41 protein-coding genes are annotated in these 40,395 nt (G+C 70.3%); 20 read left to right on the forward strand and 21 right to left on the reverse strand.

Annotation, left to right across the window (positions count from 1 at the left end; translation table 11 throughout):
- Nucleotides 1-305 precede the first annotated feature (305 nt).
- A complete protein-coding gene (gene thrS, locus AB0B48_RS08670; RefSeq protein ID WP_357197941.1) occupies nt 306-1,523 on the forward strand; it encodes a threonine--tRNA ligase in 1,218 nt (405 codons plus the stop codon).
- 39 nt (nt 1,524-1,562) lie between these two features.
- On the opposite strand, the gene AB0B48_RS08675 is transcribed toward thrS, so the two are convergent.
- From AB0B48_RS08675 to AB0B48_RS08690, 4 genes are all read right to left on the reverse strand, one after another.
- A complete protein-coding gene (locus AB0B48_RS08675; protein ID WP_357198032.1) occupies nt 1,563-3,488 on the reverse strand; it encodes an ABC transporter ATP-binding protein in 1,926 nt (641 codons plus the stop codon).
- Between the two features lie 176 nt (nt 3,489-3,664).
- The gene (locus AB0B48_RS08680; RefSeq protein ID WP_357197944.1) at nt 3,665-5,398 is read right to left on the reverse strand and encodes an ABC transporter ATP-binding protein; all 1,734 of its coding nucleotides are present in this window, start codon (nt 5,396-5,398) and stop codon (nt 3,665-3,667) included.
- Nucleotides 5,392-5,874 carry a MarR family transcriptional regulator gene (locus tag AB0B48_RS08685; protein WP_355009471.1) on the reverse strand — a complete coding sequence of 161 codons (483 nt, stop codon included), beginning with the start codon at nt 5,872-5,874 and terminating at the stop codon, nt 5,392-5,394. Before AB0B48_RS08685 ends, AB0B48_RS08680 begins: the two co-directional genes overlap by 7 nt.
- Nucleotides 5,875-5,899: 25 nt before the next feature.
- The gene (locus tag AB0B48_RS08690) at nt 5,900-6,346 is read right to left on the reverse strand and encodes a DoxX family membrane protein (protein WP_355009470.1); all 447 of its coding nucleotides are present in this window, start codon (nt 6,344-6,346) and stop codon (nt 5,900-5,902) included.
- Nucleotides 6,347-6,429: 83 nt separating this feature from the next.
- Between AB0B48_RS08690 and AB0B48_RS08695 the strand changes: the two genes are divergently transcribed.
- Nucleotides 6,430-6,990, forward strand: coding sequence for a TetR/AcrR family transcriptional regulator (locus tag AB0B48_RS08695; protein ID WP_357197949.1), 561 nt, complete (start codon nt 6,430-6,432; stop codon nt 6,988-6,990).
- 114 nt (nt 6,991-7,104) lie between these two features.
- Here the strand turns inward: AB0B48_RS08695 and AB0B48_RS08700 are convergent, their stop codons facing one another.
- Both AB0B48_RS08700 and AB0B48_RS08705 read right to left on the reverse strand, forming a co-directional pair.
- On the reverse strand, nt 7,105-8,544 hold the full coding sequence (locus AB0B48_RS08700) for a GuaB1 family IMP dehydrogenase-related protein (protein ID WP_357197952.1): 1,440 nt from the start codon (nt 8,542-8,544) through the stop codon (nt 7,105-7,107).
- A 133-nt stretch (nt 8,545-8,677) separates the two neighbouring features.
- The gene (locus tag AB0B48_RS08705) at nt 8,678-9,274 is read right to left on the reverse strand and encodes a LysE/ArgO family amino acid transporter (RefSeq protein WP_357197956.1); all 597 of its coding nucleotides are present in this window, start codon (nt 9,272-9,274) and stop codon (nt 8,678-8,680) included.
- Between the two features lie 70 nt (nt 9,275-9,344).
- On the opposite strand from AB0B48_RS08705, the gene AB0B48_RS08710 reads away from it, so the two are divergent.
- Complete coding sequence (locus AB0B48_RS08710) at nt 9,345-10,238, forward strand: LysR family transcriptional regulator ArgP (RefSeq protein ID WP_357197959.1); 894 nt, start codon at nt 9,345-9,347, stop codon at nt 10,236-10,238.
- Nucleotides 10,239-10,254: 16 nt separating this feature from the next.
- Here AB0B48_RS08710 and AB0B48_RS08715 read toward each other — a convergent pair whose 3' ends face one another.
- A complete protein-coding gene (locus AB0B48_RS08715) occupies nt 10,255-12,006 on the reverse strand; it encodes a biotin carboxylase N-terminal domain-containing protein (protein WP_357197962.1) in 1,752 nt (583 codons plus the stop codon).
- Between the two features lie 150 nt (nt 12,007-12,156).
- On the opposite strand from AB0B48_RS08715, the gene AB0B48_RS08720 reads away from it, so the two are divergent.
- The 3 genes from AB0B48_RS08720 to AB0B48_RS08730 all read left to right on the forward strand — a co-directional run bounded on the left by AB0B48_RS08720 (nt 12,157) and on the right by AB0B48_RS08730 (nt 14,623).
- Complete coding sequence (locus tag AB0B48_RS08720) at nt 12,157-12,768, forward strand: PadR family transcriptional regulator (RefSeq protein WP_357198035.1); 612 nt, start codon at nt 12,157-12,159, stop codon at nt 12,766-12,768.
- 121 nt (nt 12,769-12,889) lie between these two features.
- Nucleotides 12,890-13,849: an ATP-binding cassette domain-containing protein gene (locus AB0B48_RS08725; RefSeq protein WP_355009464.1), complete on the forward strand. Its 960-nt coding sequence runs from the start codon at nt 12,890-12,892 to the stop codon at nt 13,847-13,849.
- Nucleotides 13,850-13,867: 18 nt separating this feature from the next.
- A complete protein-coding gene (locus AB0B48_RS08730) occupies nt 13,868-14,623 on the forward strand; it encodes an ABC transporter permease (protein WP_357197966.1) in 756 nt (251 codons plus the stop codon).
- 66 nt (nt 14,624-14,689) lie between these two features.
- Here AB0B48_RS08730 and AB0B48_RS08735 read toward each other — a convergent pair whose 3' ends face one another.
- The 5 genes from AB0B48_RS08735 to AB0B48_RS08755 all read right to left on the reverse strand — a co-directional run bounded on the left by AB0B48_RS08735 (nt 14,690) and on the right by AB0B48_RS08755 (nt 19,424).
- Entirely contained in the window at nt 14,690-15,343 is a 654-nt protein-coding gene (locus AB0B48_RS08735; RefSeq protein WP_357197969.1) for an O-methyltransferase, read from the reverse strand.
- The gene (locus tag AB0B48_RS08740) at nt 15,340-16,008 is read right to left on the reverse strand and encodes a Maf family protein (protein WP_357197972.1); all 669 of its coding nucleotides are present in this window, start codon (nt 16,006-16,008) and stop codon (nt 15,340-15,342) included. The genes AB0B48_RS08735 and AB0B48_RS08740 overlap by 4 nt, the downstream gene beginning before the upstream one ends.
- A 159-nt stretch (nt 16,009-16,167) precedes the next feature.
- Nucleotides 16,168-17,259 (reverse strand): S8 family serine peptidase, encoded by a 1,092-nt coding sequence (locus AB0B48_RS08745; RefSeq protein WP_357198038.1) that lies wholly within the window; start codon nt 17,257-17,259, stop codon nt 16,168-16,170.
- A gap of 1,420 nt (nt 17,260-18,679) precedes the next feature.
- Complete coding sequence (locus AB0B48_RS08750; protein WP_357197975.1) at nt 18,680-19,138, reverse strand: hypothetical protein; 459 nt, start codon at nt 19,136-19,138, stop codon at nt 18,680-18,682.
- Between the two features lie 91 nt (nt 19,139-19,229).
- Entirely contained in the window at nt 19,230-19,424 is a 195-nt protein-coding gene (locus AB0B48_RS08755) for an acyl-CoA carboxylase subunit epsilon (protein WP_357197978.1), read from the reverse strand.
- Between the two features lie 90 nt (nt 19,425-19,514).
- Here AB0B48_RS08755 and AB0B48_RS08760 point away from each other — a divergent pair, with 90 nt between their 5' ends.
- The gene (locus AB0B48_RS08760; protein WP_357197982.1) at nt 19,515-21,536 is read left to right on the forward strand and encodes a serine/threonine-protein kinase; all 2,022 of its coding nucleotides are present in this window, start codon (nt 19,515-19,517) and stop codon (nt 21,534-21,536) included.
- A 65-nt stretch (nt 21,537-21,601) separates the two neighbouring features.
- On the forward strand, nt 21,602-21,829 hold the full coding sequence (locus AB0B48_RS08765) for a hypothetical protein (protein WP_357197985.1): 228 nt from the start codon (nt 21,602-21,604) through the stop codon (nt 21,827-21,829).
- 83 nt (nt 21,830-21,912) lie between these two features.
- Here AB0B48_RS08765 and AB0B48_RS08770 read toward each other — a convergent pair whose 3' ends face one another.
- Both AB0B48_RS08770 and AB0B48_RS08775 read right to left on the reverse strand, forming a co-directional pair.
- Complete coding sequence (locus tag AB0B48_RS08770; RefSeq protein WP_357197988.1) at nt 21,913-22,665, reverse strand: GH25 family lysozyme; 753 nt, start codon at nt 22,663-22,665, stop codon at nt 21,913-21,915.
- Between the two features lie 124 nt (nt 22,666-22,789).
- On the reverse strand, nt 22,790-23,341 hold the full coding sequence (locus tag AB0B48_RS08775) for a Uma2 family endonuclease (protein WP_357197990.1): 552 nt from the start codon (nt 23,339-23,341) through the stop codon (nt 22,790-22,792).
- A gap of 101 nt (nt 23,342-23,442) precedes the next feature.
- Here AB0B48_RS08775 and AB0B48_RS08780 point away from each other — a divergent pair, with 101 nt between their 5' ends.
- The 4 genes from AB0B48_RS08780 (at nt 23,443) to AB0B48_RS08795 (ending at nt 26,621) form a co-directional block, all read left to right on the forward strand.
- On the forward strand, nt 23,443-24,177 hold the full coding sequence (locus tag AB0B48_RS08780; protein WP_357197993.1) for a M50 family metallopeptidase: 735 nt from the start codon (nt 23,443-23,445) through the stop codon (nt 24,175-24,177).
- Nucleotides 24,178-24,213: 36 nt separating this feature from the next.
- Nucleotides 24,214-25,197 carry a 2-dehydropantoate 2-reductase N-terminal domain-containing protein gene (locus AB0B48_RS08785; RefSeq protein ID WP_357197995.1) on the forward strand — a complete coding sequence of 328 codons (984 nt, stop codon included), beginning with the start codon at nt 24,214-24,216 and terminating at the stop codon, nt 25,195-25,197.
- Nucleotides 25,198-25,258: 61 nt separating this feature from the next.
- Complete coding sequence (locus AB0B48_RS08790) at nt 25,259-25,759, forward strand: sigma factor-like helix-turn-helix DNA-binding protein (RefSeq protein ID WP_357197997.1); 501 nt, start codon at nt 25,259-25,261, stop codon at nt 25,757-25,759.
- The gene (locus AB0B48_RS08795; protein WP_357197999.1) at nt 25,752-26,621 is read left to right on the forward strand and encodes a hypothetical protein; all 870 of its coding nucleotides are present in this window, start codon (nt 25,752-25,754) and stop codon (nt 26,619-26,621) included. Before AB0B48_RS08790 ends, AB0B48_RS08795 begins: the two co-directional genes overlap by 8 nt.
- Nucleotides 26,622-26,718: 97 nt before the next feature.
- Here AB0B48_RS08795 and AB0B48_RS08800 read toward each other — a convergent pair whose 3' ends face one another.
- The gene (locus AB0B48_RS08800) at nt 26,719-28,302 is read right to left on the reverse strand and encodes an acyl-CoA carboxylase subunit beta (protein WP_357198002.1); all 1,584 of its coding nucleotides are present in this window, start codon (nt 28,300-28,302) and stop codon (nt 26,719-26,721) included.
- 84 nt (nt 28,303-28,386) lie between these two features.
- Between AB0B48_RS08800 and AB0B48_RS08805 the strand changes: the two genes are divergently transcribed.
- The gene (locus AB0B48_RS08805; protein ID WP_357198005.1) at nt 28,387-29,262 is read left to right on the forward strand and encodes a biotin--[acetyl-CoA-carboxylase] ligase; all 876 of its coding nucleotides are present in this window, start codon (nt 28,387-28,389) and stop codon (nt 29,260-29,262) included.
- Nucleotides 29,263-29,370: 108 nt separating this feature from the next.
- On the forward strand, nt 29,371-29,943 hold the full coding sequence (locus tag AB0B48_RS08810; RefSeq protein WP_357198008.1) for a PH domain-containing protein: 573 nt from the start codon (nt 29,371-29,373) through the stop codon (nt 29,941-29,943).
- A 45-nt stretch (nt 29,944-29,988) separates the two neighbouring features.
- Here AB0B48_RS08810 and AB0B48_RS08815 read toward each other — a convergent pair whose 3' ends face one another.
- From AB0B48_RS08815 to AB0B48_RS08825, 3 genes are all read right to left on the reverse strand, one after another.
- Entirely contained in the window at nt 29,989-30,639 is a 651-nt protein-coding gene (locus AB0B48_RS08815; RefSeq protein WP_357198011.1) for a MaoC/PaaZ C-terminal domain-containing protein, read from the reverse strand.
- Complete coding sequence (locus tag AB0B48_RS08820; RefSeq protein WP_357198041.1) at nt 30,636-31,343, reverse strand: GtrA family protein; 708 nt, start codon at nt 31,341-31,343, stop codon at nt 30,636-30,638. The genes AB0B48_RS08815 and AB0B48_RS08820 overlap by 4 nt, the downstream gene beginning before the upstream one ends.
- Nucleotides 31,344-31,406: 63 nt before the next feature.
- On the reverse strand, nt 31,407-31,955 hold the full coding sequence (locus AB0B48_RS08825) for a GtrA family protein (RefSeq protein ID WP_357198013.1): 549 nt from the start codon (nt 31,953-31,955) through the stop codon (nt 31,407-31,409).
- 427 nt (nt 31,956-32,382) lie between these two features.
- Here AB0B48_RS08825 and AB0B48_RS08830 point away from each other — a divergent pair, with 427 nt between their 5' ends.
- The 4 genes from AB0B48_RS08830 (at nt 32,383) to AB0B48_RS08845 (ending at nt 37,437) form a co-directional block, all read left to right on the forward strand.
- Nucleotides 32,383-34,227, forward strand: a complete 1,845-nt coding sequence (locus AB0B48_RS08830) for a phosphoenolpyruvate carboxykinase (GTP) (RefSeq protein WP_357198016.1) — start codon at nt 32,383-32,385, stop codon at nt 34,225-34,227.
- A 37-nt stretch (nt 34,228-34,264) separates the two neighbouring features.
- Nucleotides 34,265-35,134, forward strand: coding sequence for a hypothetical protein (locus AB0B48_RS08835; protein ID WP_357198019.1), 870 nt, complete (start codon nt 34,265-34,267; stop codon nt 35,132-35,134).
- Between the two features lie 358 nt (nt 35,135-35,492).
- Nucleotides 35,493-36,635, forward strand: a complete 1,143-nt coding sequence (locus AB0B48_RS08840) for a geranylgeranyl reductase family protein (RefSeq protein ID WP_357198022.1) — start codon at nt 35,493-35,495, stop codon at nt 36,633-36,635.
- A 31-nt stretch (nt 36,636-36,666) separates the two neighbouring features.
- On the forward strand, nt 36,667-37,437 hold the full coding sequence (locus AB0B48_RS08845; RefSeq protein WP_091394347.1) for an isoprenyl transferase: 771 nt from the start codon (nt 36,667-36,669) through the stop codon (nt 37,435-37,437).
- A 42-nt stretch (nt 37,438-37,479) separates the two neighbouring features.
- Here the strand turns inward: AB0B48_RS08845 and otsB are convergent, their stop codons facing one another.
- The 3 genes from otsB to AB0B48_RS08860 all read right to left on the reverse strand — a co-directional run bounded on the left by otsB (nt 37,480) and on the right by AB0B48_RS08860 (nt 39,331).
- A complete protein-coding gene (otsB, locus tag AB0B48_RS08850; RefSeq protein WP_357198025.1) occupies nt 37,480-38,304 on the reverse strand; it encodes a trehalose-phosphatase in 825 nt (274 codons plus the stop codon).
- A gap of 67 nt (nt 38,305-38,371) precedes the next feature.
- Nucleotides 38,372-38,725, reverse strand: a complete 354-nt coding sequence (locus tag AB0B48_RS08855; RefSeq protein ID WP_210784414.1) for a hypothetical protein — start codon at nt 38,723-38,725, stop codon at nt 38,372-38,374.
- 162 nt (nt 38,726-38,887) lie between these two features.
- A complete protein-coding gene (locus AB0B48_RS08860; RefSeq protein ID WP_091394342.1) occupies nt 38,888-39,331 on the reverse strand; it encodes an XRE family transcriptional regulator in 444 nt (147 codons plus the stop codon).
- 264 nt (nt 39,332-39,595) lie between these two features.
- Between AB0B48_RS08860 and AB0B48_RS08865 the strand changes: the two genes are divergently transcribed.
- Both AB0B48_RS08865 and AB0B48_RS08870 read left to right on the forward strand, forming a co-directional pair.
- A complete protein-coding gene (locus AB0B48_RS08865) occupies nt 39,596-39,940 on the forward strand; it encodes a hypothetical protein (protein WP_110562608.1) in 345 nt (114 codons plus the stop codon).
- A 31-nt stretch (nt 39,941-39,971) separates the two neighbouring features.
- A complete protein-coding gene (locus tag AB0B48_RS08870; RefSeq protein ID WP_357198029.1) occupies nt 39,972-40,307 on the forward strand; it encodes a hypothetical protein in 336 nt (111 codons plus the stop codon).
- Nucleotides 40,308-40,395: the final 88 nt, after the last annotated feature.

Consider the following 40,395-nt stretch of genomic DNA (forward strand, 5'->3'; position numbering starts at 1 on the left):
GCGGGGGCGGCGCACCACTCCTGAGGACAGCAGTGTACCAGCTGAGCCCGCCGGACGGCGAGGGGGTGGTCCCCCCCGCGCGCGCCCCACCCCTCCGCCGCGAAATCCGGGTGCATCCCTGATGGTCGCGCGGGTACGGTCGCCACATGCGCAGCGCGGTAGTGATGACCACGACGCCGGGTGTCCCCGGCGCGCCGCTCTGACGTAACCACAGTCGACCAGGCCCCGGGGCGATCCGCCCCGAGGGCAGCGCGCCGAACGGAGCTCAGGTCGCCTCCGGGTCGTACCCGATCCAGGAGCCCGACATGATCGACCACCGTAGGCTCGGCCGTGAGCTGGACCTCTTCGTCTCCGACCCGCTGGCCGGCGCCGGCCTGCCGATCTGGCTGCCGGCCGGTGCCGCCGCCCGGCATGCCGTCGAGGAGTACGTCCGGGAGTTGGAGCGCCGCTCCGGCCACCAGCACGTCTACTCGCCGCCGCTGGGCAAGCGGGAACTCTTCGAACTCTCCGGCCATCTCGGCTACTTCGCCGACGACATGTTCCCGCCGATGCGGCTGAGCGCCGACGACGAGTTCGTGCTCCGGCCGGCGCTCTGCCCGCACCACGCGCTGGTCTTCCGGGCCCGGGGCCGTTCCTACCGGGAGTTGCCGTTGCGGATCGCGGAGCTGGGCGGGATGTACCGCTCGGAGCGCTCCGGTGTGCTCGGCGGGCTGTCCCGGGTACGCGCCATCTCGCTCAACGACGCGCACACCTTCTGCGCCCCGGAGCAGGTCGGCGCGGAGGTCGTCGAGATCCTCGGACTGATCCGTGCCGCGCACGCCGCGCTCGGTGTCCGGCCGGCCGGGTTCCGGCTGTCGCTGCGCGGGCCGGGCGAGAAGTACGTCGGCGACGACGCCCAGTGGGCCCACGCCGAGGAGTTGCTTCGGGAGGCGCTGGCCGGGATGGAGTACGTCGAGGCACCGGGGGAGGCTGCCTTCTACGGTCCGAAGATCGACATCCAGATCGTCGACGCCGCCGGCCGGGAGTCGACCATCTCCACCGTCCAACTGGACTTCGACAAGCCGGAACGGTTCGACCTGTCGTACACCGACTCGGACGGCAGCCGGCGTCGCCCGGTGATGGTGCACCGCAGCCTGGTCGGCAGCATGGAGCGGCTGTTCGCGTACCTCATCGAGGTGCACGAGGGGGCCTTTCCCGCCTGGTACGCGCCCGTCCAGTTGGTGCTGCTGCCCGTCGACGACGGCCAGGCCGACGCGGCGGCCGACCTGGCCCGACGGGCTCGCGACGCCGGCCTGCGGGTCGAGGTCGACGTCGCCGGCTCGCTGGGCGCCCGGGTACGGGACGCGGCCCGCCGCCGCGTCCCGTACCTCGGAGTGCTGGGGGCCCGGGAGGTGGCCGACGGGCACCTCGCGCTGCGCCTGCGCGGCGGCCGCGCCCTGGCTCCGATGCCCGCCGACGCGGCTCTCGCCCTGATCGGCGGGCAGGTCGACGCCCGCGCGACCGACCTGCTGCCGTCGGACTGACACGCCCACCGATCGTCTCGCGCGCACGGCCGCCCGACCTCAGACCGATGCCGGTTGGGCGGCCAGTTCCTCGTCGACCACAGCGCCGGTGAACTGGGAGCGGTAGAGCCGGTGGTACGCGCCCTGGGCGGCGAGCAACTGCTCGTGGGTGCCCTGCTCGACGATCCGGCCGTCCTCCATCATCAGGATCAGGTCGGCGTCGCGGATGGTGGACAGCCGGTGCGCGATGACGAAGCTGGTCCGGTCCGAGCGCAGCGCGGCCATCGCCCGTTGCAGCAGCACCTCGGTACGGGTGTCCACCGAGCTGGTGGCCTCGTCGAGGATCAGCAGCGACGGCTCGGCGAGGAACGCCCGCGCGATGGTGATGAGCTGCTTCTCGCCGGCGCTGACGTTGCTGCCCTCCTCGTCGATGACGGTGTCGTAACCGTCGGGCAGGCTGCGCACGAACCGGTCCACGAAGGTGGCCCGGGCGGCGGCGAGGATCTCCTCCTCGGTGGCGTCCGGTCGCCCGTAGGCGATGTTGTCCCGGATGGTGCCGCCGAACAGCCAGGTGTCCTGGAGCACCATGCCGATCCGGCCGCGCAGGTCGTCGCGGCGCATCGTGGTGATGTCCACCCCGTCGAGCGTGATCCGGCCCGCGTCCAGCTCGTAGAAGCGCATCACCAGGTTGACCAGGGTGGTCTTGCCGGCGCCGGTCGGGCCGACGATGGCCACCGTGTGTCCGGGCTCGGCGACCAGCGAAAGGTCGTCGATCAGCGGCTTGTCCGGCTCGTAGCGGAACGAGACGTGCTCGAACTCGACCCGACCGTGCGGGTCGGTGACCCGGGCCGGCGCGACCGGGTCGGGGGTCTGCTCGTCCGCGTCGAGCACCGCGAAGACCCGTTCGGCCGACGCCACCCCGGACTGGAGCAGGTTGGCCATCGAGGCGAGCTGGGTGAGCGGCTGGGTGAACTGGCGGGAGTACTGGATGAACGCCTGCACGTCGCCGAGGCTCATCGTGCCGGAGGCGACCCGCAGCCCACCGACCACGGCGATCGCCACGTAGCTCAGGTTTCCGATGAACATCATCGACGGCATGATGATTCCGGAGATGAACTGCGCCCCGAAGCTGGCCCGGAACAACTCCTCGTTCTTCGCGTGGAACGCGGCCTCGACCTCACGCTGCCGGCCGAAGACCTTCACCAGCTCGTGGCCGGTGTACGCCTCCTCGATCTGGCCGTTCAACTCGCCGGTGTGCGTCCACTGGGCGATGAACTGCTTCTGCGAGCGCTTGGCGATGCGCTGGGTCACCAGCACCGACAACGGCACCGCGACCAGGGCCACCAGGGCCAGCACCGGCGAGATCCAGAACATCACGGCCAGCACGCCGACGACGGTCAGCAGCGAGGTGAGCAGCTGGCTGAGGGTCTGCTGGAGGCTGGTGGAGATGTTGTCGATGTCGTTCGTGACCCGGCTGAGCAGCTCACCGCGCGGCTGCCTGTCGAAGTAGGGCAGCGGCAGCCGGTTGAGCTTCTCTTCCACCTCGGCGCGCAGCCGCAGCACCGTGCGCTGGACCACCCCGTTGAGCAGCCAACCCTGCCACCAGGACAGCAGACTCGCCGCCAGGTAGAGCCCGAGCGCCAGCAGCAGCACCCGACTCAGTGCGTGGAAGTCGATGCCCACCCCGGGCACCACGTCCATCCTGGCCAGCATGTCGGCGAAGCTGTTGTTGCCGCTGGCCCGGGCCGCCGCGACGGCCTGGTCGGCGGTGGTGCCGGCGGGCAGTTGCCGGCCGATCACCCCAGTGAAGATCAGGTCGGTGGCGTGGCCGAGGATCTTCGGTCCGGCCACGCTGAACCCGACGCTCACCAGGGCCAACGTGATGATCGCGGCCAGGTGCAGTCGGTGCGAGCGCAGCCGGCCGAGCAGCCGTCGGGCCGACGGGCCGAAGTTCATCGACTTCTCGGCGGGCATTCCGGCGCTCATCCATCCCGGACCGCCGCCCTGACGGCCGGGTGGCAGCCGCTTCGGCGTCGGCGCGCCACTGCCGGTCCCCGGCGCGGTCTCCCCGCCGGGCTGCCGCGCGGTCTCATCCGGCGTCCGTCCGTCGCCGGCCGGCTTCTGACTGGGTACGGCCGCGGTGCGCGGCTCGTCGCGCTCGCTCATGCCGCCACCTCCGTGGTCTGCTGCGAGGCCACGATCTCGGCGTACGTCGGGCAGGTGTCCAACAACTCCGCATGTCGTCCCACTCCGACGACCCCTCCGTTCTCCAGGACGATGATCTGATCGGCGTCGATGATCGTGGAGACCCGTTGGGCGACGATCACCACCGCCGCCTGCGCGGTGACCGGCCGCAGGGCCGCTCGCAGCCGCGCGTCGGTGCCCAGGTCGAGCGCGGAGAACGAGTCGTCGAAGAGGTAGATCTCCGGTTGCCGGACCAGGGCGCGGGCGATGGCCAGGCGCTGCCGCTGCCCACCGGAGACGGTGGTGCCGCCCTGCGCGATCGGGGCGTCCAACCCGCCGGGCATCTGGGCCACGAAGTCCCGGGCCTGGGCGATCTCCAGCGCCGACCACAGCTCCTCGTCAGTGGCGTCCGGGTTGCCGTAGCGCAGGTTGCTGGCGACCGTTCCGGTGAACAGGTACGGCCGCTGCGGCACCAGGCCGATGCGTCGCCACAGCTCGTCCGGCGCCAACTCCCGCACGTCCACCCCGTCGACCAGCACAGCGCCGTCGGTGACGTCGACCAGGCGGGGGATCAGGGACAGCAGCGTCGTCTTGCCGGCGCCGGTGCTGCCGATGATCGCCGTGGTGGTGCCCGGGGTCGCCCGGAAGGAGATGTCGCGCAGCACCGGCTCGACCGCGCCCGGGTACTGGAAGCGCACCCCGCGCAGCTCCAACTCGGCTCGGCTGGGCAGCTCGGTGACCGGCACGGTGGCCGGGACCACCGAGGAGTCGGTGTCCAGCACCTCGACGATCCGCTCGGCGCAGACCGCTGCCCTCGGCACCATCATCAGCATGAAGGTGGCCATCATGACCGCCATCAGGATCTGCATCAGGTACTGGAGGAACGCGGTGAGCGCGCCGATCTGGATCGCGCCGGCGTCCACCCGCTGCGCGCCGAACCAGAGCACGGCCACGCTGGAGACGTTCAGCACCAGCATGACCACCGGGAAGATCAACGCCAGCAACCGGCCGGTACGCAGCGCGGTCGCGGTCAGGTCGGCGTTGGCGACGGCGAAGCGGTCCGTCTCGTACGGCTCTCGGACGAACGCACGGACCACCCGGATGCCCGTGATCTGCTCCCGCAGCACCCGGTTGACAGTGTCGATGCGGGTCTGCATCAGCCGGAAGCCCGGCACCATCCGACGGATGATCGCGCCGAGGGCGATGGCCAGCACCGGGACGCTGACCAGCATCAACCAGGAGAGCCCGACGTCCTCACGCAACGCCATGAACACGCCGCCGACGCTCATGATCGGTGCGGCGACGAGCATCGTGCAGCTCATCAGCACGAGCATCTGCACCTGCTGCACGTCGTTGGTGTTGCGGGTGATCAGCGACGGTGCCCCGAACCGGGCCACCTCGCGGGCGGAGAAGCGGTTGACGTGCCCGAACAGTTCGGCGCGTACGTCACGGCCGAAGCCCATCGCGACCCGGGCACCCAGGTAGACAGCCGCGATGGAGCAGACGATCTGGATCAGGCTGACCAGCAGCATCCAGCCGCCGGTGCGCACGATGTAGTCGGTGTCGCCCCGGGCCACACCCTGGTCGATGATGTCCGCGTTGAGGCTGGGCAGGTAGAGCGAGGCCATGGTGCCCACGAACTGGAGCAGCACGACCGCCAGCAACGGTCTCTGATAGGTGCGCAGTTGGCCGCGCAGGAGTCGGATCAGCACGCCGGGTCCTTCGTTTCGGTAGGGCGTCCGGTCATCCGCGGGTCGTCTCCGCTGCCGATGACCTCAAGCAGGAACTCCCGGATCACCTGGGCCTTCGCCGGGTCGGCGTCGACCGAGGTGAGGGGCCGTCCGGAGTGCATGAGCGCGTCGAGCGCTGCCACCCGTTCCCGCCCGGCGGGGGTGATGGCGAGTCGGATGCTGCGTCGGTCGTTGTCGTCGCGCTGCCGCTCGACCAGGCCGTCGCGCTCAAGCGTGTCGACGATGCCGGTCAGGGTCGCCGGGCGGACGAACCCCTTCTCGGCGACCGCTCGGTGCGGCAACTCGCCGTGCCGGGCGAGCGTCATCAGGGTGATCATGCCGGCCTGGGTGAGGCCGTGCTCCTCGGCGAGGTAGCGGTTCCACCGCTGCCCGACCAGGTGCCCGGCCACCACCAGCAGCCGGCCGAGCGGCACGTCCTGGAGGGTCACGAGTTCCACGACAAGCAGGTTAGCCCCCTGATAGTCAGGGGCCAAACGAAATTGCCGCAGCGGTGGCCACGAACAGGATCTGCAGGGCGGTTCGCTGTGCGAGCGGGGTGACCGGGCGGCCGGCGAGGGTCAACTCGCGGCGGGCGGCCGAGACGTTGGCCGGGAACATGGCCAGCATGAGCAGGCCGAGCCCGGCCGCCGCGACCCGGGCGGTCGCCGGCACCAGGAGGCCGACCGCGCCGACCAGCTCCAGCACGCCGGTGGCGGTGACCAGCAGGTCCGGTCGGGGCAGCCGGGGCGGGACCATCGCGATCAGGTCGCTGCGACGCTGGCCGACGAAGTGCGCGACGGCGGTGAGCGTGAACATCACGGCCAGCCCGACGCGCAGCGCGGGGTGCCATCCGTCCAGTGCGGAGATGCCGACCAGGCCGGCGATTCGGGCCAGCGCGGCGCCGGCGATCAAGGCGATCAGGGGTGCCATCGGAATCCTCCTCGGGGGAACTTGTCAGTGACAAGATTGCGCGTCAGATGCTCATCTTGTCAATGGCAAGATAGGCTTGGCGCATGAGCGGAACCCGCGCCTACCACCACGGCGATCTACGCCGCGCCCTGCTCGCCGCAGCGCTGGAGGTCGTCGGGGAGGTCGGACCCGCCGCGCTGAGCCTGCGCGACCTGGCCCGCCGGGCCGGTGTCTCGCACGCCGCGCCCGCACACCACTTCGGCGACAAGGCGGGCCTGCTCACCGCGCTCGCCGCACAGGGCTTCGACCTGCTGGCCGAGACGTTGACCGCGGCGGATGACGACCTGCTGGAGGCCGGCGTCGCGTACGTCGACTTCGCGGTCACGCACCGGGCGTACTTCGAGGTGATGTTCCGCCCGGAGCTCTACCGGGCCGACGACGCCGAGCTGATCGCGGCGCGGAGCCGGGCCGGCGCCGCGCTCCGCTCCGGGGTGGCGGCGCTGTCGAACGGTGGCGCGCCCGCCGACACCGACCGGGACTCGCTCGCGGCCTGGTCGATCGCGCACGGCTTCGCCACCCTCTGGCTGGCCGGCGCGCTGCCCGACCGTGTGGGCGACAACCCCCGCGAGGCAGCCCGCGCCGTACTCGGCCGGCTGCCGACCTGAGCGCCAACACGCGCCAACACGCGTCGATCATGGACTTATGGTGGGCAATTCACCCATCGCTGCCCTTTTGCGGGGCACCACAACTCCATGATCGACGCGGTGGAAGGGTGGCCCTTACCAACTCGTGGGGAGGGGCATTCCTTCGGTGAAGCCGGCGGCGCTCTGCACGCCGACGATCGTCCGCTCGTGGAACTGGGTCAGATCCCGTGCGCCGGCGTAGGTGAAGGCGCTGCGTACTCCCGCGATGATCTCGTCGATCAGGTCCTCGACACCAGGGCGGGTCGGGTCCAGGTGCATCCGGGCCGAGGAGATGCCCTCCTCGAACACCGCCTTGCGGGCCCGGTCGTACGGGCTGTCGTCGGCAGTTCGGGCGCTGACCGCCCGAGCCGAGGCCATTCCGAAGCTCTCCTTGTACCGCCGGCCGTCCGCGTCGGTGTAGAGGTCGCCGGGGGACTCGTAGGTGCCGGCGAACCAGGAACCGATCATCACGTTCGACGCGCCGGCGGCGAGCGCGAGCGCCACGTCCCGGGGGTGCCGCACCCCGCCGTCGGCCCACACGTGCCGGCCCAGTTGGCGGGCGGCGGCAGCGCAGTCGAGCACGGCGGAGAACTGCGGTCGACCCACGCCGGTCATCATCCGGGTGGTGCACATCGCCCCCGGGCCGACGCCGACCTTGATGATGTCCGCCCCCGCTTCCACCAGGTCGCGTACGCCCTCGGCAGTGACCACGTTGCCGGCCGCCACCGGCACCCCCGGGTCCAGCTTCCGGACCGCCTGAAGTGCGGAGATCATCCGTGCCTGATGGCCGTGCGCGGTGTCCACTACCAACGTGTCCACCCCCGCCTCCAGCAGCGCCGCCGCCTTGCCGGTCACGTCCCCGTTGATCCCGACGGCCGCCGCGATCCGCAGCCGGCCCCGGTCGTCCACAGCCGGTGTGTAGAGGGTGGCGCGCAACGCGCCCTGTCGGGTCAGCACCCCGACCAGCCGACCCTCGGCGTCCACCACCGGGGCGAGTCGGCGGCGGCCCGCCGAGAGCAGATCGAAGCCGGTACGAGGATCCGCGTCCGCCGGAACGGTGTGCAGCTCGGTGGACATGACGTGACGCAGTTGCGCGAAGCGGTCCACGCCAGTGGTGTCCGCCTCGGTGACCACACCCATCGGCCGGCCGTCGTCGTCGACGACGATCACCGCACCGTGCGAGCGCTTGGGCAGCAGGTGGATGGCATCGCCCACGGTCTCGGTCGGGCCCAGCGTGATCGGGGTGTCGTAGACCAGGTGGCGCTGCTTGACCCAGGCGACGACGTTGGCCACCACTTCGATCGGAATGTCCTGCGGGATCACAGTGATGGCACCCCGGCGGGCGACCGTCTCCGCCATCCGCCGTCCGGCGACCGCGGTCATGTTCGACACCACCAACGGAATCGTGGTGCCGGTGCCGTCGCCGGTGGAGAGGTCGACGTCGAGTCGGGAGCCCAGGTCGGAGCGGGCCGGCGCCATGAAGACGTCGGTATAGGTCAGGTCGTGCGCGGGAGCCGCGCCGTGAAGGAACCGCACCCGGCAATCATTCCCGCTCGCGGTCGGTTCCACCGCCGGTGGTCGCGGAAAACACTCGCATCGTCGTCGGTCCTGATCGCGGTGGCGCGGTGCTCGCCACAGGAGGGGCCACGGCGAGTCCGGGTAGAACGGGTCAGCCCAGCAGGAGTGCCACGGCGAGCCCGGCCATCACGACGGCGATGACCGCGTCCAGCACCCGCCAGGCGACGGCGCGGGCGAGCAGCGGCGCGAGGCGCTGCGCGCCGACGCCGAGGGCGGTGAACCAGGCCACACTGGCCAGAACGGCGCCGGCGCCGAAGACCCACCGGTGCGGGTGTTGCTGGGCCACGCTGCCGAGGAGCAGCACGGTGTCCAGGTAGACGTGCGGGTTCAGGTAGGTGAAGGCGGCGCAGGCGAGCAGGGTCGCCCCCAACGTGGCTGGCGGCCGCTCGGTGGGCAGCAGGGCGCCGGGACGCAGGGCGCGGCGGGCGGCGAGCCCCGCGTAGCAGAGCAGGAAGGCGGCTCCACCCCAGCGAATCGCCATCAGCAGGCCCGGTCGGCCGGTCACCAGCGAACCGACCCCGGCCACCCCCGCCATGATCAGCAGCGCGTCCGAAGCGGCGCAGGTCAGCACCACGGGTACGACGTGCTCGCGTCGCAGACCCTGACGCAGGACGAAGGCGTTCTGGGCGCCGATGGCGACGATGAGGGCGATGGAGACCGAGAAGCCGGCGACGGCGGAGGTGAGCACGGAGACGACGCTAGGGCGGTCGGCAGTCACCAGTCCAACTAAAGATTCTCACGCAACTTAAGCTCAGCTGATGGAAGGTCTCGACTCGGCGCAGCTTCGGACACTCGCGGCCGTGGTGGCGGAGGGCAGCTTCGACGCGGCGGCCCGGCTGCTGCACGTCACGCCGTCAGCGGTGAGCCAACGGATCAAGGCGCTGGAGGAGACAGTCGGCCAGGTACTGGTCCGCCGTGCCCGTCCATGCGTGGCGACCGACGCCGGCCGCCCGCTGCTACGCCTGGCCGGCCAGCTCGCGCTGCTCGAACGGGAGGCCCTCGCAGATGCCCGCGGCCCGCTGGCCGGCGGTGGCCGCATCCGGGTCGCCGTGGTGGTCAACGCGGACTCGCTGGCCACCTGGTTCCCCGCCGCGCTGGCCCGCTTGCCGCAGCGCGCCGGGCTCTCGTTCGACCTGCGGCAGGACGATCAGGACCACACCGCCGAGCTGCTGCGCGACGGTTCGGTGACGGCGGCGGTCACTGCCCAGCGGGAGGCCGTGCAGGGCTGCCGGGTGCTGCGACTCGGGGCCGTGCGCTACCGCGCGTTGGCCACAGCGGAATTCGCGGCGTCCCACTTCCCCGGAGGATTCGCCGCCGCCGCGCTGGCGAGCACCCCGCTGTTGGTCTTCGACCGGAAGGACCGGGTGCAACATCGGTTCATCCGGGCGGTGGTCGGTCGACCGCTCGACCCGCCGGTGAACTACGTACCGTCGGTGCCGGCGTTCAGCGAGGCGATCCGGCTCGGGTTGGGTTGGGGTCTGGTGCCGGAACAGATCGCCCAGGCCGACCTGACCGCAGGTCGCTGTGTCGACCTCGCGCCGGGCCGACACCTCGACGTTCCGCTGTACTGGCAGCACTGGCGGCTGGAGTCGGACGTGCTGAACGCCCTGACCGTCGCCGTCCGCGAGGTCGCCGCCGAAACCCTGCGCTGATCGTCCGCCGGACGGCTCAGGCGATGGTGCAGATGGGAGCACCGGCGGTGATCACGGCGCCGACCTCGGCGCTGAGGCCGCTGACCGTACCCGCCTTGTGCGCGTGCAGCGGCTGCTCCATCTTCATCGCCTCCAGCACCACGACCAGGTCACCCTCGGCCACCGTGTCGCCGTCCGCCACCGCGATCTTGACGATGGTGCCCTGCATCGGCGAGGTGAGCGAGTCGCCGCCGACCGGGGCACCGGCCTTGGCGCCGCCACCGCGCCGGGTCGGCTTGCGGGCGGCGGGTGCCGCGGTGGTCGTACTCCCGCCGAAGCCGGCGGGGAGGCTGACCTCGATGCGCTTGCCGCCCACCTCGACTACGACGGTGTCGCGCTCGGCCGGCGCCTCGGCGGTGCCGGCGGCGGCGCTGAACGGCGGCACCGTGTTGTGGAACTCGGTCTCGATCCACCGGGTGTGCACTGTGAAGGGCTCGGCGGTGAACGCCTCGTCCCGCACGACGAGCCGGTGGAACGGCAGCGCGGTGGCCATTCCGTCGAGGACCATCTCGTCCAGCGCGCGGCGGGCGCGCTCCAACGCCTCGGTCCGCGTCTCACCGACGATGATCACCTTGGCGAGCAGTGAGTCGAAGTTGCCGCCGATCACGTCGCCGGCCGAGATGCCGGTGTCGACCCGCACACCCGGCCCGCTGGGCAGACGCAGCGCGGTGACAGTGCCGGGGGCGGGCAGGAAGTTGCGGCCTGGGTCCTCGCCGTTGATCCGGAACTCGATCGCGTGCCCGCGCGGCGTCGGGTCCTCCGTGATCCGCAGCTTCTCGCCGTCGGCGATCCGGAACTGTTCGCGGACCAGGTCGATGCCGGCGGTCTCCTCGGTGACCGGGTGCTCGACCTGGAGTCGGGTGTTGACCTCCAGGAAGGAGATGGTGCCGTCCACGCCGACCAGGTATTCCACTGTGCCGGCGCCGTGGTAGCCGGCTTCGCGGCAGATCGCCTTGGCGCTCTCGTGGATCTGCGCGCGCTGGGCGTCGGTGAGGAACGGCGCGGGCGCCTCCTCGACGAGCTTCTGGTGACGCCGCTGCAACGAGCAGTCCCGAGTGCCCACCACGATCACGTTGCCGTGCTGGTCGGCGAGGACCTGCGCCTCGACGTGCCGGGGCTGGTCGAGGTACCGCTCGACGAAGCACTCGCCCCGACCGAACGCCGCGACCGCCTCCCGGGTGGCCGACTCGAACAGCTGCGGGATCTCCTCCATCGTGCGGGCAACCTTGAGGCCGCGCCCGCCACCACCGAAGGCGGCCTTGATGGCGACCGGCAGGCCGTGGTCGACGGCGAAGGCCATCACCTCGTCCGGGCTGGCCACCGGGTCCGGGGTGCCGGGGACCAGCGGTGCGCCGGCCCGCTGGGCGATGTGCCGGGCGGTGACCTTGTCGCCCAGGTCACGGATCGCCTGCGGGGTGGGGCCGATCCAGGTCAGCCCGGCGTCCGTGACGGCCTGGGCGAAGTCGGCGTTCTCACTGAGGAAGCCATAACCCGGGTGTACGGCGTCGGCGCCGGCCCGAGCGGCGACGTCGAGCAGCTTGTCGATGCGCAGGTAGGTCTCGGTCGCGCTGTCCCCGCCCAGCGCGTACGCCTCGTCCGCGAGGGTGGCGTGCAGGGCGTCGCGGTCGGAGTCCGCGTACACGGCAACGCTGCCCAGGCCGGCGTCGCGGCACGCGCGGATCACCCGGACGGCGATCTCGCCGCGGTTGGCGATGAGTACCTTGCGCACCTTGGTGGCTCCTCCCGGGCAGGTTACTGACGGGGAGTGTATCGGCCGCCCACGGCGACCCTAACGATCGCTCAGTGTGGGATGGCGCACTGCACCCGCCACGGTTTAGTCAAACTTGGCTATTACGCTTATCGGGTGTCTTCGACTCGAATGATGATTCTCGGTCTGGTGCGGTGGATGCAGCCAGTGCACGGCTACGACGTGCGCCGTGAGCTGCTGAGCTGGAGCGCCGACAAGTGGGCGAACGTGCAACCCGGATCGATCTATCACGCCCTGCGCAAGCTCACCGAGGAAGGGCTGCTCCGCGCCGTCGCGACCGAGCAGGTGGGCGCCCGTCCCGCGCGGACCACGTACGAGGTGACGGTCAAGGGGGAGGACGAGTTCGAGACGCTGCTGCGTAACTCCTGGTGGACCATCAGCGAGCCCGTCGACCCGTTCGTGGCCGCCTTCTCCTTCCTGCCGGCCATGCCGCGCGCCGAGGCCGCCGCCGCCCTGCGTAACCGGGCCAACCTGCTGCGCGCCGGCGTCGAGTCCATGCGCGCCTCGCTCGAGTCGGACTGGGTGCGCAACCGCAAGCCGGTGCACGTGGCCTGGATGTTCGAGCTGTGGTCGGCGCGCGCGGAGGCGGAGATGACCTGGTGCGAGCGGATCGCGGAGCGGATCGATTCCGGAGTGTCGTACCTGCCTGCTGAGCTGGACGAAGCGCAGGGTTGGACGGGGTGGAGGGGCGGCCTGGAGTCGCCCGACTCCGACGCGGAATAATCAACGTTGACTAAAAAAGTTATATCGCGTTAGCCTACTGACGGCACAGCGGGGGATTGCGCCGCCCGGCGTCGACCCACTCGACGGCCGGCCCGACCGGCCCGAACGACCAGGAGCAGAGATGATCGAGACCAGGGGGCTGCGGAAGTCGTTCCGCTCCCGCGCGGGTCGAGAGACGAAGACGGTGGACGCCGTGCGGGGCGTCGACCTTGACGTTGCCAAGGGTGAGATCTTCGGCTTCCTCGGCCCGAACGGCGCCGGCAAGACCACCACGCTGCGGATGCTCGCCACGCTGATCGAGCCGGACGGCGGCGAGGCCACCATCGCGGGCGCCGACCTGCGCAAGGACCCGGCCGAGGTGCGCCGCCGCATCGGGTACGTCCCGCAGGGCGGCAGCACCTGGGACGAGTCCACCGCCCGCGAAGAGCTGGTGCTGCACGCCCGGATGTACGGCATCAGCAAGGCCGACGCGCAGCGGCGTGCCGCCCGCGCCCTGGACGCCTTCCAGCTCACCGAGTACGCCGACCGCAAGTGCAAGACCTACTCCGGCGGCCAGCGTCGCCGGGTGGAGATCGCCCTCGGCATCATCCACGAGCCGAAGATCGTCTTCCTGGATGAGCCGACCACCGGCCTCGATCCGCAGAGCCGCGCACACATGTGGGACGAGATCCGCCGGCTCCGCGCCGACGGCATGACCGTCTTCATCACCACTCACTACCTGGACGAGGCCGACGCGCTCTGCGACCGGATCGCGATCATGGACAACGGCGAGGTGGTGGCCGAGGGCACCCCCGCCGAGCTGAAGCGGGAGATCTCCGGCGACGTGGTGCTGGTCGGTCTCGACCTGGCCGCCACTCCGCAGGCCGCCCAGACGCTCGACGGCGAGCCGTACGTCAACAAGCTGGAGACGGTCGACGAGGGCGGCCTGCGCCTCTACGTCGACGAGGGCGCCACCGCCATCCCGCAGGTGCTGCGCCGACTCGACCACGCCGGACTGGAGCTGCGCTCGATCGAGCTGCACCGACCCAGCCTGGACGACGTCTTCCTCACCAAGACCGGCCGCTCGCTGCGCGAGTCCTGACCACCGGAGACGACTCTCATGAAATTCGCCCGTGACACGTGGCTGATCTTCCAGCGCCAGATCCAACTCCTGCTCCGCAACCCGGTCTGGGTCTTCGTCGGTGTGTTCCAGCCGGTCATGTACCTGCTGCTCTTCGCCCCGCTGCTCAAGCCCGCACTGAACGCGCCCACCCAGGCGGCCGCCTACAAGATCTTCGTACCGGGTCTGCTGGTGCTCCTGGCCATCTTCGGCGGACTGTTCCAGGGCTTCGGCCTGATCGCCGAGCTGCGAGCCGGCGTCATCGAACGCTCCCGGGTCACCCCGATCAGCCGGCTCGCCCTGCTGCTCGGTCGCTCGCTGCGCGACGTGGTCTCGCTCCTGGTGCAGGCCGTCATCATCACGCTCCTGGCGCTCATCTTCGACCTTCGGGTGTTCCTCGGGGACCTGCTGCTGGCGTACCTGATGCTCGCCCTGATCGCCCTCATGACCTCGGCCGTCTCCTACGGCGTCGCCCTCAAGGTCAAGAGTGAGGACGCGCTGGCCCCGCTGATGAACACCGTGGCGCAGCCGGTGCTGCTGCTCTCCGGCATCCTGCTGCCGCTGACCTTCGCGCCCGGCTGGTTGCAGGGCATCGCCAACTGGAACCCGTTCTCCTGGGCGGTCGACGGCACCCGGGCGCTGTTCGCCGGTGACCTGGGCAGCGACAAGGTCTGGCAGGGCCTCAGCATCACCGCTGTCCTCGCCGCGCTGGGCGTCTACTGGGCTGCCCGCCAGTTCGCCCGCAGCGTCCGCTGACGGCGGCTTTCACTGACGGGGGTGTCCCTCTGGTGGGGACACCCCCGTCGCTGCGTGCGGCGTCGGTCAGCGGACCCGGGCGAGGGTCAGGCCGTCCGCGATCGCCAGCATCACCGGGTCCACCCGTACGTCCGCGAGGACCTCGTCGTTGAACGCGGCGATGGCCCGGTCATTGGCGTCCCGCGGGGCGATGACCCGCCCACCACGCAGGACGTTGTCGACGGCAATCACCCCACCCGGACGCATCCGGGGCACCAACTCGGCCCAGTAGATCGGGTAGCCGGTCTTGTCCGCGTCGATGAACGCGAAGTCCAGGTGCCGCTCGTGCGGCAACTCCCGCAGCCCGTCCGCGGCCGGGCCGATGCGCAGGTCGATCAGATCCTGCACGCCGGCCCGAGCCCAGTAGCGCCGGGCGATGCCGGTGAACTCCTCGGAGATGTCGAAGCAGGTCAGTTGCCCACCCTCGGGCAACCCGCGGGCGATCGCCAGAGACGAGAGCCCGGTGAACGTGCCGACCTCGACGGCCTGCCGCACGCCGAGCAGCCGGGTGAGGAACGTCAGGAACGCGGCCTGCTCCGGAGCCACCTGCATGGTGGCGTGCTCGGGCAGCACCGACCGGGTCTCCTCGGCCAGGTCACGGATGATCTCGTCCGGCGGGGAGCCGTGTGCGACCAGATAGGCGTGCAGCTCGTTGGTGAGCGGGATCGACTTGATGGTCATGACCGGACGTTACCGAGCGGCTCGACCATTTGGCCGCCCGGCGCGACAGTCGTCCACAGGTCGGTGATCCGCAGATCCAGCTCGGCGAGGAGCCGGCGCAGCAGCGGCATCGACAGCCCGACCACCGTCCCCGGGTCACCCTCGATCCGTTCCACGAACGGCCCACCCAGCCCGTCGATCGTGAACGCGCCGGCCACCGCCAGCGGCTCACCGGTGGCCACGTACGCGGCGATCTCGTCGTCACTGATGTCAGCGAAGTGGACCGTCGTCGACGCGACCGCCTCCGCGCGCCGGCCCGCAGTAACGTCGACCAGGCAGTGCCCGCTGTGGAGAACGCCGCTGCGTCCCCGCATCCGCAGCCACCGCCGGGTAGCGTCCGCGGCATCCGCCGGCTTGCCGAGGATCTCCCCGTCGAAGGCGAGCACCGAGTCACAACCGATCACCAACGTCCGCTGATCCGCGGCCGAATTGAGCCGGGTCAACACCGCCTGCGCCTTCAGGCGAGCCAACTCCAGGCACAACTCCTCGGCCCGTTCGGTCACCACCAGGGACTCGTCCACCCCACTGACCAGCACCTCCGGCTCGACGCCGGCAGCCTGGAGCAACTTACGACGGGCAGGGCTCGCCGATGCGAGCACGAGGCGGAGCGGCAAAGTCTCAGACACCACCCCGACGTTACCGCCCAGCCACCCACCAAGACCGACACCCCGCCGCCGGGTGGCCCGCGCCCTTGATCCACTCGACTTGCAGGAAAACGCGCGATCCCGTCCCTCCGGACACCGCGACTTCCTGCAAGCCGAGTGGATCACCGCTTCGCCGATCGTTCAGCGACTGATTCTGGGTGGCGGATCATCGCCACGTCGACGCCGCCGCGCTATCACGGCCCACCCGACCCCGGCAGCCACGAGCACCCCGAGAGTGACCAGCCCACGCGCGGTCGCGCTATCGCTCTCCCCGCCCGGCTGGGCGCCAGCCGTCGTGGTCGGGCCAGCACCGGCCGGAGCGCTCACCGATTCAAACCCAAGCGGCGGTACGTCTGCCGTCAGCGCCGCCACAAGATCGATGACTCCATAGCCGTACTCGTCGTCACGCCCAGGAGGGCCCTTGTCGACGGCGGTAGCCGTGAGCCGGTGCGCCACCTCTCGGGCCGGCAGGTACGGGTACTTGGACCTGATCAACGCAGCCGCGCCCGCAACGATCGCCGTCGCGCTCGATGTGCCAGTCCCCTTGGAGTATTTCCCGCCGTAACTGGTGCTATAGATGTCAACGGCAGGAGCGACCACATCGATGTTCGGCCCGGTGACCGAAATGGCAGCATGTTGTCCAGCGCGATCGACACCCCCAACCGCAATAACACCCTCCTCGCTGGCCGGATAGCGGACGCCCGTGTCGGAAGGCGCATTACCTGCTGCGGCGACCACTACGATGTCGGCATCCTGGGCTGCCCTGATCGCTCGCTGAAGTCGTATGCTGGCACCGGCGACCGCTGAAATGCTGATAACGTCGGCACCGCCGGCGATGGCGAATTCAATGCCGGAAGCTAGTGCGTCGGGATTGCCCACGCCGTTAGGTGGGGTATCCAGAATTGGAAGGACCTTTGCTCTCGGTGCAATACCCAGGGCGCCTTGATTGTTTGTCTTCCCATGCGCGGCGATCAGGCCAGCCATTGAAGTTCCATGACTGTCCCGATCCCGGCGCCCGTCACCATTTCCCCCGGGAATAACGTCGGTCCCTACGAGTAAATTCTCGCGCAGGTCGGGATGGGGGTCGACTCCTGTGTCTGGCACTGCAACGATCACGCCGGACCCTTGACTAAGCTTATGTACCTGCTCAATTCGCAGGAATGGCAGGTGCCATTGATCGCCCCGTATTAGGTCTGCATCCTGGGGTGGGGCGGCAAGGCTTGCAGGGAACAAGACTCCGACCAGGGCTAGTCTGGAAAGACCCTCCAGGGTTGACTCAATCACCTGCCGAAACCAATTGCCGGACCGGGGTCGATCGGATTGTCCCTGTCTGGTGGGCGAACCACCGGAGGGACGCCCTGGTCGGTCTCCCATGGGTTATCCGGATCCCAGTATCGAGAGTTATCTTCGCCCTCTGCCCCAGTCCTTGGACGGCCGCCGGTTCCAGGTAGACCGGGTGCACCGCCAATCGGGAAACCGTTCAAACCTCCATTGGAGCTACGTGCCCCGCCCGGCCGACTTCCAGCCGAACCGGTGGGCGCAGTCCCAGCGCCGCCGCCGCCGATGACCCCGCCTACCGGATTGACCCTTCTAGGGGTGCCAGAGTTGTTGACCGGATGACCTAGGGCTGGCCCCGGGACGCCGCCGATTAATCCTCCGGCGGAAGGGGCCGGGCGGGTGGGCGTTGCGGGATGTGCTGCCTTCCCCTCGAGGCCCCCGCTGACTGGTTTTGACAGGCCCCCAGGTTGGGGTGTTCGCATGGGAGGCGTTGAAGGCGAGCTGATGGAAGCAGGGGGCATCCTTGGCGTAATGCCAGGGCCAACCGAAGCTGGTGGGCCTCCTGCTCCCGGTGCTTGAACGGTTGGTGGCGTCGTCCCAGTGGGCGGCAGGGAGTATCCAGCGGGCGCACCCCCGAGGACTGGACCGATCCCCGAGATCGTGGGGGCGGCGGAACCTACCCGCCCAGCACTTGCGCCACGAGGCTCAGTGGTGGACGTGGGTAAGGGCACTGGAACTATCGGCGGAATAGGGGGTGCCGAATAACCGCCATAGACGTCAGGGTCGTCCGGCTGCCGCACATTCCTAGGCGCCACGGGGGGTTTTTGGAGGGTTGCTTGGGCTTGTTGGAGTTCGCCGCTCAGGTTGAACATCATGGAGCGGGCCTGCACGTTCAGCCGTTCCAGTTCCCCGTCAGCAACAGGTGGCGTGGTGGCCCGGTTGCCCATCACCGCTTTCGGGTCGGCGACCATCGACTCGTACGCCTGCTTCTGCTGGAACTTGGTCGCGTACTCCTCGTAGATCTTGTGGAGTGCGGCGCGGGTGGTGCCGATGGCCTGGGTTGCGGCGGAGAGCGCTGTGTAGTTCGCGGCGGCGGCGTCGTGGGTGCGCTGCACCTTGTCGATGAGTTCGTCGAGTTCGGCGAGGTACGTGCGGGAGGCGGCGCTGGTTTCGGGGGGCCACGCCTCGGCGAGTCCGCGTCGGTACTGCTGGAGGCGGCCGAGGTGGGTTTGCGCCAGGTCGCAGACCTTGCGCCAGCCGGCGACCTGCTTCCAGTGGTTGGCGGTGTCGTGGTCCTGGAGGCAGGCCCACATGCTGTTGACGTCCATGAGGTGCCAGTCGGTGAGGCCGGAAGTGCGGCCGGTGCCCCGTTCGATCACGGCAGGACCACCGGCCCTTCGGCGTCGGGACCGGTCGGGTCGGTCAGCATTGACGTAGGGCCGCCGGGCAGCATGTTCAAAGGGTTGGCGAGGGCTCGTTGCACGTCGACCACTCGGGCGGCGGTGAAGGCGTCGCTGTCGGCGTAGTGGGTGGCGACCTGATCGGCGGCGGCGGCCAGGTGGCCGGTGGCGCCTCGGACGGCGTACACCATGTCGGCGGTGGCCTGCTGCGTCTCGTGGTGGGCGTGCAGGAAGGTGACCAGCTCGATGAAGGCGTCACACGGGTTGGGCAGCTTCGCCGACATGTCTTCGGCGATGTACGACAGGTGCGGCGCGTAGTTGCTCTCGACCTCGGCGGCGAGCCGGTCGGCGAACTCTCTGAGCTGGCTGATGTCGGCTTCGATGCCGCCGTAACCGTGTAGCCAGGGTGCTGGCCGGTCCTCTTCGGGGATCATGGATCCTCCCTACCCGTAACGGCACCGTTTCCCTGAGTGAGGTTAACGGCTCAACGCCACCCTGACAGCCCCCGTACGGCAGGTCTCGGGGTCAGCGGGGCAGGCCGGCGGCGCGCCACCCGCGGGATCCGCCGGGTCGACCGCTGAGCGCCCAGGCGGACGCGGTCGCCGGGACGGGGGCGGCGGCCGGACGGGTTCGGACGATGATCGCCCCCACCAGAGCGGCCAACTCTTCGGCTGTGGGCACGCCGCGGACGACCCGGAACAGCGGCTCTTCGGCAGACATGCCGCCAGGGTACGCGGCGCGAAGTTACCCGAAGCGCACAGTGGCGTGCCGGCGGTGTGAGCGTCAGCGGGTCCGGGTACCGTCTCACCGATGTCGAACGCGCTTCCCCAACTCGTCGCTGACCGATACCGGCTCCTGTCGCCGCTCGGCCAGGGCGGCATGGGCAGGGTGTGGAAGGCGCGCGACGAGGTGCTGCATCGGGACGTCGCCATCAAGGAGTTGGTGCCGCCACCCGGTCTCACCGATGAGGAACGCCGCGAAATGCGGGAGCGCTCGTTGCGGGAGGCGCGGGCCATCGCCCGGCTCAACCACGCCAATGTCGTCCGCATCTTCGACGTGCTGCGCACCGACGGCGATCCGTGGATCGTCATGGAGTACGTGGCGTCGAAGTCGTTGCAGGACACTCTCGCCGAGGACGGCCCGGTGGGGGTTGCCCGCACGGTCGAGATCGGCCTGGGCGTGCTGGGTGCGCTCAGCGCCGCGCACAAGGCGGGCGTCATGCACCGCGACGTGAAGCCCGGCAACGTGTTGCTCGGCGACGACGGTCGGGTGGTGCTGACCGATTTCGGTCTCGCCACGATCCCCGGTGACCCCAACGTGACCCGCACCGGCATGGTGCTCGGCTCGCCCGCGTACATCTCGCCGGAGCGGGCCCGGGACGGCACCGCCGGGCCGGAGGCCGACCTGTGGTCGCTGGGCGCGACGCTCTACGCGGCGGTCGAGGGCAAGTCGCCGTACGCCCGGCCGTCGGCGATCGGCACCCTGGCCGCGTTGGCCACCGAGCCGATTCCGCCGCCGAAGAACGCCGGCCCGCTCAAGGCCGTCCTCAACGGGCTGCTGCGCAAGGACCCGAACGAGCGCATCACCGCCGAGGTGGCGGAGCGGTTGCTGCGCCGCGCCGGGGGCAAGCGGTCGCGCGGCATCTCCCTGCTCGATGGCGTACGCCGGCCTGGGCCGAACGGTCCGCGCGAGCCGCGCCTGCCGGTGGTGCCGGCCCCACGACCGGCCGAGAGTGTCGACCGGCCGGTGTCGCCGCCGCCGGCCGCCGCGGCTACCACCTCCGCCGCCACCTCCGGTGCCGCCGCGACCCCGGCCGCCGATGCCACGCCGACGGCCGTCGTTTCCGGTGCGGTCGCCGACCCGACTGCGGTCGTGCCGGCCGAGTCGGCGGCAGCGGCCCCGGCCGAGCCGACCGCCACGATCGACCGACCGTCCGATGCCGAGCCGACCGATGCCGAGCCGACCGCGAAGGTCACGGCCGCGCCCGACACAAGCGGCGACGGTACGACGAACGTCGACGACGAGCCGACGGTGGTCGACGGTCCGCCGGTCGCTCCGGAGCAGCGCAAGCCGACCACGCCGACGTCGCTCATGCCGCCGGTCAGTCCGGCCGGCCGCGCGGCGGTGCCGCCCTCGGACGGCACAAAGCCGAACAACACCCGACGTAACCTGCTGATCGGCGCCGTGGTCGCGCTGCTGCTGATCGGCCTCGTGGTGGTCGTGCCGATGCTGACCAAGGGTGATGGCGACAAGACCCCGCAGGCCAACCCGACCGGTGCTGGCGCGACCTCGGGGGCTGCGCCGACCTCCGCTGCCGCGCCTCCGCCACCCACCACCGGTGCGCCGAGCCCGTCGGCCTCGGCCACCCCCTCGGTGGACCCGAACGCGTTGCCGGCGGGCTGGAAGCTGCACAAGGACCCCGAAGGCTTCTCCCTGCCGCTGCCCGATGGCTGGGTGCGTAGCCAGGTCGACGGCAACACGGTCGTCTTCAACCAGTCCAACGGGCCGGGAAAGCTGCTCGTGCAGTGGACCCCCACCCCAAAGAAGGATGCGGTCGCGGACTGGCGGGAGCAGGAGCCGAATCGCGCTAGCCGCGTCAAGAACTACCAGTACCTCAGCATCAAGGCGTGCGACTTCTGGAAGACCTGCGGTGACTGGGAGTGGCTGGAGACCCGGGACGGGCAGCGGATCCACGTCCGTAACCGGGGGTTCGTGACGGCCAAGAACCGCGGTTACGCCCTGCGATGGGAGATCGCGGAGAAGGACTGGCAGGCCAACCTGCCGAACTTCGACCGGATCGCCAAGGGTTTCGTGCCCGACCGTCAGGACTGAAACTTCTTCGCATGACCTTCCGTGGTCCTGGGTAATTGACAGTCGACGACGGAAGGAGGCACGACATGCGTTACCGACGGAGGGACGCTCGGCCTCGGCTGGCACTGTGGATGCTCGTGGCGCTTGGCGACGCGATCCTGCTGCTGGTCAGCGCGGGGGTTTCGGTGCTCGTCGCACTGCTCGGCGTCGTGATCGTTGCCGGCTTTGGTGTTGCTGCCTGGCGCATGACCCGCAGGGGAGCGCTGGCTCGTGAGGACGCTGTGGTGCCGGCCCTGAGCCGGCGGCGGGCCTGACCCGTACCCGGTGGTGTGGCGGCAGCCGGACCGATTGTCGACCATAATGGTGATCGTCGATCCCGCTGCCGCCAACGGCCCGGTCAGGTGTTGTTGGCCAACGCGATCAGGCGGCTCCGGTCGCCGTTCCAGTAGTTGCGGTCCACGTTGCCGCTGATTCCGGAGACTGCGCCGGTGCTGGTGTACTGCCAGAAGCTCCACACCGAAGCCCCAGCCGGCAGGGCGCCGGGCGTGCTCGACCAGCGGGCCAGCCAGAGCGGGTGGTTCGCCCACGGGCCGGTCCAGCTGCCGGTGCACTGGTTCCACCAGCTGGTGGTGGTGTAGATGACCGCGTACCGGCCGGTCCGGGAGCGGTAGGTGTTCAGGAAGTCCTGCACCCAGTTGCGCATCCCGGTGGTGCTGAGCCCGTAGCAGTAGCCGCCGCTGTACGGGTTGCCCTCGATGTCCAGCGCGGCCGGGAGAGTGCGGCTGTCCGCCGACCAGGCGCCGCCGTTGGAGGCCAGGTAGTTGGCCTGGGTGGAGCCGGCGGAGATGTTCGGGCGGGCGAAGTGGTACGCCCCGCGGATCACCCCGGCGTTGTACGAGTTGACGTAGTTGGCGTTGAAGTTCGGGTCCTTGTAGCTGGTGCCCTCGGTCGCCTTGATGAAGGCGAACTGGATGCCGGCGTTGCGGACGCTTGTCCAGTTGATGCTGCCCTGGTAGCGGGACACGTCGACACCGGGTGTGGTGGCGGCGGCCGCCGGTCCGGCGGTCGCGACCAGGGCCGCCGCCGCGGTGGCGAGGACGGTGAGGCTGGCCGCGAGTGCGCGGCGCAGCGATGATGAGGTACGGGCCATGAGTGCCTCCAAGAGGATTGCTCTATCGACAATCATCTTTGGAGGTAAGTGCCCTAGATCGCAAGTGCGGTTGAATAAAAGCTTCAATGACTGGGTGCGGGACCCCTGGACGAGGCGGGACGGATCAGCGGAGTGCGGCCGGGTCGAGCTGCCAGCGGAACGGCTCGACGACGCTCAACGTCTCGCCGGCTTTGGCCACCTGGTCCTCGACGTAGTGCTCGCCGTCGAGCCGGAACAGCCGCAACGAGTGGCCGTCCCCGTCCTGCTCGACAAGCAGGTACCAGGGGATTCTCGCGATGGCGTAGAGCTGCATCTTGAGCAGACGGTCAGCGGCCGCGTTCCCCGGCGAGACGACCTCCCCGACGAGAGACACCCGGTCGGAGTCGAGATAAGTGCCGTCGTCATCGGCATCGGTGACGACGAGATCCGGGATCACGACCCGGTCGACGCCGAGCCGGACGTTGATCGCGTCATAGACCAGGAAACCCCGAGGCTCTGCTGCTGCCTCGATGCTGTTCGCCAGCCGACGCGACACCCGCTGGTGCCGTCGGCTCGGGGCCCGGCTCACCAACAGGCTCCCGTCGAGCAGTTCGATCCGGTCAGGCGTCTCGCCCAGGGCGAAGTAGTCGGCTTCGGTCCACAGACCGACGTGCGGCTCCAGGGGGGCAGTGCTCACCGACCGTCACCTCCCGCTTCGCTCGCCACTCGATCAGTCTCACAGGATACGAGCCGGTGCCTTGGGAACGACACGGAACGCCGCCGGTAGGCTCGCGCCCCATGATGTCGATCGACGGACTGGGCGAGAAGTGGGACACGCTGTTCGGCGCGCAGCCGGACCCGCCCGCGCTGCTGGTGCTGATCACCGGGGTCGTAGCGCTGGTGGTGGTCTCCACCCGCCTGCCGTGGCGGATCGCCCGTAACGCCGTCACCATCGCGCACGAGGGCGGGCACGCCCTGGTCGCCCTGCTGACCGGCCGTAAGCTGCGCGGCATCCGACTGCACTCGGACACGTCCGGGCTGACGCTCTCCGCCGGCCGCCCCACCGGGCCGGGCATGATCCTCACTCTGCTCGCCGGGTACGTCGCACCGCCGCTGGTCGGGCTGGCCGGGGCCTGGCTGCTCGGTGGTAACCGGATCACCCTGCTGCTCTGGGTGGCCGTGGCGCTTCTGCTGGCGATGCTCGTCATGATCCGCAACGCCTTCGGTGTGGTGTCGCTGCTGGTCACGGGCGCACTGGTGTTCGCCGTCTCCTGGTACGCGACGCCGCAGGTCCAGGCCGCGTTCGCGTACACCGGTGTGTGGTTCCTGCTGCTCGGTGGGGTGCGACCGGTGGTCGAGCTGCAACGGCTGCGCTCGCGGGGCCGGATGCCCGCCTCCGACGCCGACCAGCTCGCCGGGCTCACCCCGTTCCCGCCGCTCTTCTGGGTGGGCTTCTTCGCCCTGGTCAACGTGGCGGCGCTGATCGCCGGAGCGCTCCTGCTCGCCGGCCCGTTCCTCCCCACGTCGCCCTAGCCGCCTCGCTCCGGTCGATCCGGGCAGAATGAGGCGATGCGATACCTGATCATCGGCGCGGGTGCGGTCGGCGGGACCATCGGCGTACGGCTGGCCCAGGCCGACCGGGACGTGACGGTAGTGGCCCGGGGTGCGCACCTGGAGGCGATCCGAGCGCGGGGCCTGACCCTGCGACAGCCCGAGGGTGAGGTCACCGCCCGGCTCGCGGCGGTGGACCGGCCCACCGACCAGCCGCTGCCGGCGGACACCGTGCTGATTCTCACCGTCAAGTCACAGGACACCGCCGACGCGTTGGCAGCCTGGGTGGACGCTCCGGTGGTCGGCGGCGGCACGGCGGGAGAACGTCTGCCGCTGGTGACCGCGCAGAACGGGGTGGCCAACGAGCGGGCCGCGCTGCGCCTCTTCGCCGACGTGCACCCGGTCTGCGTCTGGCTGCCGGCCACCCACCTGGACCCGGGTGTGGTGGTAGCCAACGGGTACCCGCATCCCGGGATGCTCCACATCGGCCGGTACCCCGGAGGCGCCGACGACACCGACCGGGCTGTCGCCGCCGACCTGACCGCCGCCGGCTTCGTCGCACCGGTCCGCACCGACGTGCTGCGCTGGAAGTACGGCAAGCTGCTCAGCAACCTCGGTAACGGCCTACAGGCGTTGCTCGGCCGGGACATCCCGGATGCGCTGGTCGAGCGGGTACGCGCCGAGGGCGTCGCCGCGCTCGCCGCCGCCGGCATCGCGCACACCTCGCCAGAGGAGGAGAAGGCCGAACGCGGCGACCTGGTCGGACAGCGCCCGGTCGACGGCGAGGCCCGCTCCGGCGGCTCCACCTGGCAGAGCCTGGCCCGGGGCGCCAGCTCGACCGAGGTCGACCACCTCAACGGTGAGATCGCGCTGCTCGGCCGGTTGCACGGGGTGCCGACGCCGGTCAACGTCGCCGTGCAGCGGGCCGTGCGCCGGGCGGTCCGGGAGCGGATCGGGGCCGGCGCGTTCCCGCTCGACGAACTGGAAAAGTCGATCGCCTGACCGGGCAACCAACGGCCCTTGCCGGTGCGTGTTCCCAGCGACCGACACGGGGAGGTAGCGGGTGCCGGACGTCGACGGGTTCGACGAGTTCTACCGGGGGAGTCGGCAACGACTCCTCGGGTTCGTCTACGCCCTCACCGGCGATCGGGGTGAGGCGCAGGACGCCGTGCAGGAGGCGTACGTCCGGGCGTGGCAGCGCTGGTCGACGATCAGCGGGTACGACGACCCGGAGGCGTGGGTACGGGTGGTGGCCAGCCGGGTCGCCGTCAGCCGGTGGCGCAGCCTGCGGAGCCGCGCCCGCGCCTACCTGCGACACGGGGCCACCGAGACCGTTCCCGGGCCGGGCACCGACACCGTCGCGGTGGTCGCCGCCCTGCGTCGACTGCCCGAGGAGCAGCGCACCGCCATCGCCCTGTACTACCTGATGGGTATGCCGGTCGCCGAGGTGGCGCGGGAGACCGCGGCCCCGGTGGGCACCGTCAAGGCCCGTCTCTCCCGGGGGCGTACCGCGCTCGCCGGTCTGCTCGCCGTCTCTGACCTGGAGGAGGCCACCGATGCGTGACGACGACCTGGCATTCGTCGAACGGGTTCACCGGGACCTGCGTGACGTCAGGTGGCCGGAGCCGCAGGAGATCCGGTCCCGTGCCCGTCGCCGTAGTCGTCGTACTGTCGCGCTGGCGACGGTCGCGGTGCTCGCGGCCGTGACTGGCCCGGCGTACGCCCTGACGGAACGGGCGTCGGCTCCGCCCGATGCCGCCCTGCCTGCGTCCACGCAGGGCCCGGTCCGGATGGACATCCCCCTCGACTCCCTGCTGGCTGTCACCGAGGTGCCGGCGATGAAAGGCGCCGTGCAGTTGGGCGACGCTGGCCTCGGTGAGGTCGTCCGGTTGGATCCGACGTTGCAGAGGTGCGGCGACGACCGCGGCGTGCCGACGGTTCCCGCGTACTCCCGTTACTCGCGGTCGCAGACCCTGTTGTCGCCGACGAGGGACGGCAGGGCGCCGGTACGGGCCGAACTGAGCCAGGACGTCTACCGGCTCGATCCGCTGGTGAGTGCGCGACTCTTCACTCACCTGAGGGCGCTGCTCGACGCCTGCCCCGAGTGGCATGTCGTCGAGAACGTCGTCGCCGCGGGCGAGACGACGCCGAACGAGAGCAAGCACGCCTGGGAGACGGCGGCGAGCAACTTCGCCGGTGACGAGTCGGTACTGGTGCGGCACGTGCCGTTCGCCCCCCGTGGCCCGGCCGCCGGAAGGACGCTCCAGCGCTCCAAGCCGGTCGGGATGACAGTCGTGGTCCGGGTCGGCGATCTGGTCACGGTGCTGGTGCCCGACCCTGGCCTGGGCCTGGGCGACGCGGATCTTGAGGCGCTGGGCCGTACGGCCGCCCAACGACTGTGCCCCGCTGCCAACCCGGCGTGCTGACCCTTCCACGATCCGCGCAACTTCACGGATGTCGCTGCCTCCCGATCCCCGGAAGCAGCACCATCCCCGAAGTTGTGCGGATCACGTGAGCAGGGCTCTACAGCGGGATGTTGCCGTGCTTCTTCGGGGGCAGGGTCTCCCGCTTGGTCCGCAGGACGCGCAGCGCCCGGACGATCTGGGTGCGTGTCTCGTGCGGAGCGATCACCGAATCGATGTACCCGCGCTCGGCGGCCACGTACGGGTTGGCCAGGGTGTCCTCGTACTCGGCGATCTTCTCGGCCCGGACGGCCGCCGGGTCCTCGGCCCCGGCCAGCTCGGAGCGGTAGAGGATGTTCACAGCGCCCTGCGCGCCCATCACCGCGATCTGCGCGGTCGGCCAGGCGAAGTTCAGGTCCGCGCCGAGGTGCTTGGAGCCCATCACGTCGTACGCCCCGCCGTACGCCTTGCGGGTGATCACGGTGACCTTCGGGACGGTCGCCTCGGCGTACGCGTAGATGAGCTTCGCGCCCCGGCGGATGATGCCGTCCCACTCCTGGCCGGTGCCGGGCAGGAAGCCGGGCACGTCCACGAAGGTCAGCACCGGAATGTTGAACGCGTCGCAGGTGCGGACGAACCGGGCGGCCTTCTCCGAGGCGGCGATGTCCAGGGTGCCGGCGAAGTGCATCGGCTGATTGGCCACCACGCCGACCGGCCGTCCCTCGACCCGGCCGTAGCCGACCACGATGTTCTGCGCGTAGAGCGGCTGGACCTCCAGGAACTCCCCGTCGTCGAGGACGTGCTCGATCACCGTGTGGATGTCGTACGGCTGGTTGGCCGAGTCCGGGATGAGCGTGTCCAGCTCCCGGTCCTCGTCATTGACCTCAAGCGAAGCAGGGGCGTCGACCACGACCGGCTCGTCGAGGTTGTTCGACGGCAGGTACGACAGCAGCGCCTTGACGTAGTCGACGGCGTCCTCCTCGTCGCTGGCGAGGTAGTGCGCGTTGCCGCTGCGGGTGTTGTGCGTACGCGCGCCGCCCAGCTCCTCCATGCCGACGTCCTCGCCCGTCACCGTCTTGATCACGTCGGGGCCGGTGATGAACATGTGCGAGGTCTGGTCGACCATCACGGTGAAGTCGGTGACCGCCGGGGAGTAGACAGCGCCGCCGGCACAGGGCCCCATCACCAGTGAGATCTGCGGGATGACGCCGGAAGCCCGCACGTTGCGGAAGAAGATCTCGCCGTAGAGGCCGAGCGAGACGACGCCCTCCTGGATTCGCGCGCCGCCGGAGTCGTTGATGCCGACCACCGGGCAGCCGATCTTCATGGCCAGGTCCATCACCTTGACGATCTTCTCGCCGAAGACCTCACCGAGCGAGCCACCGAAGACAGTGAAGTCCTGCGCGAAGACGCACACCTGCCGGCCGTCCACCGTGCCGTAGCCGGTGACCACACCGTCGCCGTACGGGCGGTTCCGCTCCAGCCCGAAGGCAGTGGACCGGTGCCGGGCCAGCCCGTCGAGCTCGACGAAGGAGCCCTCGTCGAGCAGCATCTCGATCCGCTCGCGGGCGGTCTTCTTGCCGCGCGCGTGCTGCTTCTCCACGGCGCGGGCCGACCCGGCGTGCACCGCCTCGTCGACCCGGCGCTCCAGGTCCGCCAGCTTGCCCGCGGTGCTGTGCATGTTGGTCCCGGTCTCGGTAGTCACCCAGGGAATATAACGATGGTTCAGGTGGGTGCCGCTGTGCAGTACGCCTCAGTGTCGACCGGAGCACCGCCGTAGGCTGGCGGAATGCCGGGCTCCCCGTACACCGATCTGGACCGGCCGCCGCTCTCGGCGGCCCGGCTGCGCCGCGCGTTGACAGCGCCGAACGGGCCGTGGGCCCGCCTGGAGCTGCGTGCCGAGACCGGCTCCACCAACGCCGACGTGGCCGAGGCCGCGCGGGCCGACGAGCCCGAGGGCCTGGTCGTGGTCGCCGAGCGGCAGACCGCGGGGCGCGGCCGGCGCGGGCGGGTCTGGCAGTCGCCGGCGCGGGCCGGCATCGCGACCAGCGTCCTGCTGCGGCCCGGCGAGGCCGTGCCGGACCGCGGCTGGCTGCCGGCGACACCCACCGGGTACGGGTGGCTGCCGTTGCTGGCCGGCGTGGCGTTGGTGGAGGCGGTGGCCCGGCTCGCCGAGCTGGAAGCCACCCTCAAGTGGCCGAACGACCTGCTGATCGACGACGCGAAGTGCGCGGGCGTGCTGGCCGAGGCGGTGCCTGGACGGGCGCCGGACCAACCGCCGGCGATCGTGCTGGGCATCGGGCTCAACGTGACGTTGCGCGCCGACGAGTTGCCGGTGAATCCGACCGGGCTGCCGGCCACCTCGCTCCAGTTGGCCGGCGCGGTGGCCACCGATCGAGATCCGCTGCTGCGGGCGCTGCTGCGGGCGGTGGCCGACTGGTACGACCGTTGGCGTTCGGCGGGCGGCGACGCGGTGGCCAGCGGCCTGCGCGACGCCTACCTGGCGGCCTGCGCGACGATCGGGCGCGAGGTACGCGTCCTGCTCCCCGACGGCGACTCCCTGACCGGCACCGCCACCGGGGTGGACCCGGACGGCCAACTGATGGTCACCACGTCGACCGGCGCCCGAACCCTGGCCGCCGGCGACGTCCTGCACCTCCGCTGAGGACGGGCAAGATCACGTAGGGCCCGAGTGGGCCCGCGCGGCGGATGTTGTGGTGGGGCCTGGGGGGTTTACCGTCTGCGCGTCCAGAAAATCGCGTTGGAGGTTCCCGTGGCGTTTCCCGAAGACGTGCTCACCGAGGACGAGCACGTCGTGCTGCACCTGCACCCGCACTGGAAGGCGTTGATCCGGCCGATCGCGGTGCTGGTGCTGGCCATCGCCGCGGTGGTGGTCGGCGTGCTCCTGTTGCCCGAGAGTGGCGGCGGTTCGGTCGCGCTGGCCGTGATCGGGGCGATCGCCCTGGTCGCGGTGCTCTGGCTCGGCCTGTGGCCGTTCCTGGTCTGGCGCACCACCCACTACCTGTTCACGAACGAGCGAGTCCTGCTTCAGCAGGGTGTGCTCTCCCGGGACCGGCGGGACCTTCCGCTCGCCCGGGTCAACGACCACTCGATGAACCAGCGTTTCGTCGAGCGTCTGCTCGGCTGCGGGACACTCACCATCGAGTCGGCTGGTGAGCGCGGCCAGTCGGTGCTCGCCGACGTGCCGGACGTCGGGAAGGTGCAGACCACCCTGTACGAGCTGGTCGAGGCACAGCACGACAAGCACTCGCTGGGCGATGGCGAGATGCGCGACATGCTCGCCGACATGCAGGACGGCAAGCCGCTGCGCGACACCACTACCTGATCCGGGCCGGTGGAGACCCGCCCCTGGCACACCGTCGGGGGCGGGTCAGTCGGGTGGGCCGCTGCTCTTCGTCGGGTCGGTCGGGGACGACCCGACGGTGGACGGGTCTGCCGCGGTCGGGCCGCTGTCGGGCTGGTCAGCTCCGGGCCGGTCAGCGTCGGTCGGAGTGGCTTCGGTGGCTTCGGCGGGGTCGGCCTCGACCGGTCGCATGCCGAACCAGCCACGGAAGCGGGTCCGCAGCACCTCCTGCTCGGGCCGGTCGTCCGGGCCGAGGCGCAGCATGGTGCCGGTGAGGCTGACGGTGCCGAGCCCGGGGCGGGCAGTCGACGGCCGGGCGCCCATCACGTCGACCCGGACCGCGAGCCGGTCGCCGGCCCGCACCGGGGCGAGCCAACGCAGCTCCTCCAGGCCGGGGGAGGCGTCCGCGGCGGCCCGGGACAGCAGGTGGTCGACGTACGCACGCATGAACAGACTGACCGTGTAGAAGCCGCTGGCGATCAGACCACCGTGTCGGCTCGCCGCAGCCAGGTCGGGGTCGACGTGGTACCACTGCGGGTCGAAGCGGCGGGCGAAGGCAACCATTTCGTCGCCGTCCACGGTGACCACGCCAAGATCGACGGTGAGTCCCGGGACGAGATCCTCGAAGAACAGCTCGGCGGGTCGCCCCGTGCCGGAGCGGGCGTCGGGTGTCGTCACCGGCGGGGCGCGCGACGGGTGCCGACGTGCAGCTCCGCGGCGAGTTCCGCGTCCAGGTCGACGGCGGGGCTGACGCTCAACTGCGGGAGCCGCCCCTGAGTCGGTGCGCCGGCTGGCGGGTCGTTGCGTTGCGCTGACTCCGCCTCCTCCAGCTCGGACACCGATTCCGCCAACTCGGCGACCGGGTCCATCTCCGCCATGGTGTCCCACTCGTCGCGCGGAATGCTGTGCCAGGTGGAGTCGGGCTTCGCGGGCTCGTCCTCGGCCGGCGCGACGGGTTGGAAGACGAACGTGCGGTATGACCAGAACCGGAACAGCGTGGCCAGCAGGACGCCGACGGTCTTGGCCAGATTCAGTGCCAGCAGGCCGTGTACGCCGAGACCGTACTTCGCTGCCGCCACAGCCCCCAGCTCAATGAGCAGGCCAGCGCCGTTGAATAGGAAGAAAAGCAGATATTCCCGGCGAAGCGCCGATTTCGGGCGATCACGGTACGTCCAGTGCCGATTCATGAGGTACGACGTGATGGTGGCGACGATCGTCGCGATCACTGTCGCCTTCAACTGACCATTGACAAAAACGGTCAGTGCAAGGGCATTGAACACCGCGTAATTGATGACGGTGTTGATGCCGCCGACGATGCCGAACTTGAGCGCCTCGTGGATGAACTTCTGCCAGCGCTCAGGCAGCAGGCGGACAAGACGCATGCGAAACACCTTAGGGCAGTCGGTGCGGCCGGCGATCACCGGCCGAACGAGGTGGGCGGCAGGTCACGCCCGGTGGTCACGGTCGGGATCCACCTGCGGAAGGGTCGGGGTTCCCGCTTCGACGAAGACGAACCGCCGGTACGACCAGAATCGAAACAGCGTGGCGAATCCCGTACCGACGATGTAGCTGGCGAGATTGTCCGCCAGGCGCGTCTGGAACACGTCCGGCCAGATGGCCCCGAGCCCGTAGCGGCTGAGCGCGAGGCAGGCCACAGTGATGCCGAGACCGACCGCGTTGAAGAAGAAGAACAGCGCGTACTCGCGGGCCGCGTTGTTGCGCTGACGGTGCCGCCACGTCCAGAACCGGTTGCCCACGAAGGCGACGGACGCCGCGATCACCGTGGAGATCGTCTTCGCCGTCAACTCTTCGACGCCGTGCCTGCTCGTCAGGTAGTTGAAGAGCGCGAAGTCGACGAGGAACGCGAAACCACCCACGGTGGCGAACTTGCCCATCTCGCGGATGAGGTGACCGAAGCGGTCGAGGAGTAAGCCGACGAGACCCCGTCGGGTCTGCCGGGGACCCGGTTGTTCCCCGGTCATCGTGGCGGCCACGGGGGGAGCCTACCGGCTGCCGGCCAGTCAGAGGGGTAGCAACGGCAAGCGGGCGTGGTCTCTCGGAGGGGCCCAGCGCCGTGTACGTAACCACTGCACAGAGCGTAGCCAATTGGGAGGACTGAGCCGCTGCGGAACGGGAATCACCGCATCGGTCGGCGGGGCAGGTCAACGGCCCGACCGCAACAAGCGTCCGCCGGGGTGCACAACAAGATTTGCGTGAAACTGCGCGGGAAAGCGGGTATCAGCTCGTGATGCCGCAGCGAGGCCGTAGCTTGTGCAGTTCTTCACAACCTGTCCCACTGACTCGGAAGGCTGCCCGGTTTACGCTGAGGCCAATCCCAGGTTTCCACGAAGGCGACGCATCGCGCCGCTGAGTCTCGTGCATCCCATAGATCGGTCAGCGTCGACCACAAGGAGATGTGTCATGGTTGCTCCGGCTGTTGTGCGGGGTATCGATCAGGCCCCGACGTCCCATCCGAAACTGCTCGCCTGGGTCCGTGAGGTCGCGGAACTGACCACCCCCGACCGTGTCGTCTGGGTGGACGGGTCCGACGAGGAGTGGCGCCGCCTCACCGATGAGCTGGTCGAGGCCGGCACCCTGATCCGGCTCAACCCGGAGAAGAAGCCCAACTCGTTCTACGCGCGCACCGACCCGACGGACGTCGCCCGGGTCGAGGAACGCACCTACATCTGTTCCGTCGACGAGGCGGACGCCGGCCCCACCAACAACTGGATGGCGCCGGCCGAGATGAAGCGGACGATGACGGAGTTGTACCGGGGCTCCATGCGCGGTCGCACCATGTACGTCATCCCGTTCGTCATGGGGCCGGTCGAGGCCGAGTCCCCGATGTTCGGCGTCGAGATCACCGACAGCCCGTACGTGGTCGCCTCGATGCGCATCATGACGCGGATGGGCACCCGGGTCCTGGAGGCCATGGGCGACGACGCGGACTTCGTGCACGCGCTGCACTCGATCGGCGCCCCGCTCGCCCCCGGCCAGCAGGATGTCGCCTGGCCGTGCAACGACACCAAGTACATCTCGCACTTCCCGGAGAGCCGGGAGATCTGGTCGTACGGATCGGGTTACGGCGGCAACTCGCTGCTGGGCAAGAAGTGCTACTCGCTGCGGATCGCCAGCGTGATGGGCCGCGACGAGGGCTGGCTCGCCGAGCACATGCTGATCCTCAAGATCACCTCGCCGGAGGGCAAGACCTACCACATCGCCGGCGCCTTCCCGTCCGCCTGCGGCAAGACCAACCTCGCCATGGTGGAGCCGACGATTCCCGGCTGGAAGGTCGAGACCATCGGCGACGACATCGCCTGGATGCGGTTCGGCCCGGACGGCCGCCTCTACGCCGTCAACCCCGAGTACGGCCTGTTCGGCGTCGCGCCCGGCACCGACTGGAAGACCAACGCCAACGCCATGCGCACGCTGGACCGGGGCAACTCCGTCTTCACCAACGTCGGCCTGACCGATGACGGCGACGTCTGGTGGGAGGGCATGGGCGAGCCGCCGGCACACCTGATCGACTGGAAGGGCAACGACTGGACGCCGGAGAGCGACAGCCTGTCCTCCCACGCGAACAGCCGGTTCTGCACCCCGATCACGCAGTGCCCGATCCTCGCCGACGAGTACTTCGACCCGAACGGCGTGCCGATCGACGCGATCCTCTTCGGTGGACGCCGCAAGGACACTGTGCCGCTGGTGACCGAGGCCCGCGACTGGGTGCACGGCGTCTACATGGGCGCCACGCTCTCCTCGGAGACCACCGCCGCAGCGTCCGGCGCCGTCGGCGTGGTCCGGCGGGATCCGATGGCGATGCTGCCGTTCATCGGCTACCACGCCGGGGACTACTTCCGGCACTGGATCGAGATGGGCAAGGGCACCGACGGCGACGAGGCGAAGCTGCCGAAGATCTACTACGTCAACTGGTTCCGCAAGGACCCGGACGGCTCGTTCCTCTGGCCGGGCTTCGGGGAGAACTCCCGGGTGCTCAAGTGGGTCGTCGAGCGGATCGAGGGCACTGCCGACGCGGTCGAGACGCCGGTCGGCATGGTCCCCGCGCCGGACGCCCTGGACGTCGAGGGCCTGGACATGACCCCGGAGGATGTTCGGATCGCGCTGAAGGTCGACCCGGACGAGTGGCGTAACGAGCTGCCGATGATCACCGAGTGGTTCGAGAAGTTCGGTGACAAGCTGCCCGGCGTGCTCTGGGCCGAGTTGGACGCGCTGCGCGCCCGCCTGGACGCCGCGCAACCGCAGCGGTAGGTGTGAACGAGGCCCTTCGCGGGCAACATCGGATTTCATGAGGACGGCCGCCGAGACACAGGTCCGGCGGCCGTCCGCCGTCCGGGTGCTCACCATCCTGCTGGCGACGACGGCGGCGGCCACCGTCGTGGTCGAGCTGCTCAACTGGTGGTACGCCCCGGAGCAGGGGTTCGGGCTCGCCGTACGGACCGGCTGGGCCATGCTGCGCTCGTTCGGCTTCCTGCTGCTGATCGGCCACGTGCGACGGGGTCGTACGGCGGCCCGCCCGTTCGGGCTGATCCTCGCGGTCACCACGATCTTCGCGGTCGGTCGGCTCATCGTGCCCCGGCAGGGGGTGCCGCCGCTGCCTGGCCTGCTCGGCTTCGCCATTCTCACGGCGCTCTGCGTCGCGGTGGTCTGGCTGCTCTACCGCTCGTCGGCGTTGGCAGCGCACCTGGTCCGGCACCGTCCACGCCTCGTCATCGACCGGGACGGCATCTCCTGGCGGGAGACCCCGCCACGCCGACCACAGGCCAGTGCCTGGTTGTTGACCAGCCGGGTGGCTGCCTTCACCTACAGCCCGCTGATGCTGGTGCCGGCACTGGTCGCCGGGGGTTCCATCCTGGATGGTCGCCTGACCGCGGTGCCGGCCGTGCTGTTCTGGTTCGGTGCGGGCATCACGGCCAGCTACGCGGTGCTGTTCTGCACAGCGTTCCTGATGCGGGGCAAGGACTGGGCGCGTGGCCTGCTGGTCGTCGTCACTGTGGCCGTACTCGCCGTGGATCTGCCGCTGTGCTGGTGGCTGCTCGGCGTGGACGGCCTGATCCGCGACGGCGCCCCGCTGCTCGCCGCCGCCGGGCTGGTCCTCTACGGCCTGCGCCGCGCCGCTCGCGCCCCCGACGATGCCGGACCTGAACCCCGACCTTGACCGCGGCGGAGCCCCGCACCGACGCCGCCGGGTGCCGACCCGGCGGCCGACCGCGGCCCAGCACCTGCCCATCCCTCGTCGGCTCTGCACCGTCCTTTGCTCTGCACCCGCGGATGCGACAGTCGCGGACGGTAACCGTCGCATCCGCGGGTGCAGAGCAAAGGTGGGGTGGGTGAGATTGGCCGGCCGGGTGCGGGAGCGGTCTTCGCGGGCGACCAGGGGGCAGGATGGCGGGTGGCGTCGGTCACAGCGTCGACGTCGGGGCGAGCTGCGGAGATGTCGCGGCGGCCGGCCGCAGGGCCGACCGGGCCGCCCGGCGGGAGCGGCCGCGACGCGGCGGACTGGGAGGAGGCTCGTGGTGGGTGACGAGTTCGACGTGGTGGTGGTGGGGGCGGGACCGGCCGGGGCGGCGGCCGCGCTGACGGCGCGCCGGGCCGGTGCCAGCGTGCTGCTACTGGACCGAGCCGACTTTCCCCGGGACAAGGCGTGTGGTGACGGGATCGCCGCGCACTCGGTGGACGTGCTCGCCGAGCTGGGGGTGACCGAGGCGGTTGCGGGTTACGCGCCGCTGCCGGCGTTACGCATGGTCTCGCCGGGTGGCGGTGCGGTGGCTCGGGCGCTGCCCCGACCCGCGTACACAGTGCCCCGGGAGGTTTTCGACGCGCGGCTGGTGGCGGCCGCGGTGGCCGCCGGCGCGCAGCTGCGCCGGCACACGGTGCGCCAGGTCGAACCGCGCGCGGACCGGGTGGTGCTCGACGGGCAGGTGTCCGGCCGGGTGGTGATCGGCGCGGACGGCGCCGGCTCGGTGGTACGTCGGGCGCTCGGCCATCCGCAGAACCCCGACCGACACCTCGCGCTGGCCATCCGGGGGTACGCCCCGGCTCTGCCCGGCCCGTCCGAGCAGCTCATCGTCACCTCGAAGGCGCGTTGGCCGGCGTACGCCTGGTCGTTTCCGATCGGTGACGGACGGGCGAACGTCGGGTACGGGGAGGTCCTGCGCGGTGAGCCGTTGAGCCGCGCGTACCTGCTGGATCGGCTGGCCGCGCTGCTGCCCGGCACCGATCTGGCGACCGTGACCGCGTTGCGCGCGCATCACCTGCCGCTCTCCACCCACCGGCCGTCGCCGGGGCGTGGGCGCACCCTGCTGGCCGGGGACGCCCTGTCACTGATCAACCCGTTCACGGGGGAGGGGATCTTCTACGCGTTGCTCTCCGGCGCGCTCGCCGGGTCGGCGGCGGCCCGGTCGCCCGAGGGCGCGGCTGGCCGCTACGCCGACGGGTTGCGTCGCCGCCTCGGCACCCACCTGCGGCACAGTTCGGTGGCGGCCTGGTTGGCCCGGCGACGTCGGGTGGTGGACGCGGCGGTCCGGGCCGCCCATCGGGACGACCGGGTGTTCTACGACGTGGTCGAGCTGGGGCTGGGTGACGGACGCCTTACCGCTCGTACGCTCGCACTGATCGGTGTCGGTCTGGGCGGCGGGGATGGGGCTCCGAGGCAGTGAACTGGCGCAAGGGTCGCTACGCTGCTAGGTGATGACGCTGCGGAACCTTATCTACTCCGTGTACGAGCGCCGGCTCACGGCGAAGCTCGCGGGTAAGCCGGTGCCCCGGCACGTCGGGGTGATGTGCGACGGCAACCGCCGATGGGCGAGGGAGATGGGCTTCGTCGACCCGAACGACGGGCACCGGGTTGGCGCGGCGAAGATCAAGCATGTCCTCGGCTGGTGTGACCAGGCCGGCGTCGGGCACGTGACCCTCTACCTGCTGGCCACCGACAACCTGCGCCGTCCGGCCGCCGAGCTGGACCCCCTCCTCAAGATCATTGAGGACCTGGTGGTGGAGCTCTCCGAGGAGGGCAACCCCTGGCGACTGCGCATCGTCGGAGCGCTCGACCTGCTGCCGGCGCAGACTGCGGCGGCACTCAAGGGCGCCGAGGAGCGCACCCGTGAGCGCACCGGTGGCGCGGAGGTCAACATCGCGGTGGGCTACGGCGGCCGCCGGGAGATCACCGACGCGGTCCGTTCGCTGTTGCTGGAGCACGCCGCCACCGGAGGCACGATCGAGGAGTTGGCCGAGGTGCTGGACGTCGAGCACATCGCCGAGCACCTCTACACCCGCGGCCAGCCCGACCCGGACCTGGTCATCCGCACCAGCGGCGAGCAGCGGCTGTCCGGTTTCATGCTCTGGCAGTCCGCGCACTCGGAGTTCTACTTCTGCGAGCTCAACTGGCCGGATTTCCGGCACATCGACTTTCTGCGGGCCCTGCGCTCGTACGCCACCAGGCAACGCCGCTACGGCGCCTGACCCGGCGGCGACGCCGTCGGCCGCCGCTGGGGTCAGGTCGGTTCAGGACAGGTGGGTCAGCGCCCGGGTGAGGAAGTCACCCAGGGCGGCCGGCGACTCGATGGTCAGGTCGGCGGCGTTGGCCACCTCGTGGCCGGTCTCCGGGTTGGCCACCGCCACGCAGACGCCGAGGAAGTCCGGGTCGGCGGTGGCGCGAGCGCGCAGCGCGGCGAAGGCCTTGATGTCGGAGACGTCGTCGCCGAAGTACCAGGCGCCGGTGGCACCCTTGATCGCCTCGCCGATCACCATGCCCTTGTCCCGGTCGACAGGTGGCTTGAGCTCCAGCACCATCCGCCCGGCCTGTGAGCGCAACCCCAGACGGTCGGCCTGCGCCTGCCCCCACTGCTGCACAGTGGCGCCGAGTTGCGGGGCGGTACGCCAGTGCAGCGCGACCGAGAGCCGCTTGTACTCCACAAGCGTGCCGGGTGGCAGTTCCGCCCGGGCCAGGTCGGCCAGCTCCGACATGGTCGGCACCCAGGGCAGCGCGGCCGGTTCGGTGACTGTCTCGCCGCCGGAATGGCTGTGCTCCAGCCCGTAGAGGCCGTAGAGGTCCACGCCAGCGAGCCCGCCGAGCTGATCCCGAAGGAACTCGACGGGTCGGGCGGAGACGATCGCGACCCGCTGCACGACCGGGGCGAGCGCCTCGATCGCGGCCAACGCCTTGGGCGCCGGGCGTACCGCGGTCGGATCGTCGTCGACGGGCGCGAGCGTGCCGTCGAAGTCGAAGAAGAGCACGGTCCCGGCCGCCCGGCTGGCGGTTACCCGCCAGGCCTGGTCGGCGTTCAACGGGGTCCTCGGCTGCTGATTGCCCAGATTCAACGGCGGCACGCGCGTCAGCGTACCCCGGCGATCCAGGCTCATTCCTGGCCGAGCGGACCCATTGAGCGGTAAGCGATCAGCGTTCGGCGGCTCCTCGTCCGCGCCGGCCGAACGGCACCACCGCGGCTTCCTGGCCGTGGCTCAACAGGTAGCCCTCCACGAACCCGGTGTTGCGATCGCCGGTGTGGTTGTCGATCTCGTTGAGCCGTGCCACCAGGAACTCGGTGAGCGCGCTGATTCGGTTGTTCAGACGCTCGTGCAGCTCGGCGACGACGGCCAGGACGACCGCGGTGCCGGCGGTGATGAGCGCAAAGAGGTTGACGAGCAGCGGCAGCTGCCCGCCGTCGACCGCGAGGGTCACCGTGTTGCCGGTCGCCCACAGTGTCACCGACACCGTTGCGACCACGACTGCCAACCACTTCAGGGTCATGGACAGACCCCTCCTTCTGTCCCGCAGGGCTGGGTTCGGCCTTGTCCCGTCCCCCCGCCGATGACGAGCCCAAGCAGTACGAGTAGGGACGCTAGCGTGCCCGTTCCAGCCCCGGAGGCAAACGAATGAACCTGACCAGGCGTTCTTTCGCTATCTGAGGAACTAGCCTGCCTGATTGCCCCTTTTTCGGACATCGACCGGCAACGTTGGGCGGTATGCGAGGTATCTGATGGTTTCCCGGATGTGGAACTTCTCCGCGTCCGACACCTGCGGATCGACCAGACGGCGCAGCAGCGCCTCCACGTCGGGGTCCATCGGAGGGGCGGCCTGGCCGGTGCGGGGGCCGGCTGCGGCGCGGTCCCAGCCGAGTGCGGCGAAGGCCGCGGCAGGGTTCAACCCCAGGCCCTCGCAGAAGGCGACCACCCGTTCGGCCTCCGGGTCGCTGGCCCAGTCGCCCCGAACCCAGCGGTTGATGGTCTGCCGGGAGACGCCGGTGCGCCGGGACACCTCGGTGCCGCTCCAGGCTCGGGTCGCCCGCGCCTCGTCCAGGGCCCGCCTGACGAAGGTGGCGAAGGCGATCTTCCGCGCATTGGCCGTCTCGGTCACTCCGTGACGGTACGACCAGCCGGCTACGGGTGCGCGACCCGGCTCGCCACTGTCACGCGGACGTGACGAAGGGTTCGGATTTCCGGTAAACGAGTCAGTGCCACTGTTGAGGGGTGTCACGCGGGCAGAATAGATGAACGTAGTGGCAAACGTAAGCGGACGAAAAGCTGATACTGTCACGCCCATGGGACAATCTACGGTGTGTCACGTGCATGAGACGATTGGTGCTCACATGCGTCACGCCCCCGGTGCCAGGGGGTCGTGGTGACCGAGCTCGCCACCCGCGCCCAGGCCTTCGGGCTGATCGCCGAGGGGGTCGCCGCAGGGCTGACCGCCCCCTGGCGCCTCTATCTGGCCCGAGGCTGCCGCTACCTGTCGCTGAGCGTCGGTGATCGTGCCGAGTGGAACGCCTGGCGTACCCATCTCGGCTGCCCGGAGCTGAGCGTCCGGGTCTACGACGCCGGCGGCGAGATCCGTCGGTCCTCGATGGCCGAAGTCGTGCTGGACGGCTGCCGGATCAGCGTCGAGCTGGTCGAGGAGGTCAGCACCGACGACCTGGACCGGCTGCTCGTCGCCGACCCCACCACGATCGAGCCGGAGGAGCGATGACCTGGCGCCCCGGTTGGGCCGGAGCTGCCCTATGAGCCCGTTTCTCGCGGTGTTCCTCGTCCTGGTGCTCGGTGCCACCAGTTACGCGGCCGGCCGGCTGCACGGGCAGCTCAGCTACCGCATCGGCTACCGCTTCGGTTACCGGCAGGGCTACTTCGACGGTGACCGGGGCGCCTGGAACCGGCGTCGTCGGGACGCCCAGGCGGCGATCGCCTCGGCCCTGTCGGTCTCGCCAGCGGGCGTGGTCCGCACCGCCGGTGCTGTCGAACGCCCCGGCACCACGTACACCGGCTCGTCGTTCAGCGCGCCGGCCGCCCCGATTACCGGGCGGCACCCGACCGGCACGCTCGTCCGACGTACCGGTTGAGGTCGGTCGGCGGGACAGGCCGCCCACCCGCCCCCCCAGCCCCGTGCGTCGTCCGCGGCGGGCACGCACCCACCGGGTCACGTCACAA

Origin of the sequence: Micromonospora sp. NPDC049089 (genome assembly GCF_040648775.1) — a bacterium.
Classification (GTDB): Bacteria; Actinomycetota; Actinomycetes; order Mycobacteriales; family Micromonosporaceae; genus Micromonospora.

Excerpts from the sequence above, each read along its gene's own strand:
- thrS (WP_357197941.1), top strand. The coding sequence starts at position 306 with ATGATCGACCACCGTAGGCTCGGCCGTGAGCTGGACCTCTTCGTCTCC.
- AB0B48_RS08675 (WP_357198032.1), bottom strand. The coding sequence starts at position 3,488 with ATGAGCGCCGGAATGCCCGCCGAGAAGTCGATGAACTTCGGCCCGTCG.
- AB0B48_RS08690 (WP_355009470.1), bottom strand. The coding sequence starts at position 6,346 with ATGGCACCCCTGATCGCCTTGATCGCCGGCGCCGCGCTGGCCCGAATC.
- AB0B48_RS08695 (WP_357197949.1), top strand. The coding sequence starts at position 6,430 with ATGAGCGGAACCCGCGCCTACCACCACGGCGATCTACGCCGCGCCCTG.
- AB0B48_RS08710 (WP_357197959.1), top strand. The coding sequence starts at position 9,345 with ATGGAAGGTCTCGACTCGGCGCAGCTTCGGACACTCGCGGCCGTGGTG.
- AB0B48_RS08720 (WP_357198035.1), top strand. The coding sequence starts at position 12,157 with ATGATGATTCTCGGTCTGGTGCGGTGGATGCAGCCAGTGCACGGCTAC.
- AB0B48_RS08725 (WP_355009464.1), top strand. The coding sequence starts at position 12,890 with ATGATCGAGACCAGGGGGCTGCGGAAGTCGTTCCGCTCCCGCGCGGGT.
- AB0B48_RS08730 (WP_357197966.1), top strand. The coding sequence starts at position 13,868 with ATGAAATTCGCCCGTGACACGTGGCTGATCTTCCAGCGCCAGATCCAA.
- AB0B48_RS08735 (WP_357197969.1), bottom strand. The coding sequence starts at position 15,343 with ATGACCATCAAGTCGATCCCGCTCACCAACGAGCTGCACGCCTATCTG.
- AB0B48_RS08750 (WP_357197975.1), bottom strand. The coding sequence starts at position 19,138 with ATGATCCCCGAAGAGGACCGGCCAGCACCCTGGCTACACGGTTACGGC.
- AB0B48_RS08755 (WP_357197978.1), bottom strand. The coding sequence starts at position 19,424 with ATGTCTGCCGAAGAGCCGCTGTTCCGGGTCGTCCGCGGCGTGCCCACA.
- AB0B48_RS08760 (WP_357197982.1), top strand. The coding sequence starts at position 19,515 with ATGTCGAACGCGCTTCCCCAACTCGTCGCTGACCGATACCGGCTCCTG.
- AB0B48_RS08765 (WP_357197985.1), top strand. The coding sequence starts at position 21,602 with ATGCGTTACCGACGGAGGGACGCTCGGCCTCGGCTGGCACTGTGGATG.
- AB0B48_RS08770 (WP_357197988.1), bottom strand. The coding sequence starts at position 22,665 with ATGGCCCGTACCTCATCATCGCTGCGCCGCGCACTCGCGGCCAGCCTC.
- AB0B48_RS08780 (WP_357197993.1), top strand. The coding sequence starts at position 23,443 with ATGATGTCGATCGACGGACTGGGCGAGAAGTGGGACACGCTGTTCGGC.
- AB0B48_RS08785 (WP_357197995.1), top strand. The coding sequence starts at position 24,214 with ATGCGATACCTGATCATCGGCGCGGGTGCGGTCGGCGGGACCATCGGC.
- AB0B48_RS08795 (WP_357197999.1), top strand. The coding sequence starts at position 25,752 with ATGCGTGACGACGACCTGGCATTCGTCGAACGGGTTCACCGGGACCTG.
- AB0B48_RS08805 (WP_357198005.1), top strand. The coding sequence starts at position 28,387 with ATGCCGGGCTCCCCGTACACCGATCTGGACCGGCCGCCGCTCTCGGCG.
- AB0B48_RS08820 (WP_357198041.1), bottom strand. The coding sequence starts at position 31,343 with ATGCGTCTTGTCCGCCTGCTGCCTGAGCGCTGGCAGAAGTTCATCCAC.
- AB0B48_RS08830 (WP_357198016.1), top strand. The coding sequence starts at position 32,383 with ATGGTTGCTCCGGCTGTTGTGCGGGGTATCGATCAGGCCCCGACGTCC.
- AB0B48_RS08835 (WP_357198019.1), top strand. The coding sequence starts at position 34,265 with ATGAGGACGGCCGCCGAGACACAGGTCCGGCGGCCGTCCGCCGTCCGG.
- AB0B48_RS08845 (WP_091394347.1), top strand. The coding sequence starts at position 36,667 with ATGACGCTGCGGAACCTTATCTACTCCGTGTACGAGCGCCGGCTCACG.
- AB0B48_RS08855 (WP_210784414.1), bottom strand. The coding sequence starts at position 38,725 with ATGACCCTGAAGTGGTTGGCAGTCGTGGTCGCAACGGTGTCGGTGACA.
- AB0B48_RS08870 (WP_357198029.1), top strand. The coding sequence starts at position 39,972 with ATGAGCCCGTTTCTCGCGGTGTTCCTCGTCCTGGTGCTCGGTGCCACC.